This is a genomic window from Streptomyces sp. NPDC047042 (genome assembly GCF_040644035.1).
Classification (GTDB): Bacteria; Actinomycetota; Actinomycetes; order Streptomycetales; family Streptomycetaceae; genus Streptomyces.
On record NZ_JBEYVP010000016.1, the window covers coordinates 1 to 57671 of the forward strand.

Consider the following 57671-nt stretch of genomic DNA (forward strand, 5'->3'; position numbering starts at 1 on the left):
CATCACGAGCGCACTACCGGGAACCGACGAGCGGCCCGCGGGAACATTCCGTGAGCGGATCACACCCCGACGGGAACATTCCGTGAGCGCTGACAGACGCCTACTCCGACGAGCACACCGACCTCGACGGATGGCCCTACGACGACCACGCCTATGGCCTGCGCGCGAGCAAGCGCGACGCCGACACCGCCGAGGCGTTCGAATCGCTCCGGTACGGGGCCCGTCACCTGCTGGCCACAGCGGAGACGCAACTGGGCTGCCTGCCGGAAGGTAGCGTGCAGAGCCGCTGGGTCTACCAGTTGGGTGTCCTGCACGCCGCCCTCGACCGGCTCGAGCAGCTGCACGAGCAGTGGCTGGAAACCCGAGACGCCCTTCCCGCCACCGCCATGCCCGGCACTACGGCCTTCGACGACGCCCTCGCCGAGTACCACGCCGAATCGTGGAGCTACCTCGACGACTGGGCCACCCATGGCAAGACACTCCGCGAGATCAACGCCGCTGCCCGCAAAGCCCCCTCACCTCTGGCACCTGCACCATCGCCGGCTCCCACGGCCGACCGGCGAACCCCGGCACGCAAGTGACCATGCCCCCGGCTCCCGAGACCGTCGAGGTCGACTTCATCACCCCGCGCCACCTGGCCGGTGGCGGTGACCCCGCCTGGATCACCATCCCCCTCCACCGCGCCTGCGGCTGGAGCCACGGCAACGACCCCCTGATGGCGCGCGTCCTGCTCTCCAGCCCCGACCAGAAAGCCCTCCTGCGCCTGGAGCCCGAACCCGACGGCCAGTGGTGGACCCTTCACCACGCTGCGGAGCCGGACCGGCCAGCGTGGTACGCGAGCTTCGGCGCCCTCACCCCGGTCGAACTGATCGCCGCCGTTACCGACGCCCTCACCGATCCGGCCGCAACCGCGAGCACACCGTCCGACCCGTACGAGCCGCTCCAACAGATCGGCTGGTCGCCCGCCTCCGCGGACAACAGCCTCGTGTCGCCCGACGGCACCGCGTACGTCCAGCGGCTGGGCAGCGCGGAGGAACCGGGCGCCTGGTTCTTCACCGCCGCACTCGGCCCGGACCGGCCAGTGTGGCAGGCCCGCTTCGGCGCGCACACTCCTGCGTACATGGTCGCCGCGTTCACCGCTGCGCTCGCCGATCCGAAGCCCGTACCGCGCATCGACAGCGGGCGCAGTCTCCCGACCCGCGACCCGAACGTCGTCAGCTGCAGGACCACGGACGTGCTCGCCGTGTACGTGGCCGGGGCGCTGGAAGAAAGCGTCCACTGCCTCGCTGCCCGGCACGCCACCTCGCCGACGAATCCGATCCCCTCGCGACAGCCGCCGGCCAAGAACCACCGCAGCCGCTGATCCCACCGCCCCCGTCCCCGCCCGGAAGCACGTAGCCCTTGCCCCCTTCCTCCTCCAACAGCAACACGGACGGGTACGACCTCGTCCTGCGCCTCCTGATCGGCGTCCTCGCCATCGTCGTCCCCCTCGCCCACCTCGCCTGGCTGTCCGGCAACGTCACCACCTACCTCACCGGCGCCGACTGGGCCCCCTACCAGCCGACCAACGCCCTGCTCCACCCAGATCAGCTGTGGCCCAAAGCGGGAGAGACGTCCCTGCTGATGGGTACCCGCGTCGTCCCTGTTGTCCTGCTCCTGGCCCTCGGTGTGGGGGTGGGCGTCCTGTGGGCCCGGCACAAGAACCGCAGCGGCGGCCGGAAGAAAAAGATCGCCGGCATGGCCAAGGCCCGCGACATCGAGCCGCTGATGGCCAAGGCGATCACCGACAAGGCCCGCTCCCTGCGCCCGAGCCTGAAGGACGCCAAGCACATCGAGGCCCGCGACACCGGCATCCTGCTCGGCAACCTGCAGGGCACCAAGCACGAGGTGCGCATGGGCTACGAGGACGTGGCCGTCGCCATCATGGCGCCCCGCTCGGGCAAGACCACCAGCCTCGCGATCCCCTCCATTCTCGCCGCGCCCGGCCCGGTCCTGCTGACCTCGAACAAAGCCGCCGGCGACGCCTTCACCGCGACCTACGACGCCCGCGCCCGCGTCGGACAGGTGTGGTCGATGGACCCGCAGCAGATCGCGCACGCCGCACGCGAGATGTGGTGGAACCCTTTGGCGGACGCCAAAACCCTGGACGGAGCCGGGCGGTTGGCCGGCCACTTCCTCGCCGCCTCGGTGGACGCGAGCCAGCAGGGTGACTTCTGGTCCAAGGCCGGGTCCAACATCCTCGCGCAGTTGTTCCTGGCCGCGGCCCTCGACGAGCGGCCGATCACCGACGTCATGCAGTGGCTGGCCTTCCCTGCCGACCGCACCCCGCTCGACATCCTCCGCGACCACGGCTTCGCCGCCGTCGCCGCCCAGCTCAAGGGCACGGTGGAGGGACCGCCGGAAACGAGGGACGGCATCTACGAGACCGCCCGCCAGTACGCCGCCGCGCTGCTGAACAGCGAGATCGCCGCGTGGGTCACCCCGCAGAAGGACACCGCCGAGTTCAAGCCGTCCGCGTTCGTGACCTCCACCGACACGCTCTTCCTGCTCAGCAAGGACGGCGGCGGCGGCGCCTCGGCACTGATCGCCGCGTGCGCGGACTCGGTGATGCGTGCCGCAACCGCACAGGCCGAACGCGCCGGCGGGCGCCTCGACCCGCCCATGCTCGCGATCCTCGACGAGGCCGCCAACGTCTGCAAAATCAGCGACTTGCCGGACCTGTACTCGCACCTCGGGTCGCGCGGCATCATCCCGATCACGATCCTGCAGTCCTACCGCCAGGGCCAGAAAGTGTGGTCGGACGCCGGAATGGACGCCATGTGGTCCGCCTCAACCGTCAAGGTCATCGGCTCCGGGATCGACGACCCGGACTTCGCGGACAAGCTCAGCCGTTTGATCGGCGACCACGACGTCGAGACGACCTCCACCTCGCACTCGGAGTCCGGCAAGTCGACCTCGGTCAGCATGCGGCAGGAACGAATCCTGCCCGCCGACGCCATCCGCGCCCTCCCCAAGGGCACCGCGCTCTGCTTCGCCACCGGTATGCGGGCCGCCATGCTGGACCTGCGCCCGTGGTACCTGGAGCCCGGAGCGGAGGAGCTGTCCGCAGCGTCGGCCCGCGCGTCCAAGGCGATCACCGCCCGCGCCGTGGCGAAGCACGCGCCGACGCAGTCCGACTTCGGGAAGGCCGTGTGAACGCCGCCCGGCTGCACCTGGTGCCGGTGCTCACGTGAGGCGATGGACTTCGTGCGCGCCTGGCACCGCCATCACCCGCCGCCCGCAGGTCAGATCTTCGCCGTCGGCGCCGCGAGGAGACCGGCACGCTGCGCGCCGTGGCTATCGTCGGCCGGCCGGTTGCCCGCCACCTTGATGACGGCACCATCCTCGAAGTCACCCGGACCGCCAGCGACGGCGCACGCAACGCCAACTCGGTGCGGTACGGAGCATCGTGGCGCGCGGCGAAAGCCCACGGTTACCAGCGCCTGATCACCTTTGCCCAGGCGGGCGTGAGCGGCGCGTCCCTGCGCGGCGCGGGATGGGGCCTGATCGCCGGCCGCCCGCCCCGGGCCGGATGGCACACCCCCTCCCGGCCTCGGGCCGCCGGCCACGGCACCGACCACATCGCCCGCTTCGTGTGGCAAGCCCCCTGAACCACATGCCTGGAGACGCCCTGCACACTTACGAACCCGCCGACCTCGACGAGATGTCCCCGCGCCAGGCCGTAGACGCCGTGACCGCGGACATCCGCGACCACCACATCACCGTGGACGGCACCGGCCTGTTCAACGCCGCGCGGCACATCGGCCTGCTGTGCCACCTCGCCGCCGTCATGGCCGACGACGTCGAATACCAACTGGCCCCGAACATCGCCAATCTCCCGCCCGCCGAGATCCTCGGCGCGAGCGCCGGCCACGTCGGGCGGGCCATCGCCCACTACACCCAGGCCCTCGCCCCGCTCATCACCCTCACCACCACGGCGCAGGACACGCTCCAGCAACAGCTCGACTCGCTGGACCACCACAGCCGCCTGCGGATCCACCTCGACGACGCCAGGCGGGCCCTGGCAGCAGCCCGTGCCGCGCTGGAGGTGCCGCGGACCCCCGCTGCTGCGAGCGCACCCACCCCAGCCCCGTTGCCCGCCCCGGCTATCCGGCGCCGCGCATGACGGCACCGCCCGCCGATGGCCTTCTCTTTGAAGTGGCCCCGCCACCGACGCCGGTTGAACGGCTCATGCTGCTCGCAGACCAGTACGTGCAACACAACGACACGCTCGACCGCCTCCTGCGAGCCGGATCGCAATCCGAACCCGACGCCCACGTCGCCTCTGCCCAGCGACTCGCCTCCGCGACCCGCACCGCCATCAAAGCAGTCACCGACGAACGCCTCTACGAAAGTTACGAGTTGTCGGACGCTGTGGTCCGTCTCCAGCAGCTCGCATTCCTGAGCAGCGCCTCCACGGACCACCGTCTTCCCATGGCGCGCACCCTGACCGCCCTGGCCCCCGAAGCCGCCATGAGCTGCGCCGACAGCATCGCCCACGAAATCCGACGCCGACGCTGGAGCACCACCGATGCTCCAGACCACCAGCTGACCGCCACGCAGCGCACCGCCCTCTGGGAGATCGCCTGCGGGCACGTCGTGGCCACCCGCTCCCTGGGACGGCAGTACGTCCACTACCGCGACGAGCGCGTACTCATCGGCACACTGCGGGCGCTGGAGGCGAACGCTCTGGCCGAGCGCGTCCCGAACTCCGCGACCTCCGCCTACACGGGCGGACCGCTTCAAGACCGAGTCCGTCTCACCGCCGCCGGCACCACCGCCCTGGCCGCTGCCATCAGCCGCCCGACCACCGCCAGGCCACCTGGCACGACACCCTCGCCCGCCCCCACCGCCGCGACGACGGCCACCCGAAGCCACTGACCGACCCTCCGGAGCCACACCACCCCATGCCCCTGCTCGACCTGGCAGAACACGCACAACAACTCCGCACTTTGGCGCGCGACTTCGAGGCCCTGCACGCTCGCGTTCGGGACGTCTCCTACACCCCCGGCACCGACGCGCTGCGCCAGATCAGCCCGCTCCTGCTCATGACCCAGGACCTGACGGCCACCGTCCTCGTCCGCCTGGGCGCGCTCGACTCCAGCACGTACACCAGCGTCGCCGACAGCCGCGCCAGCCTGGAGTGCCTGGCCTCGGTCGTGGTCGCCTCCTCCCTGGCCGGCAACGACCTCGCCAGCGCGCTGCACGCCAACCCCTATGAAGGGGCGCCGTTCCCCGGCTATCCGGCAGACGACGCGTCGGTGCGCACCGCTCGCCACGCCGAGGCCATCCCGAAGATGACCGGCCACCTCGCTGACGCCGCCCACCAGCTCGACCTGAGTGCGACCGGGTGCCACTACGTCGCCACCGGCATCACCCGCGACCTCGCCGCCACACGGGAGGGAGCGGCTACCGCGCAGCGATCTGCCGGCCCTCCGCTGACCAGCGCCCAGTACGACGCCCTCAAGGCACTCGCCCTCGGCGGAGGGCGGCTGTATGAGAGTTCGCAGCGGGGGCTGGGCGTGACCCGTGTCACCGCCGACGACGGCACCCGCATCTCGATCGCCACCTTCCGGGCCCTGAACAAGCGCGGGCTCATCGACTGGGACACCAGCACCTCCCTGGTCCACGGGCAGAAGATCACCGTCACCGAGCACGGGCGGCAGGCCCTGGCCAAGCCGCGCCCCGCAGCCACTGCGACTACCCCCGCGAAAGCCGTCCCCAGGACTCCTGCGGTGCAGAGAGCGCGCCGGTGACGCACTTCGCGCCCCAGGATCGCGTCCTGGTCTTCCCTCGCCATCTGGCGGGCGCCGGGACCGACCCGCTCGCCAACGCAATCCACCCGCTGATCCGCCTCTTCGGCTGGCCGAACGAGCACGAGCGTGACCGGACTGTCAGCAGCCCCGAGGGCACCCTGTTCGTGAGCTTCACCTCCCGCCGCACCAGAGGGCAGCGGTGACCAGTCGCCCACCACGAGCCGTTCTGGAAGGCGCAGTTCACTCGGTAGACCGCGATCAAGGCCATCGTCACCGTCACCCAGACTCTGCCTCAGCTGATCGGCGGCCAGGGCCGGGCCGCCGCGCAATCCCCCGGACGTGAAGCCCACACCACGCTGCGCACCCCGCCGCTGAACACCCTGCGTTCCCAGGCAATCCGTCCCCGCTCGCCCGCGAAGTACGGAGCTAAGGGCACAGGAAGCCGTATCGGGTCATCACCCCGCCACCCGCCGCCCGGCATACCGCCCACCGAAAACCCCTGGACCACCTTGTCTCTTCTGGACATCCCCGATGTGTTCATCGGGTCCACCGACGACGGGCACACCTTCGTCGTCCTCAACCGCCGCATCCGCGACACCGACCGGCTGCTGACCGATGCCGGATTCCTCACCCGCGAACACCTCGGCCGCACGCTCTACCTGCTGCCACCGAGCACCGCGCAGGACGCGCACGAGCGCGCTGGAATCGCGATGTACGGGCTCCTGGCCCATACCCACGACCTCGTCGACCTCTCCTGGACCACCCGCCAGGACGGCGCACCCCCGTCACGCGAGCCCGACGTGACCATCCGCTTCACCGACCACGCGGTCACCGCGACCGCGGCCACGGGCCAGGCCGACGCCATTCTCGCCCAGCACGGCTTCATATCAGCGGGGGAGAAGCAACAGTACGCACTGCCACCCGGACTCGGTGAACGCGACGCGCTCAGTGCCGTTGTCCGCGCCGAGGCCCACCTCTACGCCGACGGCAACAGCGTGCACATCGGCCTCGGCATCGCGACCCCGCAGGACATCCCACCGGCACCATCCCGCCCCGGTGCCGCCCCCGCACCGCCGCCCACCACACAGGTCCAGCGGCGCAGCCGCTGACCACCACCCGCTTCCCCCGGAGCACTGCACCATGCGCAAGCGCCGCCTGCCCTTTTGACCATTCGCTCTGCGGCGGCCGGCCTCCGAACGCAAGCTGCCCGCGCCGCCGCCCGGTCACGGTCAGCGCTGTACCCGTGGCCCGAACACCGGCGCACCTGCGCCTTGCCAGCCCCACACGATCACGCCGCTGACTCTCCCGCCCGGCCGTTGGGGGTCACCTCCCCGATATCCGCCCGCCCCCAGTACGGCGGCAAGCGCAGTGAGTTGCCGAACGGCCAGTTCCACCAACCCGGCCCGGACGGCGAACGGCTGCCCCCCTACTGATCCCCCCTTTGGAAGTCCTACCTGTGCGCAACCCGCCTTCTGCCACCGAGGTGTTGTCGGTCTCCGCCGCGGACGGCACTCGCCTGTCCGCCTACCGCGACACCCCTGCGCGCCCGCGTCCCGGCGGCGCGACGGTCGTGCTGGTGCACGGCGCATCCGTCACCGCGGACCTGTGGCGCGTCCACGCCCGGCACCTGACCAGTCTGGGCCTGACCGTCGTGCGCTACGACCAGCGCGCGCACGGTCACACCCCGCGCGGCCAGGCACCGCTGACGATCCGGCAGCTCGCCGACGACCTGCACCAGATCCTGACCCACGTCGTCCCCGCCGGGCCGCTCGTGCTCGCCGGCCATTCCCTGGGCGCCCTCGTCTTGCAGGAACTCGCCGCCCTGCACCCCCAACACCAGGCCCGCATCCGGGGCATGGTGCTGCTGTCGGCCACCGCACGCGGTGCGACCGTGCTGCCAGGACGCGACCCGCGCGCCTGGCTCCTGGCCGCCGGACGCAGCCTCGCCGCCCTGACCTGCACCCGGGCGCCCCGCACGGTGGACTTCCTGCGGCACCGGCTGCCCACCACACACCCCTACAGCCTCGCGCCCCACCCCGACCGGCCGGCCGACGGGCCACCGCGGTGCCGCCACGGCATCCGCCACACCCACACCCGCGATCTCGCCGACCTGTGGCAGTGCCTGCGCCGCTACCAGCCGCGCGACGCCACCGTGCTCAACCAGTTCGGCGACCGGCTGCTGCTGATGGCCGGCGCGGACGACCGGCACATCCCCGCCGCCCACACCAAGCAACTGGCCGCCCAACTCCCTGCCGTCCGCCTGGAGATCCTCCCCCGCACCACGCACGCGCTGCCCATCCGCCACCCCGCGCTCATCAGCGACCGCATCGCCCGCCTCGCCGCAGAACCGAGCCCCCACCACCCTCCTCACCCCCAGGACCGATCATTTCCGAACTCCCTGCCTTCCGGGCAATTTCACTAGGCGCCGGTATCCAGTCCAGCGCCATGCTCGCCCTCTCCGCACAAGGCATACTCCCGAAGGTCGACTACGCAATTTTCGCCGACACGGGCTGGGAACCGAGAGCCGTTTATTCCCATCTCGACCGGCTGGAGCGAGAAATAGCCAGACCCGCAGGCATACCCGTTCTCCGCGTATCGTCCGGAAACATACGCAACGATGCCCTGGACCCCGACCACAGGTTTGCGTCGATGCCGCTCTACATCCTGAACAAGGACGGAAATCCGGGGATGACCAGGCGGCAATGTACCGGGGAATATAAAATTAAGCCGATCAAGAAAAAGGTCCGCGAACTACTCGGCTACCCCTATCCCACACGCATCCCCAAGGGCGTCTTCGTCGAGCAGTGGGTCGGAATCTCCACCGACGAATTCCACCGGGCCAAGGACGCCGACGTCAAGTACATGCGCAACCGGCACCCGCTCATAGATATGGGCTGGTCACGGTCCGACTGCGTCCGCTATCTGACGTCGCTTGGCCTGGCCGACACTCCGAAATCGAGCTGCTTGGGTTGCCCTTTCCACGGAAACGCCCAGTGGCGCAACATCCGCGACAACTCTCCGGGGGAATGGGAGGACGTGGTGGAGTTCGACGCGGCCATCCGAAAGGGAAATGCCCGCGCGAACGCCACCGGCAACCGGCTGCTTGGCGAGGCGTTTCTCCACCGCTCCCGCGTGCCTCTCAGCGAGGCCCCCATCGATCATGTCACCGCCGCTGAATGGGCGGCGATGCAGCAGGAACTCACCGACAGCGGACCGGACCTGGAGGAGCTGGAGCAAGGAGTCACCGACGGCTGTTCTCCGTGGGCCTGCCGCGGTGAAGTCGAGTCGGCACAGGACGACTTCGGGCTGGCCTCTTGACCATCCTGGACCTGTTTGCGGGACCGGGCGGATGGAGCCACTCGCTTAACGTCCTCGGCGCACGGGACGTGGGCCTCGAATGGGATGAGTGGGCTTGCAAGACCCGTGCGGCGGCAGGGCAGTTGACCATTCGCACCGACGTGGCGCTGTATCCCGTCTGGCCCTTCCTCGGCAAGACCGCCGGGCTCATCGCGAGCCCGCCCTGCCAGGCATGGTCGATGGCCGGCAAGCGCCTCGGCCTGGTGGACCAGCCGCTCGTGCACCAGGCAGTGGCGGACCTCGCCGCCGGACGCGACACTCGCGAGAAGCTGCTGACCGCCTGCCGGGACGAACGCTCGCTGCTGGCCGCCGAGCCCATGCGCTACCTCCACGCCCTCAACACCGTCGGCGAGCCCGACTGGGTCGCCATGGAAGAAGTGCCGGACGTCCTGCCGCTGTGGAAGCAGTACGCCTCCGTGCTGCGCGGATGGGGGTTCTCGGTCTGGTACGGGATCCTCAACGCCGCCAACTTCGGCGTACCGCAAACCAGGCGGCGGGCAATCCTTCTCGCCTCCCGCGTCCGCACCGCCCAGCCCCCACCACCCACGCATGCCCAGACCGCCGAGCCGGAGAGCCTGTTCGGGCCGGGCCGTGACCGATGGGTGTCGATGGCCGAGGCGCTCGGCTGGGGCGCCACCGACCGACCCGTCCCTACCGTCTGCGCGGGCGGCGGACCGGGCGGCGGGCCCGAACCGTTCCCTTCAGGCTCCCGCAAGACGCTCTCCGACGCCCGGGAGCGCGGCACCTGGATGCCGCGATCGGAGGCTGTGGTCCTGCAGTCCCGCCGCGAAGGAGCCGGATGGGCCGCCCGGCACGGCACCCGCGAGAACCGGACCGCCACCGCCCCGGCGCCGACGTTCACCGCCGAGGCGCACCGCTGGTCCTGGTCCCTGCGCAGCAACAACCAGGCCAACGCCACCATCCGTCCGCTGTCCGAGCCGGCAGGCACGCTGTTCTTCGGTCACCGGGCGAACGAGTGCACCTGGGTCGCCGCACCGGCCCTCGCACCGACGGACGACACGGACACGGCGGCAGTGCCGGAGCCGATCCGGATCACCGCCCGCGAGGCCGGCCTCCTGCAGACCTTCCCCGCCGACTACCCCTGGGCCGGCAACAAGGGCCAGCAGTTCTCCCAGATCGGCAACGCCGTACCGCCGTTGCTCGCCGGACACCTCCTCGCCCCGCACCTCGGCGTCACCCTCGACCCCAACGACTTCACCCTCACCGCCTGATGCCCCGCACCCCCCAACCTGACGAGGACGGCGACCTCGACGACCTGCCCGACACGCATCCGCCGCCGCCCGTGCACTACGTCGAGCAGGCCCTCCTCGGCGCCCTCCTCCTCGATCCCCACCGTCTCGCCGACGTGACCGGCATCGCCGGCACCTCGTTCTCCACCGCCGCGCACTCCGCCCTGTACGCAGCGATCAGCACCCTGCCCCCGCCCGACCCGGCCGAGCACGCCAAGAACACCAAGTGGCTCGACCAGGTGCTCGCCGCGGGGCGCGAGCAGGCGCGCGGACTGACCGCCTCCTACCTGCACACCCTCATCCAGGTCTGCCCCTGGCCCCGCCACGCACCGGCCTACGCGCGGATGGTCGAGGCCGAACACGCCCGCCGCCGCCTGCAGAAGGCAGCCGAACGCCTCGTCCAGACCGTCCACGATGCCTCACACCCACACCCCGTCCAGGCGGTGCTCGCCGAGGCCGACGCGCTCGCCGCGGTCGTGGACGACATCGCGAGCCGGTTCCCACCGCGCGCCGGCGTCCTGCCCCGCACCCCCACACCGCCGCCAGCCATCCCGCCCAACTACACCGAGGCAGTCGAGGAGGAGCGGCTGCTGCTCGCGACCGCCACGGCCCACCCATCCGATATCGAGTCCGTCGGGTGGCTGCTCCCCGACGACCTCACCCTGCCCTTGCACGCCGGCCTGTGGCATTGCCTGACCGCCCTGGCCCGCCGCCGCGAGCCCGTCGACCCCGTCACCGTCCTGTGGGAGGCCCAACAGCGCGGCCTGCTCAACGACGGAAGCGAACCGGGCGAGGTGCTCCGCCTGCTGGCCGAACCGGCCGGTTCCGTGGAGTACTGGGGCGAGCGCGCCCTGCAGCGCTCCCTCCTGGCCACCGCCGATCACACCGGCCGACGCATCGAGGCGTACGCCGGCGACCCGGCGAACACACCGTTCCAACTCGTTGCCGGCGCCCGCCGATCCCTCGCCGACATCGGCGCCGTCCGCACCCGCTGGCAGCACGCCACCGCAACGGTCCCGCTGTCACGACCGCGACCCGCGCCCACCACCCGCGCCGGCCCGCCAACCACCACGGCCGCCCACATCACCCGCGCCGCACGAGCAACCCGATAGCACCCCGCATACGCCGGTGGCCCGGCCACCGGCAGAAGAGACGACCACCTCAACGTGACCACCACACTCCCCATCGACGCCCACGTCCACCTCGACACCCACCCCACCCATCCCAGCGCCGTGACCGCCATCCTGACCGGCACCCAGGCCCACATCGCCCACCTGGGCCTGGAGGCCGCCGACTGGACCGTCGTCGCCGACAACGTCCTGGTCCTGGTCCGCATCGACCACGAGGAGCCCTACTGGGCCCAGGACGCAGCCAAGCACCTGACCGCCGAAGGCATCACCGTCGACATCACCCCTCGGCTCCAGGAGGCCATGGACGAAGAATGGACCTGGGCGAACTACCCGATGCCCTGGTGCACCCGCAGCGAAATCCGAGAGGTCTCCAACGAGGCGCAGAAGATCCACGACGACATCCGCCACGGCCAACTCCTCATCCACGCGCACGCCCACGACGGCCACACCACTGTCGCGGTCGGCACCTACCTCGGCCGCAACGGCAAGTCCGTCTACCTCCACGGCGAGAACCACCTGCGGCAAGTCGCCGACACCTTCGACTCACCCGCTGGGGCCATGCTCGCCTTCGAGAAGGTCCACCGCGCCGACATGCGCCCCGGCCCAGCACCCCTGACCGACACCGAACGCGCCGCCGCCGAAGCCCGCACCCCGCTCGCCCCCACCGCAGCCAAGCCCGAACCGACCCGCCCGGAGCCGGAGACCGTTGCGGCCTACCTGGCCGATGCCGGCGACCACGACGCCCTCCTCGACACCTTCCTCAACACACACGGCGAATGGGAGAAGTGGCGCACCTGGTCAGACGCGACCACCCACGCGATCCACGAATCGCAGACTCTGCGCATCGAGCGGGTCCACGAAGCCCACCCCCGCGAGACCGCCTGGACCGTGGCCGCCTACGAGACGCCGGTGTCGGACCGCATGTGGCACCTGACGGCCACGGGCACTGCCCCCGCCCCCATGCTCCAGACTCTGCTGAACCACCTCGCCGACGGTGACGGATGGGACACCGCCCTGGGGAGCCCCGTGGACGAGAAGACTGTCACCGCCGCCACGAAACCCCTCGCTGGCGCCGGATGGAAACACTCCGCGGACGGACGCTGGCTCCGCTGGACGAACGCCTCCCAGGATGCCGGTGTCCAGTTCGACGCCTTCGCCGCCCAGCAACCGAACAGCCCCCTCGCCACCTGGACCATCTGGGCCGGCCCCACCATCGACCAGCCCACCTGGACCATCACGGCCTCCCCTTACACACCCGCCGCGCTGCTGGCCGACCTCGCCGAGAACCTCGCCCATGGCACCGGAATCCGGACGCACACCCCGGTCAAGCCCACCGTGCACCTCACCACCACCCCCACGGTGCCACCTCCGACAGCCACCACGGCACAGCCCAGCCGATCCCGTTGACGGGGCTTGACCGAACGGGTGTTTCTGCAGCTCACAAGGCTGTGCAGCGGGTCCCTTCTAACCGCCGTTTCAGCCAGACGGAAACGCGTGAAACTCCAACGCTGATGATCAACCCAAGGGGCTCCGTCCCGTACGGGTGGACTGCCGCCGTACCGGTACTCCCATGCTGCTGTCCTGCAAGACTGTCCGTGCTACTCAGGGCGGACGGCAGGACGGGCGAGAGATGGCCGGCACGACAGACGACCCCTTCGGCGCTTACACCGAAGAGGCCGAGTTCTTCGACGAGCTGCCCCACGGCGATCTCGACGAGTACCTGCGGCCGTTCGAGGCCGGACTGCTGATGGCGGCCGGCCGAATGCTGGCCGTCTGCGCCTACCGCGACGCCGCGCACTACTCAGACCGTCCCTTCGACCGCGGCGAGAAAGACGCCGCCGCCACGGTGCTGAACCTGCTGCCCGAGACGTGCGACGACCAGGGCCACACCTTCCGCCGGGATGTGGCGCACGCCTTCTGGGACCTGGCCGACGACCTCGCGGCCGGGCAGGCCCCGCTACCGCGCTGCCAGGCCGAGAGCTGGGCACTCACGGTCATGCTGGACGCAGCGCCCCGCATGTGCGCCGCCAACGACGAGGAACTGACTGCGCTCGGCGTGCCCGTCCCCTCGGGCACGAACGAATCCTCCTACCGGACCCCGTACTTCGAAGAGGAAGCCTTGGCGTTCGTCATCGAGGACGCGAAAAACACCATCCCCGAGGCCACGCCGCCAGCCTCCACCGAGAAAGATGCGGACGGTGCCGATGGGGCTGGCGCGGTTGCGGAGCCCGACGGCGGCTGGGACGACGCCCCCGCCTACTGGTTCTCCCCCTACAGCATCACCCGCCCTCGGGACGTCGAGCGAGGCCACCCGGACTGGGCTGACACGCCCGATCAGAGCCCATCACCATCGGGTCTGCCCAGCACCGACCGGGCCGTGCATCTCCTGGGGCTGGGCGACGACTTCGACCCCTGGCAAGCGGCAGACAGCGATGTGCTGCGCCCCCGGCTGCGAACGATGGCGGACATCCTGACTCCGCTGGCAGCCAGGCTGCTGACGGTGGCCGCCGAGATGGTGGCCGAGCGGGGCTGGCATGACCTGCTCGCCCACGGCGACCGCGTCTTCGCACGCCCCGACGACGAGGACGATGCCTGGGAGCTGGAGGAGTCCTTCCTCCTCCAACTGCCGCCGCTGTGCGACGGCCAGTCCGCCGCCTGGCGCCTGGCCATGGTGCGCGCAGTGCAGAACCTGGCCGATGACCTGCGCTCCGGACGTGCCCCACTGCCCACCTGCACCGCCGAGGAACTCGCGTTCCACCTGATCCTGTCCGAGGCCCAGGCGGTCCTGGAGTACCTCGACGACAACGACGGATACGCCCAGACCGTGGGCCTGCCGACCGGCGACCGGTTCACCGTCCGCCACCGCACCTTCGACCACTGGCGGGAAGCCTTTCTGCAGGACGAAGACGTCCTGTTCCACTACGACCAGGCCCTCGCCACCATCGCCGCCGACCCCGACCACCCGGCAAGCCAGCAAGCTGGCACCGGAGACCTGCGCCCCCGCGCCTGGTTCGCGCCCTTCGGCAACATCCGCCCCCGCGCTCCTCGCCCCCTGACCGATCAGGACCGCGCACGCCTCGCCGACGCGGATCCCGACATCTTCTTCGACAGCACCCCGGCCCTGGCCGAAGCTCCCCTTCCATCCGCCGAGGCGGACACGTCCACCGTGCTGCCCGACGGGCTCCGCGACGAGTTCGAGCACTTCACCGGCCTGGCCCAGCGCCGCTTCTTCGACGAGCCGTGCGCCATCGCGATGGCCGCAAGCCTGGACCGTCTGCTCACCCTCCTCTTCGACACCGACACCGTGGTGCCCTTCCACATCTGGCCGCTCAACCCCCGCGCCAGCGCCGTCAAGACGGGGCTGCTGCTCGTCGACCCCGACTTCTGCCTTCAGGGATACACGCGCACCTGGCGCCTGAGCGCCGACCGTACGGACCGCGAGGCACGCCAGTGGGCCGTCGCCCTCCTTGAGGACTGCGCCAAGTACATCCTGGCCAACCACGGGCACACCGCCATGGACCGCCTTCGAGGCGGCCCGCCCGCCCCGCCCCTGGACCCCCAGCTCTACGACGTGCTGCCCGCTCGCCTGCGCGAGCTCGCACGCGATCTCACCGCAGCCGGCCTGCTGCGCCACCGCAACCGCCACCTCGGCATGAGCGGTGCTCAGCTCGCCGAGGAAGCCATCCTCCCCGAGCCCCTGGTCACTGCCTGGCTCGACGGTACTCCCGTCACACCCTCCCAGCTCCTGCGCTGCGCCCCGGCCCTGCAGCTTTCCGAGGACGTCCTACTCGAAGCGCTGGACGGCAAGCGGGACACGGCGTACTGGCCACTGCCTGATCCGCCGCCGGACCAGCAGGGCCACCCCGAGTGACCACGTGCGGCGCGGACGCGTCAGACGCCCCCGCACAGCCCCTCCGCTGGCTAAGCGGATACGGCGAAGTCAAGTGCTGATCCCTCTCGGCGTCCGAGCCCCCTACGAGGCCGAACGGCGAGTGATCCGTGCCCCACGTGGTCACCTCAAGTTTCGCTCTGATGTCCACGGAGGGGCCACTGACACCGCCCACCCCGGGCACAGTGGGTAGGTGATCACTCAGTTGAGGCGTATGTGGAAGCTGCGGGTCCGAACTCGAGTACGTCGCCTTGCAATTGGTGTAGCCGTCCTCCTCGGGCTGATCGGCTACGCCCTCCTGCTCTGGAAGGGGCCGTGGTGGCTCGACGGTTCTCACATCCGGGAGAGGGACCTGCAGCCGGCCGACGGTGTCGTGATCACGGGGCTCCGAACGATGCTCGTTGCCCTCGGCGCTGCCCTAGTGGCGGGCCTCGGCTTGATGTACACCCATCTGAACCTTCAGCACACGCGCGATAAGGACCGGGAACAGGCCGAACTCACGCGTGAAGGCCAGGTCACGGAGCGGTATGTGGAGGCAATCAAGCTGCTCGGCTCCGACAACGAAACAGAACGACTCGGCGGCATCTACGCCCTCGAACGGATCATGAAGGACTCCGAGAAGGACCATTGGACGGTAGTCGAGGTTCTTGCATCGTTTGTGCGCAACCACTGTGAGCGCCAGGACGACACCCACATCGTTGAGGTTGACGGCGAGCACGGCACCCTCACTGTCTCGAATCCACCGACCCGAGACGGAGTAGCGGCCTTCGAGGTCCTCTGCCGTCGCCCGGACCGACCCGAGGCTCACCGCGTTGATCTGCGCAACGTGACTCTCCACGAGGTACACATCGAAGGTGGCCGACTGCAGGGCTTCGATCTCTCAGAGGCCGACCTACGCAAAGCGACATTCGTCGACTGCAACCTCAAATCGGCGCGGCTGAACGGGGCGGTTCTTGAGGAGGCAACTCTGGCGACGTGCAACCTGTCGAGGGTGACCTTTGACGGAGCCTCGCTCGCGGGCGCAAGGTTCCACAACCTATCGCTGGAGAAGACGAGTCTCCGGAGCACGCAGATGGACGAGACGCGCATAGACGAAGCCTCGATGAAACAAGCAGATCTGAGCGGAGCGTCAATTGTAGATGTGCTGTTTTCCGACGTGAGCATGCACGAAGCCCGGTTTGAGGACGCCACGATTCTCGGGACCACCGTGTTCAGGAACGCCGCAGGGTTGACACCCGAGCAATTCGCCCCAGCCGCTGTCGCTCCCGGTACCGAACTCCCGGCCGCCATTCTACAGGTGCTGAATCTTCGCTCGGAGATCGAATCCATCCCTCGTCGCACCCTGGGTCACGAGGACCATTGAAGCACGGAGCTGCCGCTCGGCCTCGTAGAGAGCTCGGACGCCTAGAGGGTTCAGCACTTCAGTTGACTTCGCCGTAGCCGCTTAGAAGCACCGGACGGGGCCCGGCTCCCGGGGGATGGCAGCAGCGCGCTCCTCATCCGCCATCCGCTGCTGGTCCCGATTCAGCGCGTCCGATCGGGCTTCGGGGGTGACAGCCCCACCAACCGTGATCGCCGCCGTACCGGGGACATGGGTGAGCGAGTACCGGATGGGAGAGCGGCTGGAACGCGACGGCAGGTACAAGCGGGCAACACCGGGCGGCAGCTCGGCACGCAGCGCTCCGTGCCAGCGGATCCACAGCGCGGGACGTCCGCGGAGGGCCTCGTCGCGGAGCTTGTCCACGGCGGTGCTGTCGTCCGCACGGTCGATCTCCACAGCGACCGGAGGGCCGTCCTTGCGAACCAGGCGGAGATCCAGGTAGGCAGACCAGGGCGGAGACCAGTAGATGCGGCAACCCCCATTCATCCGGCGAGGCGGGTCGATATAGCGCATCGGCGCCTCCCGTCTGCACCTCCAGCCTGACGCCGTCGCCCACTCCGCCACTGCGCGGGTGATGCACAGGGTTGCCTCCTTGCCGGTCAGGCCGGCGAAGGAGAAGCGGGTCTCGGACAGGTGTGTGCGTAAGGCCGCGGCGAGGAACTCGGACTCGCCGGCCGCCATCGGTTCGAGAGCCATCCGCCGATTCTCCGCCCGGGCACTGACAACAGCCAGGCATTGCTGCCGAACAGCGGGAACATGCACGGACTGACCGACACGGAGTCCCCTGAAGTGCCCGCCGTCGTCATCGCGCAGGACGGGGCCAGCGGGTAGGCGACGCGATCGCTGTTAAAGGAGGGCTGCGGCGAGCCGCGGCCGATTGACGAGCCAGTCGACGCTGGCGAGCTTCAGGTCGATCGCGTCAGCCCCGCGCTTCGCCATGGCGGCACCCTGCGCCATGGTGGGGCGGGCCACGGACGGGGACCTCCGGAGTTCGCCCCCGCGCCCCGTTCATGATCCCACTACCGGGCTATGAAGACCCGAAGCCGCCGCCCGGGTCGCGATGGCCGCCAGCACGTTGCGAACCCTCCTGGGCTGATGCGGACCGCGATCGCCCCTCTTGAGCGCGGCCTCGCCGCTCTGTTGCGAACCCTCCCGGGCTGATGAAGACCATGCCCTCGGCAGCGCCCAGTACCTCGGCGTCACCTGACGAACACTCCTGGGCTGATGACGACCAGTTACCCGCCCGCTGGTCGCGCTGCGCGTCCTCATGTTTCGAACCCTCCTGGGCTGATCACGACGCCGTCGCTCACCTGACAGCCGAGGGCGTACTGATCGTTTCGAACCCTCTTGGGCTGATGACGACCGGTCGACGAGGCCCGCATCCCCGTCGACATGTGGCGGTTTCGAACCCTCCAGGGCAGATGACGACTTGCCGCACGGTCGGACACGGCGGATACCTGCTGGTGTTTCCAACCCTCATGGGCTGATGACGACCGGCCGGCGCGGTCACCTACCCCGACGGCCTGTTGCGAACCCTCCGGGGCTGATGAGGACGGGAGGCCGACCGGAGCGGGGGCTGGGGGCCGGGTTGTGAACGCTCCTGGGCTGATGAGGACGCACGCCGCGATGCCCGTCGCCTATGTCCTGCTGACGTTGCGAACCCCCCGGGGCTGATGAGGACGTTCGACCCCGGGCACATGGAGCCGTGGATTACGCCGTTGCAAACCCTCCTGGGCTGACGACGCGAATGGCGCTGGACATCCAGCCACCGCCTGGGTGATTCGAACCCTCCTGGGCCGATGAAAAACGAGGCACGGCCGCAGACCTATCCAGGGACGGTCTGTTTCGAACCCTCCAGGGCTGATCAAACTCAGCCAGAAGGGAGCGGTCCTCTGTGGATCGCATGTTCCGAGCCCTCCTGGGCCTATGACGACCGCTCGCGCATGACGGATACAGCGTGTGATTCCTGTTTCGAACCCTCCTGGGCCGATGACAACATTGGGCCTGACCGTCCACGTAACGGCCGGATTCATGTTTCCAACCCGCCTGAGCTGACGGCAACCCGATCCAGCGCCATGTTCCTTAAGCACCACGCCGGTTCCCAACCCTCCTGGGCTTATGAGACAAGGCTTTTGCATCGCTTCCTGGGACACCTGCTACGGGTTTCGAACCCTCTTGGGCTGATGACGACCAGGAGCGCCTGTACCTGCTGCGCCGGGCGACGCTGGCGTTTCGAACCCTCTCGGACTGATGACGACACTGCTCGCCGTGGACACCGTGCGCATCACCTCCCAGTTTCGAACCCTCCTGGGCTGATGACGACCGTGACCGCCCACCACTCGATGATGTGGCGGCGCGGGTTTCGAACCCCCTGGGCTGACGACGACGCCGTCTGCGGACCGGGCCCTGCGCCACCGTTCAAACCCTCCTGGGGGGAACCAGAGGCAGCTCGTCATAGCCGTCCAGCCCGAACTCGTTCCGAACCCTCCTGAGCTGATGACGACCCATCATCCGGACGCGCCGGTCTGGGACCGCACCCAGTTCCGAACCCTCCTGGGTTGATGACGACACCGCCCTCCGACGTACATCAGAACTACCACAGTACGCCTGGACGTTCTCGCTCGATGAGCGTTGTCAGTGGCTCCCTGTACGTTCTCATCTACGTCAACATCCCTGCGAGGGTGGTGATTTGGCGTGTCCTGACCTGCCGTCATACGCCCCGGCTGGGGGGAAGTACGAGGGAGATAGTGCGACTTCGCTTAGAGATCAACACGCGGGCCCGGGAGATCCCGTGGGGAGATGTCCTCGCCCCGGGCCGCGGCATCATCTACGACGCCCTGTACCGGACTGCTCCCGAGCTGGCCGAGAAGATCCACGAGAACGGGTGGGGGCCATACGGCATTGCCCCCTTCGGGCACAGCGCTCCCATGTTCCCGAACGCACGCCGTGTTCGGGGTAAGTACGCGGTAGGCGGCACCGGCTACTTGGAGTTCGGCAGCCCGCTGCCTGAGCTGGTGCAGGCGCTGGCCTTGGACTTCATGAACCCCGCTCGGACTCTGCTGGACTGGGGCGGAATCGCGCTGCAGGTCGGCAGCGTCACTGTCCAGCAGCCACCGAAGTTCACCAGTGGCCGGGCCCGGCTGCGTACCGCGAGCCCGCTCCACCTCTCCGAGTACGAGCGGCCCAAGCCCGGCGGCGAGCACACGCCCGTGCGTGCGCTGCTGCCTGAGGACCCGGCGTATCCGGTGGCGCTGGAGCGCAACCTCAACCGCCGTGCGGAGACCTTCGGGCACGCGCCGGATATTCGGCTTGAGGGGATCACGTGGATTGGTCCGCGCCACCCGTTCCGGGTGACCGGTCGGGGCCATTCCGGGCAGCGGACCGGTGCGCCGGTGGAGGTTGAGGTCAGCGGCGGTGCCGGTGCACTGGCCGCGCTGTGGTCGGCGGGGCTGGGCCAGCAGACCGGGGCCGGGTTCGGGTGGGTGGTCGCGTGAGTGAACTGCCTGCCGAGCAGAGCGCGTTACGGCTCTCGCCTCATCCCTTGCAGCGTGTCGGGGCCTTCGCCCTGGCTGCGTTGGCCGGAGTACGGGTCCCGGACGAGGTGGTCGGCACGCTGTTCGACGATGCCACCGCCAAGCTGACCGCGGCTGCCGTGCAGGCTGCCCTCGTGAGGGACACCAAAGCCGAGGCCGGGTTCCTGCTGAAGTGTTCCTACAGCCTGTGGCCGAACAGCAAGATGAACCACCCGCGGAACAAGAAGCTTTCCGACGTCGAGGTTACCGAGGCTGTTCGGGCCTGGCGCACCGTCCCCGCGCCAGATAGCTGGCCGGAGGCCGGTTGCGCACTGTGCCGTGCAGCGGCGGTCGGGTTCTTCGGCAAGAGCGACATCGTCCTCACCGAGTCGATCGCCTACCGCAACACCACCCCACGCGGGCACGCCGGCCTCGCCCTGTGCTGGCCATGCGTCTGCTCCTTCCACGCGCTCCCCTTCGGCAGCCACCTCTCCGGCGGCCCGAGCACGATCGTGCACACCTGGGACGAACGCCTCGCCGCTCACACCGCCCGCCGACAGGTGCATCGCAACGGGCTACTGATCACCGCCGGGGCGAAACCGGCCAGCCCGAAGCCAGAGGTGATCGCACTGGCCGCGCTTCGCGGTTACGAGCACCGCGTCACGGCCGGGGTGGAACTCCTGGTATTCACCAATAACAACCAGGAGCAGTCCTTGTCCACCCACGCGGTGGATCAGCCGCTCGCCGAGTGGCTGCGCACCACCACCCGGCTGCCCGAACGGCGCACGGGCCTCGCGTGCCTGCTGCGCTCCTGCCGCACCGCCAAGGGCAGCGGCGCACAGAACCTCGCCTGGCGTGTGTTCAACCGGCCGGAGACCATCCCCGCCGTTCTCGCGTCCTACCTGGCCGACCGCACCGAAGCCCGCGGCATGCCGGTGCCCGAGTCCCCCGCCGTCGCCGAACTGATCCGCTCCTACCTGCACGAGGTGATGCACATGGACGAAAAGGATCTCGCAGAGATCCGCCAGACCGCACAGCGCGTCGCCGCGCTGTTCAAGCCCGATGACACCGGGGGCAAGCTCACCGGCTTCCACGCCCTGTTCCGTGCCGGTCGCGGCACGGACCTGCGCAACTGGCTGCAGCGTCACTCCGTGGAATGGGTTCTGACCCGGCCTGACGACGGCGCGCCGCTGATCACCGAGAACGGGTTCGAGCTGCTGTTCTCGCCCAGCCAGGACGGCAACGCCTGGTTCTTCCGCCAGTACCTGCTGACCTCGGTCCTCGCCGAGCTGCACCGCCGCGGCTGGCAGCCCAAGGACGCCAAGACCGTCGTCGAGGACTTCGACCCCGACGCTATCGACCCCACCGACACCGAAGCCCTTGAGGAAGGAATCACCCAGTGACGCACCTCGCTGGAAAGCTCGCCCTCGACATCCAGGCTGGCGCCCCGAACAACGGCCGCGGCCAGGACAACGTCGGCATGGTCAAGAAGATGCAGGTTGGCCGCGATACCTACCCCTACATCTCGCCCCAGGCCGTGCGCCGCTGGCTGCGCGACAGCCTCCCGGCCGCCGAGCCCGTCTCGCCCGTCATCCGCGAGGGCAAGGGCAAGAAGCAGCAGGCATACACCAAGGGCCGGCCCGACCTGTTTGTCGACGACGACCTGTTCGGCTACATGGTCGCCATCAGCGGCTCGGACAGCTCGTGCCAGCGCGATACCGTCCTCGCCACCGGCACCTTCGTCAGCATCACCCCCCAGCGGATCGCCTCCGACTACGGCACCATGACCCGCGGCTTCGCAGCCGGCGACAACCCGGTCATCCACGAGCACGAGTTCTATACCGCTGTGTGCGCCGGCGACATCAACCTCGACCTCCCCCGTGTCGGCACCTTCGAGACCGACGGGCAGGGCATCCGCATCGCCCTGCCCCCGCAGGCCGCCGAGGAAGCCGTCGCATCGGGCGCCACCGAGGCCACGTTCCGCGGGGTGTCGGCACTCGTCCTCGACATCGCCGAGCGCCGCCGTCGCACCGCCCTCGTGCTCCGTACCCTCGCCGCGCTGCGCGGAGGAGCCAAGCCCGCCGCGCACTACGGCGACCGCACCCCGGCGTTCCTCCTCCTCGCCCCGATGAAGGGCGGCGTCAATCCCTTCACCCGCGTGCTGGCCAACAAGGACGGCAAGCCCGTCTTCGCCGCCGACACCCTCACCGAGGAGATTGCCGCCTGGCACGACGAACTCGACGGCCCGGTACGCATCGGATGGGCCCCCGGATTCCTCGGTGACCAGCGTGACCGCGCCCGCCGCGACCTCGCCGACCTCATCACCGCAAACACCGTCGTGATCGACCACCCGCGCACCATCCTCAACAACCTGGCCAAGGAGATCGAGGACGGCACCCACGACACCTGGTTCGAGGACGCCAAGGCATGACCACCGCACCCGTGACGGCGCTGGAGGCCACGTTCACCGCCCCGGTCGCCAGCTTCCGCAACCCCTTGTACTCCGGGGTTCAGGTCGGCCTGCCCTGCCCGCCGCCGTCCACGGTCGGCGGCATGCTCGCCGCTGCGGCCGGCGGCTGGCAGCACGTCTCCGAGACCTTCCAGTTCGCCATGGCCTTCCACGCCCGGGGCAAGGGCGTCGATCTGGAGACCTACCACCCCCTCGACGCCAAAGGCCGGCCTACCAACCCCGGGCCCAAGGACCGCGAGTTCCTGACCTTCACCACTCTGACGGTCTGGATCACCGACCAGCCCGAGCGGTGGCGCAGCGTCCTGCGCCGCCCGGCCTGGCCCCTGCGTCTCGGCCGCAGCCAGGACCTCGTCGGTCTCCACCTCCACATCACCGAATTGGCGCGACATCCGGGGGCGCAGCGCGGCGCCTTGGTCGAGGACCGGCCCGGCACCGCCGGAACCGCGTTGCGTCTGCCCACGGCGATCCGCAAGGACAGGGCCCGCACCGTGTGGGGTACCTACCGCTACGACGCCACCGGCACCACCACCGCCACCGTTCCCGACAGCTACAGCACCCCCACCGGACAGGCCGTCACCCTGCTTCCACCCGCCCACCCCGCAACCGCAGAGGCATAAAGGCTCGTGCCGTCATCACCCCCACCAGAATCACAAGGACTTGATGGGCCCCCCGTGTTGTCCCAGGTGCTGGCCAAGAGCACCAGAGGCGACTGGCCGGCCGAACCATTGACGGTGCACCTGAGCGCGGCCCTGGACGCGGCCCGGCTCGTGGCCCGACGCACCGGCCAGATCGCCATCGTCACCAGGATCCTGCCCGGCTTCTGGGACACGGTTGCCCTGGCCGATCTGCTGCACGATGCGGGGAAGATCCCCGACGGCTGCCAGGCCATGCTCGCCGGGGGGCCGGTCTGGGGAGAGCGCCACGAGGTGCTCTCCCTGGGATTCGTCGAGCTGGTCGCGGACGACGAGCTGCGGGCATGGGTATCGGCCGCCGTCGCCACCCACCACCGCCCGTTGACGAACTCCCCCAGATCGCTCGCCGCACTGTACGGGGCAGCGCCGGTCGGGGAGTGGCAGGCACGGTTTGCTCCCGTCGACCAGGCCGCCGCGGACGAGCTGGCCGCATGGCTGTACGAGACCGCGACCGCTGCGGGACTGCCGGTCAAGCCGCTGTCCGCCGGCGCGGACTGGGTCGCCCAGGCCCACACGGAGCTGAATAAGCTGCTGGACCGCTGGGAGTACGGGGCTGACCCCGAGGAGGGACTGGTAGCGGTACTGCTGCAGGGTGCTGTGACCATGGCCGATCACCTCTCCTCCGCCCACGGCAGGCTGCACCTAACCCAGCCCATGGGCCCTGCCTTCGCTGCCCGCCTGGAGGAGGCCATCGCAGCCAAGGGCTACAGCCTGCGACCCCACCAGCGGCGCGCAGCGGCGGTTGAAAACCACCTGCTGCTCAGGTCCCGGACCGGCAGCGGTAAGACGGAGGCCGCCTGGCTGTGGGCCTGCCGCCAGACCGCCACCATGCACGCCGCGGGACAGGGTGTGCCCCGTGTCTTCTACACGCTCCCCTACCTCGCGTCGATCAACGCCAACGCGGACCGCACCACACGGGAACTGGGCTCAGCCGGCCAGGTCGGTGTGGCGCACGGGCGAGCAGCCGCCTACCACCTGGCCAACGCGGTGTGCCCGGAGGACGGGGACGCGGAACGGGTGACCGCTGCGCGAAAAGCAGTGGCCCGGCAGGCAGCCACCCGGCTGTTCAAGGAGACAGTCAGGATCACCACTCCCTACCAGCTGCTGCGCGCCGCGCTGGTCGGAGCGGCCCACTCCTCCCTGCTCGTGGACGCGGCGAACTCGGTGTTCATCATGGACGAGTTGCACGCCTACGACACCAAACGGCTCGGCTACATCCTGGCCATGATGCGCCTGCTGGAACAGCTCGGCGGACGCTTCGCCGTCCTATCCGCCACCCTCCCCGACGCCCTCGCCGAACTCATCGACAACAAAGACACCCTCGCCGGGACCGTGACCCGCACCGACGACGCCGACAGCCACCAACCAGCCCGGCACCGCATCCGCACCCGCCCCCACCACCTCACCGACCCGGCCGCGATCACCGAGATCACCGAGCGCCTGCACAACGGTGAATCCGCTCTCGTCGTCGCCAACAACATCCGCCAGGCACAGCAGCTCTACGACCAACTCGGCCCCATCGCACGCCAGCTGTTCGGCCCGCAGGCCGCGGCCATGCTGCACTCCCGTTTCAAGCGCCGCGACCGCAGCCGCCTGGAACAGCACATCACCGAACGCCACAGCGTCGACCGCACCCGAAAAGGTGACCGGCTGCCCGGACTGGTCGTCTCCACACAGGTCCTCGAAGTCTCCATGGACGTCGACTTCGACGTCCTGTTCACCGCCGCCGCCGACCTCGAAGCCCTCGCCCAGCGATTCGGCCGGGCCAACCGGATCGCCGCCCGGCCCCCGGCCGACGTCATCGTGCACGCCGCCCGCTACACCCCGCGCCAGAATTCACCAGGCGAATGGTTCGCCGACGGCATCTACCCGCAAGCCCCCACTCAGGCGGCCTGGCACATCCTCACCGCACACGACGGACAGCCCGTCGACGAAAACGACATCACCGGATGGCTCAACCAGATCTACGCCACCGACTGGGGCACAGCATGGCGAAAGGACGTGATCTTCCACCGAGACCAATTCGCCGCCACATTCCTGGACTTCACCTACCCCTTCGACAGCCGCGACGACCTCGCAGAGCGGTTCGACGAACTCTTCGACGGCACCGAAGCCATCCTCACCGAAGACCGCAACAACTACGCCGCCGCACTCGACCAAGCACGAGGCCGCGCCGGCCGACTCCTCGCCGACGACTACCTCATCCCACTGCCCGCCAGCGCCGTTCCCCGAGCGCGCTACGACACGGAGCTGAAGGTGTACGTCATCAACGGCACCTACAGCAGCGAACACGGGCTCACCGCCGTACGCGACCCGGGTGCCACGTACCGGAAGGAAGAGCTGGCTTGATCGGCGAGGAGGGATCGCAACCTGATCAGCGCAGCCAGATGCGACGGGACTCACGCCGTAGTCGTTGCCCAGGAGGGTTCGAGTCGCAGCTCCGGCGACCGGCTGCGGGCCGTCATCAGCCCAGGAGGGTTCGAAACGTGGCCTGGTCGTCCGACAGCGGGGCACCGGCATGCGGCGTATCAGCACAGAAGGATTCGGGACACCGGAAGCGGGACGGTATTGGCGATCTCGTCCAGCCGTTATTAACCCAGGAGGGTTCGCAACTGAGGCGGTGCGCGTGGGCTGATGAAGACAGCGTGTCGAAATCAGCCCAAGAGGGTTCGAAACGGGAAAACGCGCGCGAACCACCAGGCTGCCGCCCGCGTCGTCATCAGCCCATCAGGGTTCGAAACCAGCCTAGGAGGGTGGGCGTGGAAGCTAGACAGCAACTCGTGTTCTACCCGGGAGGGTTCAAAACGCGCAGGCGGGGCACTGGTGGCGGCCGAGGTTGCACCCGGTCGTCATCAGCCCTGGAGGGCTCGAAACAGGCGCGCGTACCCCAGGAGCCAGGCCAACCCTTACGTCGTCATCAGCCCAGGAGGGGTCGAAACCACAGCGCCACGTTGGCGATGGTGACGTGGACGTGGGTCGTCATCAGCCCAGGAGGGATCGCAACATCTCAGAGATCGCGTGGCTGATCACGTCGGACAGCGGTCGTCATCAGCCCGGGAGGGTTCGAAACGTGCGGGAGGCGGCGAACTGGGCGGCGTACTCCGAGTCGTCATCAGCCCAAGAGGGGGCGAAACTCGGGTTCGGGGTCGAGCCAGGTGGGCTCGCAGCATGTCGGTCATCAGCCCAGGAGGGTTCAAATCCGGTTCTTGAGTGGCGCGGCCTTGGCCTCGATCAGGTCGTCACCAGCCCAGGCGGGCTCGTAACAGATAGTGGAGCGTCAGTTCCTGCCGCAGCCGGTCGATCGTCATTTGCCCTGGAGGATTCGAAACATCGGCCCCGAGACGTGGCCGAGGGGTTCTGTCAGACGTTGCCATCAGCCCAGGAGGGTTCGAAACAAGAGCGGGCCCAGCGGATCAGGCACGGGGCACCGCCTCGCCATCAGCCCAGGAGGGTTCGAAACAAGAGCGGGCCCAGCGGATCAGGCACGGGGCACCGCCTCGCCATCAGCCCAGGAGGGTTGGAAACCGGAAGAGCGGCCCGTGAGGCAGCACGGTGAACACGCCGTCATCAGCCCAGGAGGGTTCGAAACAGGATCCACAGCGCGGCGCCCGCCGTGTCCTGCCGCGTCGTCATCCGCCCAAGAGGGTTTGCAACGACTCCAGGAAGGCCAGCCCGTAGCCCTCGGAGCGGATCCTCATCAGCCCAGGAGGGTTCGGAACCGGTGCCACACCGACGGCCGGCATAGCCGCAGACGTCATCATCAACCAGAAGGGTCGCAACTTGCGGGTGCAGGCGGAGGAGCCGACCGCGGGCTCTGGCCCTATCAGCCCAGGAGGGTTCGAAACACCTGGAGCGTGCGGCGGCGTATGGCGATATCCCCAGTCGTCATCAGCCCAGGAGGGTTCGTAACTGCGGTGGTGCGCATGGCCTGATGAAGGCAGCGTGTCGTCATCTGCCCAAGAGGATTCGGAATGGCCGCGGCAAGACCACGGCGATGATGCTGGCGATCGTCGTCATCGGCCGAAGAAGGTTCGAAACGTGGCGGAGGTGCCGGGCTCAAGGCCGAATAGTTCCGTCGTCATCAGCCCAGGAGGGTTCGCAACGCGGCGGCGCGGGCCTGCCCGTCGGCGGTCATCGCGGTCGTCATCAGCCCAGAAGGGTTCGCAACTGGAAAAGCTCGACGTACTGGTCGGTGTCCCGCTGCAGTCGTTATCAACCCAGGAGGGTTCGCAACACCATGCCGCCAGGGATCGCCTCCACACGAATGTCGTCGTCATCAGCCCAGGAGGGTTCGCAACCCGTACAGCGTCGCGCGGGCGCCGGAGCCACCGACGCGTCGTTATCAGCCCAGAAGGGTTCGCAACATGATGAGCAGCAGCCGAGTGAACGCCTCAGACTCGTCGTCATCAGCCCAGGAGGGTTCACAACGGCCAAGCCGGGGACGACAGGATCGCCTCCCACACCGTCATCATCAGCCCAGAAGGGGTCGAAACGTACTGGTGTACGGCTGGATGTCCACGCTATGCCCGTCGTCATTAGCCCTGGGGGTTCGAAACTAGTACGAGCGGCTGGTGGGCACGTTCTGGCGCACCGTCGTCGTCAGTCCTGGAGGGTTCGAAACGCCTTGAGGGTGTCGACGGCCTTGTAGACCCACGGGTCGTCATCGGCCCAGGAGGGTTCGAAACCGGTGGTGCTTGTACTGGTGGCGTACCGTGTCGAGGTCCTCATCGGCCCAGGAGGGTTCCAAATGCGGTCGCCTCCAGGTCGGTCTCACCGTTGCCGTGGAGTCGCCGTCAGCCCTGGAGGGTTCGAAACAGTGGCATCCGGACCACAAGGTCGGTTCGAACTGGGGTCGTCATTGGCCCAGGAGGGCTCGAAATAGGACCTGGCGGCCCTTGTCGAGCGCGATTTCCGTCGGTCGTCATCAGCCCAGGAGGGTTCGAAACGTGAGCATCGTCCGGATCTGAAAGGCTGTCGGGGCCAGCCCAAGAGGGTTCGCAACGAGCACTTGTTGCCCTTGTAGGCGATGCCCACCGTCGTCGTCATCAGCCCTGAAGGGTTTTTTTTGCAACGGGATCAGGAAGCCGCCGTCTGTGGGCACGTTCGAAGTCCTCATCAACCCAGGAGGGTTCGGCCCAGCTCCATGTCGGCCATCCGCGCGGCGACCAACGGCGTCGTCACCAGGCCATGAGGGTTCGAAACGCTACTGGTACGAGAATTAGCAGGTTCCTGTCGTCATCAGCCCAGGAGGGATCGAAACCCGTAGACGTCCATCCACAGCTCAAGCGCGAAGCCGGTCGTTGTCAGCTCTGGAGGGTTCGAAACTGCCACGCCCACGCCAGCCGGGTCGCTGCGGTGGTGTTTGTCATTAGCCGAGGAAGGTTTCAAAACGGGAAGACCGCGCTGTCCGGCGCCACCGTCTTCCAGCGGTCGTCAGCCCAGGAGGGTTCGAAACGTGTTGAACTTGAGCGGGTCGGCTGGGCCGTCGAGGTCGTCATCAGCCCAAGAGGGCTCGAAACGAGACCAGGACTTTCAGCCCGGTCTTCGGATTCCGCGTTGTCGTCAGCCCAGGAGGGTTCGTAACGTGGCGGAGGTGCCGGGCTCAAGGCCGAGGAGTTCCGTCGTCATCAGCCCAGGAGGGTTCAAAACTAGTGCCGGAATACCGCGACGATCAGCCCGTCCTTGTCGTCATCAGCCCAGGAGGGTTCGAAACGCGTACACCACGGCGAGGGCCCGCGCGCTGCTCTCCGCGACATCGACGAGCCGCTTCTGCCCGCCGGGGTCGTCAGGGTTCGAAACATGAGGTCCTCGTGCACGCCGGTGAGGATCACGAGCGTCTTCATCGACCTAGGAGGGTTCGCAACATGCGGGTGTTGAGGACGGACGTCCACCACTCCCGTCGTCATAAGCCCAGGAGGGATCGGCCAATAAAGGAAGAAATTCCTTGCAGCTCATAAGCCCAGAGGCCCAACGACCGGGAATCACGGACAAGGCTCCAGCCCTCCGCTAACTGGCCAGGTCACTCGCACAGACGCACGGGCAGCAACGCGGTGGCAAACGGGGGGCAACATAGCCGAGGATCGCCGGTTGGCCAAACCGGCGATCCTCCGCATCATTGATGCTCCACCGCCACTACCTGCCCGTACGTCGGAAGGCACCGCCACCACAACATCCACAGCTACCCAGTCCCGCACGCATCCGCGTCACAGCCGCACAAGGCGGCTACCCCGCCGCGTAGCTCGCGCGGAAGAGGTCCACAGCCCGCTCCACGTCCCGCTCGGACCGCAACTGCACCTCCAGGTCGCCCGTACCGTGGTGGCCGAGCCCCGTCACGTCCCGAGTGAAGCCGGGGACGAGGTCGACCTCCCTTAGGTCGGCCTTGAGGTAGACGAGGAGCTTGGTCTTCTGCGGCGGGCAGACGCAGGCGAAGTTCCGCAGGCGCTGATACGCGCGGTACTGCTTGCGCTGCACCCGGCTGACGCCGTCCCCGAGGCCGAGCAATACCTCATCGACCGCCTCCGCCAGCTCCGCCAGCGCCCCACTGTGCCCGCGGACCGGCAGCAGCCCGGTCGCTCGCCGGCGTACCCGCTTGGCCGCCGGCGTGCGCCCGGTGACGGAAGCCACGGTCTCAAGACCAAAGAGGTCCTTGCCGAAGAATCGGTAGCGGACCAGGTCGATGCTGCGGCGGTGCTCGCGTACGGCGTGGACGTCGTAGCGGGTGAAGTCGCCGGCGACGCAGATCAACCTGGGCGCACTCCACAGCACCTGGGCCGCGGTCGTGGCCCCGAGCCGGTCGCGGACCAGGTGCTGGAACTCCGCCCGGTGATCCATCAGCCAGCCGAGATAGAACAGCCCCTGGTTGATGACGCCGGAGTCCACACCGCGCTTGTACTCGACGACCACGGGAGCCCCGTTCTCGTCGAGGCCCAGCGAGTCGATCCGGCCGCCGTGGACCGGGCCGGTGCTGTACTCGCTTGCCAGGAACCGGACCCCGAGCAACTTCTCCATGTTGCCCTCGACGATGCTCTGCACATCGGCCTCGGCATCAGCAAGACGCGGCGCGACCTCCGTCACGCCGCCATTGGTGTTGTAGAGCTTCAGGTCCGGCACCGCCCCTCCCGTGCAGCCAGTGTGGCCGACACTCAACAGCAGGGGCTGTCGAATTTATTTCCGGGTACTCCGCACCCTGGTCCCGGAGATCTCCGGGACCCTACAATCGAGGCATGCAGGTCAGAATAGGACATTTCTAGATCGCGGGACATACGCGGGACGGCGCGGCTAATACTTCGTCAGATATCCCGCTGACCTGCGAAAACGTCTGGGAAGTGTCCGGCCTCCGGAGCCGTGTGCGCAGGTTCGAATCCTGCCGGGGGCACTCGCCGAGGATCAGCAGAAATCAACAGCTGACCAGGGTGGATGCCGAGAGAAGAGGGCGGGAGTCAGTCTCACTGACTCCCGCCCTCTCTCGTTGTCTCTCAGCACTCGCGACACACCTCCGACACACCTTGCCTATACGGCTGCCTGGCGGGGAACACCCGCCACGTCGGCGCACGCTTCGCACACGTTGCGGCATCCGCGGCGAACGCGATGCGGAGCGGGTTGACACGATCAGGCACCTCACACCGGAAATATGGATTCGCTGTCCGCCATCCACGTGATATGCGGCGCAAACATTTGACTTCGAGTATGCGAAAGACTCGTAAGCATTAGCTCATAAGGACGCTGTCTACGCTCGTACCGCATCCGCTCAATTATTTTCCAGTGGAAAGAGTCTAGTTTCCTCGGAACAGCATTACCAACCGAGTTCCACCGCAAGTGAAAGTACGGGAGGACCAAATTTTGGAACATACCTGGATAGTAGCGATCTTCATCATCAATATAGTAGGCGTGACTCTGTCGCTCATATCCTCCCGGAGCCTCTTTGACGGAGATCGAAAGCCTAATATTCTTGCCACTAAAATTACGTTGGTGGTCTTCACGCGTCGGCCGCTGTTCCCTGTAATCACGAACGAGGCGAGTGGGGCCTGATGAGGTCCAGCTAAGATGGCTAGAGTCAGAAGCGAGCAAATAGCTAAGCCCGGCAAGGGTGACAAAATGGAAGCTCGCAAGGTAGGCACCGAGAATTTGAGTGTGTTTCAATAGGGGATCCTCGATGTCAGTCCACATATCAATTTTCCCGCTAAACACGACGTGCTCGTCTGGATACGCACGTTCCCTGAGGAAGGACTTCGCTCGATTCGAAAAAAGCGATGCTGATGCACCCTCTGCACCTTTTAGATGCTCCAGCGAGCCTGACAGCCGCTGAAGATCATCGAATCCTGGAATCACTACCAAGATGTCGAGATCGGATGCTCGGGCGCCATGAGCAGCACCAGTCACGTTGAAGAAGCTCCCATAGCTAACGGAGCCCGCCAGGATGCCGGCAGTCTGCTGATCAATCAGACACTTCCTGACCTCATCTAGATCACGGAGTCTACGAGCCGTCTCTACTACGGCTTCAAATGGAGTGGGCCTACGACGCCCAGCTCCACTGGAGGCATCGTAAGCGGATATCGCCTGATACCTTTCATCCAAGTAAAGCTCTGCGAAAACATCCGACGGCCGTCCCGACCGCCCCTCGGTCATACCCCAGACCGCCAACGTGTCGGAAATTAGCTGCTCCTCTTGACTGTCATAATTGACAGCCAAGCGCGTCATAGCTTCAGCTAGAAAACTGGCTGCTATATCAGGCAGGTATGCGCCTTCATCGCTCACAAACCCAACACACTGAAGATAAGCATTGGCCGCCAAATCCCAATCCACTCTTTCCTTGGCGGTTGTCGCTATGCGCTCTATGGTGGTAGTCATATTGGCCCACCGAGTGAGAACGGCCCCTACTAATTCCACTGTAGGACCGATGACTCCTCTCTGCCACTCGGCGTACCCGCAGGGCGGGTGTTCACCGCAATCACAACGTAAGCGAAGATTGCGCCTCTTTTCCCGGGGCCGCAACCGTGTAGGAGCGCTCACCCCATCTGCGACGGTAGGCCCTCAACCTTCGGCTGGGTTGCATGCGACACCAAGCCACCGTGCCACCAGTCGCAGCACACTTGAGCATTGCTGCACGTCACAGACGGATGTTCGCTACAACAAGTCGCCCACCTCCACTAACGCCTTATCGATCTTGAGGTTGACTGCCTCTTCGTGACCATCAATGCAGCCGTTATATCGCCGATGGATCACTTCGGGGGGTTGCCAAACCGCCGAGCCACTCAGCGATGGGCACCCCGGCGTTCAACCACCGAGTGACGAGACGTGCCGGAGATCGTACGGGCGTCCGGCCAACGGCGAAGCGGCGCGCTCAGGCGGGCGCGCGTACTCCCGCGCCTCCTCCCACTCCCGCCAGTACGTGGATGAGCCGACCACTCCCCCGCGCTCGTTGCCGAAGACACGCCCCTCTTTCGCCCTCCCGAACTTCAGGTGATTTTGGAAGATCGCGACCAGGATGGGCGGGACCGGCCGGTCGGTGGTCGCCTCCCGCGCCTTAGACGTCATCTCACTTGGGTCGGATCACTCACGACATCACTCAACCGCCTAATCGCCGACTCTCACCAGCGACTTCATGTTCTTTCGATCGCCAAATGAGATGACGTCTTAGCGCTATATTTCGTGTTCAATATCCGTCGATAGCTGATTCGATCTCCAGAAGGATGTCTCTCAACTCGGGAACAACCTCCTCGGCCCTCATGTTGTTTGAGATTGCACGCACATTGACGGTCTTGTGCCCCTTCGCTGCCAATTTGCCGTTAAGGGATGATAGGATTTTCTTGGGTGGCACCATTCCCGTCCTGGTCTCCCTATCGCTCCACCATGTCTCAAACTCTGGAATGGCGGCGCGCGTCACGTCCATAGCGTGAGCCTTTGCGCTCACCAGGTCTGTTTGTCGACGATAGAGGAACTGCGCTTGCGTATCGATCTTCTGTTCTTGGATAGCCTCATCAAGAAGCTCATGAATCACCGCCACATCAGCGCCAGACAGGCGAGAAATAGCGCTGGGAACCAGGAAATAGCTCTCAAGTTCTTTCTTGCACCAGACATGGCAGTGCACTCCCGACTGCGATAGCACACTAGTTACATCGAACACCTGCCCTTCTGTTCGATTGTCTCGATCCAAAATTACATACACCTTCACGGAGTCGCCAAGCAGGCTCTCACTGAGAGTGGAAAAAGAGCCAGCTTGGGCCCACTGGTCAAATCCGCCGAGCGAAATAACCGCAACCCCTTTCTCTCCGGCGAGCCTCTTAGCTCCGACCTTACGCGCAACATTCCTCAAGACTTTCATATCTTGCCCCTCGACGAAGAGGGCTACCTTGGAACGTAGAGCTCGCGCAAGACCCAAGTTAAATCCGGTCCCTAGCGATTGACTAGCTTGCTCCAGAGACTTGGAGTCACGGAGGCGTCTAGCATGCTTTCGGGTCCTATCAACAAGGGTCACCGAGTCTCGTCGGGCCTCAGCAAGAATCTCAGGGGCATGCGTGGCAAGAATCCACTGCTGACTCCTCTCTTCCAAAACATTAACCAGCCTGCGCTGCAAGTCAGGATGCAGGAATACATCCGGCTCGTCCAGAACGAGCGTTTTGGCAGCCCTGTGACGAAAAAGGTGAAGCAGAAACTGAAGCCAAATTTGCAGCCCGTCACCAGCCCAGAAAAGCTCCTTGACTGACCTTGTAGCTGTCTCAGTAAAATACAGGTCGAGTTCGGCAGCCTCACCTGCCGAGCTAGCCTCGATGCTGAGATCTTGTATTTCTGGCGTATTTTCTAGAATGAATGACGTCAGATCAAAATATGCGTCAGCATCCTCCCTCTTGAGATAGTACAACTGGTTTCTGAAGTGACTGCTCGATAGTCGCGTTGTCTGGCTTTCTTTAACATACCTCTCGGTCAAAATGAGCTCCCGGTGCTGAACGGGCGTCAGCGTAGGAACAACACCAATCGAGGGCGTCAAGGATCGCGCAACAGCACTTGTACTCACGACGGACCCATCTCCATTGACCAAGCAGAAGAAGGGAGACTCATCCACCGGCCAAACGGATTTAAGGGTCGCGCCAGAGCTGAAGGTCAGCTCAAGTCGCGTTTCTGACTCTCGAAATTCATGCCGAATGTTCTCGCCTACGAAACCAGACGGGTTGCCGATCCCGCTAGAAAGGTGGTGCCCAAGAGCCCACCGATTTCCATCTAGATCAAACCGGTCTTGACAATTCCTGCGCCGCGCGAACGATACTTCTTCGGCCGCAAGGCGGAGGGCAGAGATAATCGTACTCTTACCAGCATTATTGGGGCCGACGAGAACCGCTTGCTGGCCGAAATTAATTTCGAACTCAGCGAAGCCCTTAAAGTGAGTCAGTCGAAGCTTCTTAAGCACCCGCCCACTGTAGTTTTCTCGCGCCGACAGCAACAGCGGTTTGGTCGAACGTCTGGTAGGAAGGTTGGCTACCCTGCCGAGCCTGCATCCGGGGCCCAACGCCAAAACCCGCTCCCAAACTGCCTTGGGTCCGTGCATGAACGCTCCACGGTGGCCAACATGGACGACGGCACCATCGCTGCCGCGGCCGTGCCACACATACGGCAGGCGGTGCGGCAGGTCAGCACGCTGCTCCCTGTGTAAGCAGTTTGGGCCCTGGTAAGCCCCGCCAACAGGCCGAGACTGGCATGCGCGCGACACACTCTGTGCCGCTGCCACTATCTGATGGGCTCCGCCGCAGGTCAGAGAACTATCTGGACTGATCGACACAATCACTCCGGAGCCGCATGCGCAGGTTCGAATCCTGCCGGGGCACCTTGAATGAAGTGCCTAAAGACCCCGCCATCAGCGCAGTAGCACGTCCCCACCGCCTGATTTAGGCGGTCGTCCGAAACGAACTGCACCCCACCGCCGGCTCTACTTGGGGCGACGGTGGCCGCGAGCGCGCGCGAGTTCACCGACCGGCGCCAGTGTGTGTCCGCCATCGCCCACGCACCACCACACGGCCGCACCGTCCCGCTCCGAGCCGTGGACGCCGAGGTGATGCCGGGGGCACACAGGCCAGACCTGCCAGGGTCCATTCGAGCAGGCTCTCCTGGATCATGATCACCAGGCTGGTCAGTGTCATGGCCGGGTCGTCGCACATGTTCGGCAGGACGGGGCCGCCCCAGTTGAGCCGTTCGCCATCGGCAAGGCGGACACCGGCTCCCACCGGGAACCAGTCCTCCAGGATCTCGATCTCCGGTTCGCCCTCGATCCCACGCGTGGGCAGATCGCGGGCCACGATTCGCAGCGCGGCGCGCAGCGTCGCCAAACGCTCGGGGGCGAGGTCGAAGCCGGGATCGAAGCCCACGTCGTCCAGGACGCGCCGGGCCAGGGCGGTCATCTCCGCCCGCGGCACCTCGGCCGGATTCCGCTCGACAACCTCCAGGACGGCGTCGGTGCAGTGGAACCAGTCGAGCAGTTCGCAGGCGAGGGCGACGACGTCCTGAGGGTCGAGATCGTCCTCCGCAGGCCGAGGTAGCCCCTTCGCATCAACTGCTCAGTAACCGCTTCGACTCAGCCATGACATTGCTCACCGGCCCAGTATCCGTACCTGTCACGGTTCCCCGACGGATGATTTTCCGGCATGCCGCCTGACGCACTCACCAGCGGAACTACGACCTCACCACTTGATCGCGGCCGTCACTCGAACAGGGTTCAGCGAGTGATCGTGGTCGACACGGGCCCGCTCGCGGCCCTGGCGGACGCCGACGATGCCCACCATGCGGCGTGCGCCTGCTGGTACGACAGCGCCCATCCCCGCGACCTCGTGATTCCTGCGCCGGTCATCGCGGAGGACTGTTGCAACGTTGGGTGACTCGGACAGCCACGACGAAGTGGCCTGACCCGCGCGGCCTTCCGCCTCTTCCCGACCGGCTACTACACCGGGTCAACTGTCCTGGCAGAACGGGAGACCCGCGACCACTGATGTCCCGCGCATGGGGCGGGGCCTGACCGCCCAGGCGGTTGCTAGGCGGTCGACGAGGAGCAGGCCCCGGCCGTTCTCGGAGTTCGCGTCCGGGTGAGCCAGTACCGGCTTACCCGTACCCGGGTCGGAGACGGCGAGCCAGTAGTGCCCGTCGGCGGGCCACAAGACGAGTTCGATGAGGTCCTCGTCTTCCCGGCAGACTCCGTGGCGGATGGCGTTGGTGACCAGCTCCGAGGTCAACAGGCGCAGGTCGTCACCGAGTTGGGGACGAAGGCCGTCCGGTAGCGATTCGGCGACGGCCTGCCTGGCCCGACGTACGGAGGTGGGGTGGGCGGGGAAGCGCCAGAGGGAAGGGACGAGGGGGATCTCGAGCATGGCGAACTCCACGGCTGTGTGAGGGGTTTGGGATCGCCGGTGGCCTACGCCCTGGTCGCGGGCGCACCCGTCCCAGGGCGGTCGGGCATGCTCGCGCGGTGCGCTTCCGGCATTGCGGTGTGTAGCGTGCGCGATACCGACAGTAGGACATTAGGGGCCATATTTGCCATGTGATTCGCAACAATGGCCTCAATACGGTGAACTGGTGCTCATCGGACCCATGCGACGAACGCCTCGCGCCACGGAAGGTAAGACATGCCACCTAGGACGATCCTCACCCAACGGCAGAAGCGCCTGGGAAGTGAACTGCGCAGGATGCGCACCACGGCCGGCATGTCAGCGGAGTACGCCGCCGGGCTCCTCGGCGTCGATCGGAGCAGGATCTCCAACATGGAGTCCGGACTGCGCGGAATCAGCGCCGAACGGCTGCGTACGCTGGCCTGCAACTGCGACTGCACCGACGAGAAGTACGTCAACGCCCTGGCCGAGATGGCGGAGCCGAGCGAAGCAGGGTGGTGGGAGCGCTACCGGGGCAGCTTGCCTCAAGGCCTGCTGGACATCTCCGAAACGGAGGCCAGCGCAGTGCGCCTGCGGGGCGCGAACACCGTACACGTGCCGGGGCTCCTCCAGACCTCGGCGCACGCCATGGCCATCTTCCGTGCAGTTGTCCCACAGCTTCCCGAGCATGAGGTCGCTCTCCGACTGGCACACCGTTCGGAGCGCCAGAAGGTGATCACCGGTGACAACCCGGCCCCGTACGTAGCCGTGATCCACGAGGCGGCGCTTCGCATGCAGTTCGGCGGACAAGACATTGCCCAGGCCCAGCTGGAACACCTGTTGGAGCTCTCCGAGTGGGAAAACGTCACCGTGCTCGTTCTCCCCTTCAGCCACGGTGCCTTCCCCGGAGCGGGACACACGGTCGTCTACACCGAGGGCCCTGTACAGCAGCTCGATACCGTGCAGGTGGACAACTCACATGGTCCTCTCTTCCTGCATGCTGACGGCCAGCTCGCGAAATATCGGGAACAGATCGATTTGTTGGAAGACTTGGCACTGTCCCCGGAGCAGTCTCGCGACTTCATTCGCCAGATCGCCCAACAACTATGAGGAGAAGCCAAGATGGCTGACATCACCTGGGACGCCCCGTTCTGCGGCGAAGGCAGTTCCTGCTTCCGCCTCGGCACCGACGCCGACGGCAACGGCTACATAGCCGTCAACGGCCAAGAGGACCACCCCCTGACCGACTCCCTCGAAGCCTTGCGCACCCTCATCACAGACATCAAGGCTGGCAAGGCCGACCACCTGCTGTAGGAGACGCCGCCGAAACTGCTCTGGTCCTGCGCCGCAGCATCGGTGTCCTCCTCGCCAAGGGAGTCCTCGACGCCCTCGGTGAGGACAGGTCCGTCCTCTTCGGCGAGGATCACGAGGAGACTCGCGAAATCACCGGCCGCTTCGCCCGGCTGCACCCCACGGAAGGTGTAGCGGCCCACGGCGAACCCCTCCGGCGGCCCCATACGACGCTGGATAGACGCAGGGCAGGATAAGTAGCATGAGCGAGCCTGTCGGCAAGTACTCGATCACCATCACCATGCCGCGCGACATCGCCGAAGCCGCCAAAGCGCGAAGCGGCTCCTCTGGGTTGTCCGCCTACGTCGCTGCAGCCGTCGCCCGCCAGGTCGAGCGGGACAACCTCAACGAACTCATCGCGTTGGCGGAGGCCGAACACGGCCCCGCCACCTATGAGGAAATCCAAGTTCTACGGGACCAGATCCATCAAGCCCGGAAGCAACAGGACCAAGGCTGAGCGCACTCCGCGTGACCCTCTCCCGCGCATCCCAGGTGGCACGCTGGTCCTTGGCAGCGAAGGGCTAGCCCAGGCCGTCCTGCGGGACCGCACGGTCACCGGGCGGTCAGTCCTGGAACCGGCCCGGCTGGGCCCAACCGGCGTACTCCCATGACGAGTTGGGCCGCAACGCGGGGCCGATCCCCGTCACGTCCGTTTCCTCCGCCCCCGCCCCGCCCCCGCCGCCCCCGGCACCCCCACCGACTGCCGCACAACCAACTGCGTCCCCAAAATCACGTGATCGCCCCCCGCCGCCCGCCTCTCCCCGTCCAAGGCCAGCCGTACCGCCGTGCGGCCCAAATCCTCGTACGGGACCCTGAGAGTCGTCAGCGACGTCGACAAGTCCGCCGCGAAAGGCACGTCGTCGAAGCCCATGATCGAGATGTCGCCGGGGACCTCCAGGCCCGCCTCCCTCAGTGCTGCCAGGACCCCCGTGGCCACCATGTCCGTGCCCGCGAAGACCGCCGTGAAGTCGAGGCCCGCCTTCAGGGCCTCGCGCATTCTGTCGTAGCCCGAGGCTCGGGTGTAGTTGCCCGGGATGTCCAACTCCTCGGCGTACGGGACGCCGTGGGCGCGCAACGCCTGGAGGTAGCCTGCCCGGCGTTGTTCTGCCGTGCTCATCGTGGGGGCGCCGCCCAGGAAGAGGATGCGGCGGTGGCCGGCCGACAGGAGGTGGTCGCCCGCCTGGAAGGCGCCGCCCCTGTTGTCGTACTCCACGACCGTCACCGGGAGGTCGCCCGGCAGGGGTGGGCGGCCGCACAGGACCAGGCGGGAGCCGGCCGCGTCCAGCGCACGCGCGTAGTCCGCCATGCGTTCGTGGTACGCCTCGTCCAGTACCGCGCCGCCGACCAGGATGACCGCCGCCGCGTGCTGCTCCCGCATCAGTTGGACCAGGTCGTGTTCGCGTTTCTGGTCGCCGTGCGTCGTGCAGACGAGGCTCAGTCGGCCTCGGGCCGCGGCCTCCTGTTCGACTCCCGCGGCCACATCGGCGAACGACGGGCCGATGATCTGGTCCATGACGAGGGCCACGGGGCCTGCCACCCCGCCGGACAGGGCCTTCGCGTGGACGTTCACCACGTAGTGCAGGGACTCGACCGCCGCCATGACACGGGCGCGGGTCTCGGCGGAGACGGGGTGGCTGCCGGCCAACGCCCTGGAAACGGTTGCCACCGATACGCCCGCCTTGGCGGCGACATCGCGGATCGTGCTGGGGCGGTCGCCCTCGCCCGTGTTCCGTCTGCGCTTGCCCGAGGTGGCGCGAGGGCCCGGTTTCCGGGCTTCGCTTCCGTTCTCCGTCACGTTCCGACGTTACTGCATCGCCGGTGCGTCAACCGGTCGCTGTGCAGCAACTCCCTCCTCTCCGAGTGGAAACGATTACACGCCTATCTACATGGAACATGGAACATGAAAACTGAAACCTACGCACTCCTTGCGAGATCGCTGTGCCATACCCGGTGCGCGGGCGGCAACCCCGCTGCCAGCAGGGCCAGTTCGTCCACCACCGTGCCGCCCAGGCGCGCGAGTTCGTTGCCCAGGGAGCCTGCGATGTGCGGTGTCAGGAACACGTTGGGCAGGTTGTAGAGGGGGGAGTTCGCGGGCAGCGGTTCCGGTTCCGTTACGTCCAGTACCGCGCCCAGGCGGCCGGAGACCAGTTCCTCGGTGAGCGCCTCGGGGTCCACCAGGGCGCCCCGGGACGTGTTGATCAGTACGCCGCCGTCCGGGATGAGGGCGAGCCGGTCGGCGTCGAGCATGCGGTACGTCTCCGGGATGTCGGGCGCGTGCAGGCTCACGATGTCGCTCGTGCGCAGCAGTTCGTCCAGGGGGAGGGCGGTCGCGCCCAGCGAGCGGGCCTCGGCGGCGTCCACGTACGGGTCGTACAGCGTGGTCGTCAGTTCGAAGGGGCGGAGCAGGTCCAATACCCGGCGGCCCACCCTTGAGGCCCCGATCACGCCGATCCGGCGGCCCAGGTTGCCCACGTGCGCGTACTCGCCGGGGGCCGGGTAGACCCGCTCGCGGCGGAAGCGTTCGCGCAGGCCGAAGGCGTCCTTTCCGGCCAGGAGGATGGCGGCCAGGGTGTACTCGGCCACCGGGAGCGCGTTCGCCCGGACCGCGCTGGAGACGGTGAGACCTCGTTCCCACGCCGCTTCGCCGATCAGGTTCCGGACGCTGCCCGCGGCATGGAGGACGGTGTGCAGGTGGGGTGCGGCGGCCAGGACGTCCGCGTCGATGGGTGGGCAGCCCCAGCCTGTGATCAGTATTTCTGTCTGCGCTAGTGCGGCGGTCGCCTCGGGCCTGGTGAAGTCCTGGACGACCAAGGTCGGGTCGATTCGGGCCAGTTCCCGGAGTCGTGCCAGCAACGCCGGCGGGAAGAGTTCGGGCAGGTGTACCGGGTCCATCGCGAACAGGGCGACCGGGAGGTGGGACGGGGCCACGGGGGGCTGGGGCGGCACGGAGGGCATGGGACTCCTGCTTCGGCGCGGGCGCACTGGGACCGGAACGGCTGACGGACTGACTGACTGACTGACTGACTCATGTAAACGTATTCCACGCTATGACCACGTCCTCGCGTCGGTCAATGGCAACGCCAGAAGTGCGATCAGGGGGCTGCGACTTTCCCGAACTGATACCGGAGCGGAAACCGCAGGTCATGGGCGTCTTGTTGTTACCTGTGGGCAAGATGCGCGAAACAGGAATCTCACGACCTCTTGCGTCTCGTCCGGACGCGGCCTACCGTCCAGCACGGCAAACGGTTACATGGCCCGGCCTAAGGAGCACGCTCATGTCCGTCAGATTCAGGCGCCCCGCACTCGCCGGAGTTGTCTGCGCTCTCGCGCTCACCGTCTCCGCCTGCGGCGGGTCCGGGTCCGGGGATGGCGCCTCGGGGTCCTCCGGGCCGGTCACCCTCGACTTCTGGGGCTGGGCGAACGGTCAGGAGGCGGTCGTCAAGGCGTTCAACGCGTCGCACAAGGACGTCCAGCTGAAGTACACGAAGGTGACCGATCAGCTGACGATGCAGAAGCAGCTGAGCAACGCCGTGAAAGCCGAGAACGCTCCCTGTCTGCTCCAGAACACCGGTGAGTACGTGACGAGTTGGGTCGCGCAGGGTGCGCTCGCCGACATCACGGACTATGTGGGGTCCAGCAAGGACAAGTTCAATCCGGGCTCGTGGGCCGTCGGGCAGGTCCAGGGCAGGACGTACGGCGTGCCGACCGCCTCCGCGCCCGCCTTCACGATCTACCGCACCGACCTCTTCAAGAAGTACGGGCTCAAGGCGCCGGCGACCTGGGACGAGTTCATCGCGGCGGGCAAGGTTCTGAAGAAGCACGGCATCAAGATCACCAACTACGCCGGTGAGGACCCCAGCACCCTGGAGGTGCTGGCCATGCAGGCCGGCGCCCACTGGTACGCCATCGACGGCGATGCCTGGAAGGTCGAGTTCCAGGACGCCGGCACCCTCAAGGCCGCGAAGGTGATCCAGGAGATCATCGACAACGATCTCAATTCGACGCTGTCGTTCGCCGATTACGCGGCCGTGCAGCGCAACTACGACAAGGGCGGCACCGCGACCCGGCAGATCTCCACCTGGCAGATGTCCGGGATGGTGCAGAACTTCACCGACTCCTTCGGCAAGTGGGCGATCGCGCCGTGGCCGACGTACAAGGGTGAGGCTCCGAAGACGCCAGCCGGGACCAATCAGAGCGGCAATCTGACCCTTGTATCGAAGCAGTGCGAGCACCCTGAGCAGGCCGCCGAGGCCGCGCTGTGGATGTCCACCGACACCGGCGCGGTCAAGACCATGGCGAGCCCGGAGACCGGCAGCGGCGTGATGCCGGCGCTGGCCGACAGCGACTCCTACATCCCCGAGGCGATCTCCGAGAAGCTGCTCGGCTCGAACTACCAGCCGGCCCAGAAGGTCGTGAAGGACAGCCTGTCGACCGTGACGACCGACTGGACCTTCGGTCCTGACTGGACCGCGATGTTCTCCGAGCTGCAGAGCCAGTGGGGCCAGGTGGTCGCCAAGAAGCAGACGGTCACCGAACTCCTGGCGCACATGCAGGAGTGGACGGTCAAGGACCTGAAGTCCCGCGGTATCAACGTCAAGGGCTGAGGCACATCCCGATGATTCGCTCCCTGCGCTGGAAGGGCGCCGCCTTCACGGTGCCCTTCCAGCTCGGCTTCGTCTTCCTCTATCTCCTGCCGATCGGATACGCCGTCTATCAGTCGCTGTACCACTCGCAGTCCTCGGGGCTCGGCCTGGGCGGCACCACCGACGAGTTCTCCGGCCTCGACAACTATCAAAAGGGCCTGACGGACCCGAAGTTCATGGGTTCCGTGCTGCGGGTCGTGCTGTTCGCGTGCGTGCAGATCCCGGTCATGCTGGCGGTCAGTCTGGTCCTCGCCCTGTTCCTGGACTCGCTCACCTCACGGGCGGCGAGCCGGTTCCGGATCATGCTGCTGGTCCCGTACATGATCCCGGGTGTGGTCGCCGCGGTCGTGTGGATCAACCTCTACAGCCCGGACGTCGGCCCGCTCACCCCGCTGGGCGATCTGCTCGGCTTCAGCTGGAACTTCTTCGCGCCGTCGATGGTGTGGCCGTCCATCGGCAATCTGCTGACCTGGCACGGCATCGGCTACAACATGGTGATCATCTACTCGGCGCTGCAAGGTGTGCCGCGTGAGCTGTTCGAGGCCGCGCGGCTCGACGGCGCGACCGAGTGGCGTATCGCGACGAGCATCAAGATCCCGTTCGTGCGAGGGGCGTTGGTGCTGACCGGCATGCTGTCGATCATCCAGATGCTGCAGATCTTCAACGAGCCCGCGCTGTTCCGGAACATCACTCCGCAGACGGTCGACGACAGTTTCACCCCGATCATGATCATCTACAACCAGGCGTTCAACGCCGGCAACTACCACTACGCCGCCGCCCTTTCGGTCCTGCTCGCCCTCATTCTCGGCGTCGCCTCCTTCCTCTTCTACCGGCTGACCTCGAAGGAGACCGACTGATGGCCACCACCGCGACGACCAGTGCCGAAAGGACCACCACCAGTGCCGCGTCCGGCGCTCGGCGTCTCAACCGGCCTGATCCCAGGGGAAGTTCGCGGGGCGGGCAGCGGTTCGTCCTGGTCGGTCTGGTGCTGGCCAGCGTGTACAGCCTGTTCCCGGTGTACTGGCTGATCATCGCCGCCACCAAGGACCGTACCGGCCTCTACCAGTCCAACGGGCTGTGGTTCTCCGGCTGGCATCTGTGGGACAACCTGCGTCAGGTGTTCACCTACGAGGACGGCATCTTCCTGCGCTGGACGGCCAACTCCTTCCTGTACGCGGGTGTCGGCTCCCTCGGCGGCACGCTGATCGCCCTCGCGACCGGCTACGGCCTCGCCCGCTTCGACTTCCCGGGGCGCGGTGCGGTGTTCGCGGCCGTGGTGGGCTCGTTCCTCATCCCGATCGCGCTGCTCACGCTTCCGCTGTATCTGCTGTTCTCGGAGATCGGGCTCGTCGACACCCCGTGGGCGATGCTGATCCCCTGTCTGATCAACCCGTTCAGCGTGTATCTGGCCAAGGTGTACACCGAGGCGACGATCCCGTTCGAGCTGCTGGAGGCGGCCCGTATCGACGGTGCCGGTGAGCTGCGGATCTTCTTCAGCATCGTGCTGCGGATGATGACCACGGGCGGTGCGACCGTCTTCCTGCTCGCCTTCGTCAACACCTGGAACGCCTTCTTCCTGCCGCTGACCGTCCTGCGCGGCGAGGAGAACTGGACGCTCAACCTGGGCCTGTACAACTGGTCCGGCAAGCGCGCCGAGTCCGGCATCGACCTCACCAGCCTGGTACTGACCGGCGCACTCCTCTCCATCGTCCCGATGGCGATCATGATGATCGCGATGCGTCGCTACTGGCGCACCGGCGTCACGATGGGAGCCCTCAAGTGACCATGCCCGGCACTGATTTGACGACCGTGCGCAATCCGGTCATCCGGGGTTTCGCTCCCGACCCGTCCCTCGTGCGGGTCGGTGACTGGTACTACGTGGCGACCAGTTCCTTCGAGTGGTTCCCGACGATCCCGATCCACCGCTCAAGGGACCTGGCGCACTGGGAGTACGCCGGACACGTGCGGGGCGCGGCCCCCGGCGACTCGCTCGTGGGGGTGCCCGACTCCGGTGGCGTCTGGGCGCCTTCGCTGAGCTGGGACGGCGAGCGGTTCTGGGTCGTGTACTCGATCGTGCGCTCGGTCGGCACGCCGTACTTCGACCTGGACACGTACGTCAGTACGGCTACGGAGGTCGACGGCAAGTGGTCGGAGCCTCGGCGGGTCGCGAGCCATGGCTTCGACCCCGCCCTCTTCCACGACGAAGGCCGGCTGTGGCTGCTGAACATGCAGAGCGATCATCGCCCGGGCGGGCAGCGGTTCGCCGGGATCGTGCTCACGGAGCTGGACCGCGAGACGCTGGCCCGGACCGGTGACACGCAACTGCTGCTTCAGCACGAACGGCTCATCGAGGGACCGAAGTTGGTGCGGCACGGCGGCTGGTACCTCCTCGTGCTGGCCGAGGGTGGTACGGGGTTCGAGCACGGGGTGCGGGTGGCGCGCAGTCGCGCGATCACCGGCCCGTACGAGCTCGACAGCCGGCCTCTGCTGACGACGCGGGACGACCCGTCGGTGCCGCTGCAGAAGGCGGGGCACGCGGAACTGGTCGAGACACCGGGCGGTGACTGGGTGCTGAGCCATCTGACGGCCCGGCCACTGCGTACCCCGGAGGGCATGCGCTGCACCCTCGGCCGGGAGACCGCGGTCCAGGCGCTGACCTGGGACGCCGAGGGGTGGCCCCGGCTGCGGCAGGGCGGTCATCATCCGGCGGTCGAGGTCGATGTGCCCACGCCCGCGACCGCCTCCCCCGCTCAGGCTGTGTCCCAACTCCCTTCCGTTGAAGAGCCGTTGGGCTGGCCCTGGAGCACCCTGCGGGGCGCGCCGGACCCGTCCTGGGCCGACACTGCCTCCCGCCCCGGCTGGATACGGCTGCGCGGACGGCACGGTCCCGAGTCCCGGTGGGCGTACAGTCTGCTCGCGCAGCGCCTCACGGAGCACCGGGCGGAAGCCCAAGTCACCGTCGAGGCGCGGCCGTTGACCTTCACGCAGGCCGCCGGGCTGGTCCTCCACTACAGCGCCGAGGCGTATCTGAGCCTCGACCTGACGTGGGCGGAGCCGGAGGGTGAGCCGCAGCGCGGGCAGCAGTGGCGCGAGGGCGCCGGGCGTACCGTTCTCAGCCTGCGGGAACGCGACGAGGACGCCACACGGCAGGTGGCGGTCGTCGAGGTCGACGCCAGCGGCCCGCTCACCCTCGGGGTGACCGTCGACGGCGCCGACGCGTCGTTCTGGTACGTCAAGGACGGCGTCCGTCAACCCGTGGGCCCGCCACTGGACTTCAGCCGGCTCTCCGACGACTACGGCTCCAGGCTGCGCTTCACCGGCGCGATGGCCGGGATCCACGCCATGGATCTCGTGGACGCCGGCTTCACGGCCGACTTCAGCGACTTCAGGCTCGTCTGCGAGCCTGAGGCGCCGTGGCGCTGATCCCGTACGGCGCCCTGCTCAGATGCCCCCGGTCGTCCCGCACGGTGACAGGCCCTGGTTGATCTCACGGGGAACGAGACACTCCTCCAGGAACGCCAGAGCACGCAGATGGTACGAGCGGGCCGCCCAGCCGAGGCTCAAGTTGTGACCGGCGTGCGGCTGGCGGTCGACGACGACGCGTGGTGCGGAGGTGAAGGCGCCGGTCAGCTCGGTGAGCGCGTCGGGGTCGTGCCGCCACCACGACTCGTGCTCCGCGAAGGTCAGCCGTACCGGTACGCGGACACGTGGGGCGAGGTCATGGAAGCGGTCGGGCCAGTGGGCGACGTCCGCGCTCTCGTGGGTCGGCATCGGCTCGGCCGGGACGGCTCCCGGGCGGAACGCGCCCGGCGGGTAGAGGTGCAGGGGGCCCCAGTTCCGCCGCCAGCCCCCGTTCCGCACTGCTTCGGGCAGGTCGCGCCGCTCGCCGTCGTACACATGGCCGATGCCCGACAGGTCCAGGCCGAGCAGGCTCTCGTCGGCGAGGGCCGCGGCCGTGCCGAGCGCCACCTTGGCTCCGAAGGAGTGCGCCAGGAGCAGGATGCCCGCGCCGGTGTCATGGCGGGAGGCGAAGTCCTGGAGGGCCGCGACGACGGACGCGGCCTGGTCCGCCAGACGCTGGCCCAGCGGCAGACGCTCGCCGGACACGCCGTAGCCGGGGCGGTCCAGGGCGAGGACGGTGTAGCCGAGGCTCGACCCGAGGGTCAGGAGCGACAGGCCGGGGCGCGCCCGTGCGTCGAAGTACCCGGCGTTCAGTCCGCCACCGTGCAGGGCCACCACCGCGGCGCGCGGTGGCGTGTGTTCCGGTTCGCTGAGCAGGGCGGACAGGGTCAGTCCTGCGGCGTCGACGGTGATCCGGCGGACCGGACGGGAGTCGTCTCCCAGCGCTACCGACGCGGTCATGGGTTTGTGTGTGCGAGACGACGCGTGCGGGATGGAGGGGGCATGGCTGCTCCTGCTGTCGGACGGGTGGGGGTGAGGGTGAGGTTGCGGGGGGGGTGGGTCGTGGGACGCGCGGGCCGTTCAGGGAATCACCCGGTTCTCGGTTTCGCGGGTCGACGCGCCGGAGGTGAGCGACGCGCCGACCTCGGCGGGGCTCCTCGAGATCTGGACGTTGCGGTGAACGTCCAGGGCGGCGGTGGCATGGTTCAGGGTGATGTAGTGCGACCCCGGCACACCGGCGGGCAGGTGTGCGAGCCGGGTGCCCTCGATGCAGGGATGGCCGGTCGCGATCATCGGCACCCGCAGACTCGGTGAGCCGGCTACCACGCCCTCCGATCCGGAGCGTACTGGGCGACCTGCTCTTGCTGGTCGTCCTCGGGCGAGGCGGTGGCGCGGTGGCGCGGTGGCGGACGGAGTCAACCGGGGCCGGGCTCCGGGGACGCTGTCACGGCAGTGGCTGCTCCGTCCAGATGATCTTTCCGTCGGCCGTGTAGCGCGTCCCCCAGCGTTCGGCGAGGCGGGCGACGAGGAACAGGCCCCGGCCGCCCTCGTCCTCGGTGCGGGCGCGGCGCAGTCGTGGGGAGGTGCTGCTGCCGTCGGAGACCTCGCAGATCAGCGCGCGGTCGCGGAGCAGCCGGAGCTGGACCGGGCCCGAGGCGTGGCGCAGGGCGTTGGTGATCAGTTCGCTGGCGACGAGTTCGGTGCTGAACGCCAGCTCTTCGAGGCCCCAGGCGGTGAGCTGGTCCATGACCGCCGCCCGGGAGTGGGAGACGAACGCCGGGTCGCGCGGCACCGGCCACTGGGCGACCTGATCCGGCCCCAGCGCGTGTGTACGGGCGACCAGCAGGGCCACATCGTCGGCCGGCCGGGCGGGGAGCAGGGCGTCGAGAACCGCTTCGCAGGTGTCCTCGGGGGCCCGGCCGGCGCAGGCCAGGACAGTGCGGAGGCGGTCCATGCCGACGTCGATGTCGCGGAGCCGGTCCTCGATCAACCCGTCGGTGTAGAGGACCAGTTGGCTGCCCTCGGCCAGTTCGAGCTCGACCGTCTCGAAGGGCATGCCGCCGAGTCCGAGCGGCGGTCCCGGCGGCAGGTCGACGAAGTCCACGGTGCCGTCGGGGGCGACGACGGCGGGGACCGGGTGCCCGGCGCGGGTGAGGGTGACGCGCCGGGACACCGGGTCGTAGACGGCGTACAGACAGGTGGCGCCGATGATCCCCGAGTCCTGGTGGGTGTTCTCCACGGCCCAGCCCTCGCCCCGGTCGAGCCGTCCGACCAGGTCGTCGAGGTGGGTGAGGAGTTCGTCGGGGGCCAGGTCGAGCGCGCAGAAGTTGTGTACGGCGGTGCGCAGGCGTCCCATGGTCGCGGCGGCGTGCAGTCCGTGCCCGACGACGTCGCCGACCACCAGCGCCACGCGCGCGCCGGAGAGCGGGATGACGTCGAACCAGTCGCCGCCGACTCCGGCCTGCGCGGGCAGATAGCGGTAGGCGACCTCGACGGCGTTCTGCTCGGACCGGCCCCGGGGCAGCAGGCTGCGCTGGAGGGCGAGCGCGGTGTTGCGCTCGCGGGTGTAGCGGCGGGCGTTGTCGACGCAGATCGCGGCGCGTCCGGCCAGTTCCTGGGCCAGGGAGAGATCGTCGTCCTCGAAGGGCGCGGGCCGCTCCGAGCGGTAGAACTGGACCGCGCCGAGCGTCGTGCCCCGGGCCCGCAGCGGCACGGTGATCAGCGAGTGGATACCCGCCCGCAGCACCCGTTCGCCCCGTACGCGATCCTGCGCGATCCAGTCGCTGTCCGAGGTCAACTCCGGTTCGAGGACGGGCTGTCGGCTCTCCAGGGCGCGGGCCTGCGGGGTGGCGGCGACGTACCGGACCTCGTCGCCGATCCCGTACAGCCAGGATTCCTCGTGTACGGCGCCCAGCGCGACCCGGCGCAGAGGGGTGTCGGCGCCGAGCGGTCCCGGCTCCTCGCCCCGCAGTACGGAGTCGGGCAGGTCGACGGCGGTGAAGTCGGCGAAGCGGGGGACGGCCACCTCCGTCAGCTCCTCGGCGGTGCGGGTGACGTCGAGGGTGGTGCCGATCCGGACCCCGGCGTCGTGCAGCAGCTCCAGCCGCCGCCGGGCCAGCACGGCGAGCCGCCCCACGCCGGGCTCGCCGACGAGGAGCAGCCAGGCATCGGTGTCGGGTTCGCTGTCGGTGTTGCTGTCGGTGTCAGTGTCGGCGTTGCTGTCGGTGTCGGTGTCGATGGGCTTCGGGGACTGGGCGGGGCGCGGGGGCAGGGGTGGAGCCGGTGGGTCGGCGACCGGGCGCAGGACTACGGGGGGTGTCCGGGTCGGTCGCGGGGCGGGCGGAGTGACGACGGCGGGAGCGGCGTGGCGCAGGCGGGGGCCACCGAGGACCCGGGCCTCGACGACCACGCCCGTCTCGCCCGCCGCTCCCTCTATCTGGCGGCGCAGCAGGGTCGCGGTACGGCCGCCGGAGAGCAGCACCTCGTCGAGGGTGCGGTGCGGAGCGGCGATCAGCGCCTCCGCCTTCTCGCGCAGGACCGCCAGGTCGATCGGGCCGAGGGCGTCGGCGTCGCGGCCGGGATCCTGACCTGCGGGCATGTGCGGCGGCCTGGTGCGCAGCCGGGGCGGCCAGTCGACGGGACCCTCGTTCGCGCGGTGCGTGCCGTGCGGGCCGTGGCTGCCGTGGTCGGCCCGGCGGTACGCGTTGAGGAGCGCGCGCTCCCGGTCGGTGGCCTGTTCTAGCAGCCTGGTCTCGATGTCCCGGACGGCTTCGCGGACGAGCCGCATCATCGCGGGGTCGCCGTCGTCGTGCATGCAGGTCAGGTCGAGGACTGCCTCGATCCGGCCGCTGAGGGGGTTGCGGATCGGCGCGCCCGCGCAGGCGAACGGTTGCAGACAGTCGGCGAAGTGCTCACGGCCGGCGACGTAGACGGGGCTGCGCCCGGCGAGGGCGGTGCCGACTCCGTTCGTACCCGCGACGCGTTCGGAGGCGTCGAAGCCGGGGGCGAAGTTGACCGCGTCGAGGCGGGCGCGCAGGGCCGTGTCACCGCCGTACCGCTGGACCATACGGGCCTGTCCGTCGCAGAGCGCGACGGTCGTGTTCAGCTCGGCGAGGGAGGCGGTGAGGCGCTTGAGCACGGGCTCGGCGGCGTGCAGGAACCGGTGATCGAGCGCCACGCCGGGGGCGTACGGGACCACCAGCCGGTCCGGCTCGACCCCGGCGTACCGGCACCGCTTCCACGAGTCGAGCACCGAGTCCCGTACATCCGAGTCGACCCGCGCGCCGGCCAGAAAACGCTCATGGGCATCGACGAGACCGCCGATGGCGTCCCAGGCGACGGACAACGGGATCACTTCCTTCAAGCGATTCCACTGTAGCCCCCTACGAGCGATTTGTGCGTGCGGAGGGATGACATCCTGGCCGGGTGAGCAGACCTGAGATCGTCATCAGTTTCGCCCCTGAGCTGCGCCTTTTCGTGCCGTCCGAGCGACGGGCCGGGCCCACGGCCCTGGTCACCGACGGATCGTCCTCGCTGGGGCACGTGGTGGAGTCGCTGGGCGTGCCGCTCACCGAGGCCGGGCGGCTCCTCGTCGACGGCCGGGAGGCGACGGTGTCCCATGTGCCGGGCGCCGGCGAGCGGGTGGAGGTCGGCGCCGTCGTCCGGCCGCAGCCGGTCCCGGGGGCGCCGCTCCGCTTCCTGCTCGACGTGCATCTGGGCACGCTCGCCCGCCGGCTGCGGCTGCTGGGCGTCGACGCCGCGTACGAGAGCGAGGACATCGGCGATCCCGCGCTGGCCGCGTTGTCGGCGGCCGAGCGGCGCGTGCTGCTCTCCCGGGACCGGGGGCTGCTGCGGCGACGGGAGCTGTGGGCGGGCGCGTACATCTACAGCGACCGGCCGGACGACCAACTCCGGGACGTACTGGACCGGTTCGCGCCCGTGCTCGCCCCGTGGACCCGGTGCACCGCCTGCAACGGGCGGCTGGAGCAGGCCGACAAACAGACCGTCGGCGACCGGCTGGAGGACGGGACGCGGCGTACGTACGACGTGTTCGCGCAGTGCGTGGACTGCGAGCGGCTGTACTGGCGGGGCGCGCACCACGCGCGGCTGGAGGCGATCGTGGAGGGCGCGCTGAGCGAGTTCGGCGGGGCGGTGGGAACCGAGGGCCGGTCGGCGTCGTTGAACGCACGTGGTGAAAGGGACGTATTGACAGATTGACAGGAACAGGTTGACAGGAGATGAGGAGGGGAGACTCTGACAGAGCACTTCGGAACACACCGAAATGTACTCGGAACACTTCAGGCATCATCTGTGTCGCCCGTCCGCCCTCACACCGTCTCTGCCCGGACACCACCCCGTCACGCGGACTGGGAACGCTCCTGCCGTCCCCCTTGCTTCGCTCTTCAAATCCCCCCGTCCGCCCCCGCAGCGCGTGGGCGCAACGTGGAAGGACGACGCGCGCTGTGTCCTCTTTGCCGGTAGTCCCCATAGCCCCGCCCGTTTCGACGGTCCAGGCCCCTTCCCACGGCACCGCCGACTGTTCCGCCGCGGCTGTCCGCGCCTCCTTCTTCTCCCGGTTCCCCGTGGCCCGGCACGCCCGGCGGGTGCTGTGTCTGCTGCCGATCCTGCTCATCGGGGTCTGGGCGGCGGACAACTGGCGGGTGCTGCACGACGGGGCCCAGCGGCTCACCACCGCCGACCCCGGCTGGCTGGCGGTAGGGGCCGCGTTCACGTTCCTGTGCTGGGTGTCCGCCGCCTTCGCCCGCCAGGGGGCGATCCCCGAGCGGCTGCCGCCCGGGCTGCTGCTGGCCTCGCAGTTCGCCGCGGGCGCCGCGAACAACGTCCTTCCGGCCGGTCTCGGCGCGCATGCCGTCACCCTGCGCTTCCTGACCGGCCGGGGCATCCCACTGGCCCGGGCCACCGCCTCCCTCGCCCTGTACTCGCTGGTCAAGCCGGTCGCGAAGCTCCTGGTGATCCTCGCGCTGCTGGCGACCTTCCCGACCTCCCTGGGCACCACCGACCTCTTCCCCGACGAGGGGACCGTGGTCCCCATCGCGGCGGGTGTGGCCGGCGCGGTGGTCGTCGTGACGCTGGTGGTGGCCCTGGTACGTCCGCTGCGGCGCCCCCTGCTCAACGGTCTGCGCACCGCCCTGACCGACGCGCGGCTGCTGCACTCCCGGCCCGCCCGGGTCATCGCGCTGTGGGGCGGCGCCGCGGGCTTCTCCCTGTGCCAGGCGGCCGTGCTGGCCAGCGTCGGGGCTTCCCTCGGGCTGCCGGTGGCCTGGCCGGACGTACTGTTCGCCTATCTCGCCGCGAGCGCCGCTGTCGGCGCGGTACCCGCGCCGGCCGGGATCGGCCCGGTCGACGCGGCCCTGGTGTTCGCGCTGGCCGCGCTGGGCGCCCCGCTGTCCCTGGCCGCCGCGACCGTCGTCGGCTTCCGCGTCCTGACGGTCTGGCTGCCGCTGCTGCCGGGCGCCCTCGTGCTGTCGATGCTGGTGCGGTCCAAGGTTCTGTGACGCGGGGTGCTGTGAAGCACCGGTGACAGGTGGTGCGTCTCAGTCCCGGGTGGTGCGTCTCAGTCCCGGCGGGCGACCAGACGGTACGCGTTCGAGACGCCCAGTCGGTGGGAGAGCGGGCGGACGGCGAAGCGGTCCAGCAAGGTTCCCAGGATCAGCGCCGGGACGCCGGCCAGCAGCAGGGCTCCGCGCAGGATGCGGCGCAGGGCGTTCGGGGGGTGCGGCAGCCAGGGGAGGTTGTCGCGCGGGGCGGCGTTGTCGAGGGCCAGCCAGACGGCGGCGAGCAGGTCGACGGGGTCGTGCGGCTCGGCGTGCTGCTCCAGGACGACGGTGAAGCCCAGCTCGGTCAGCCGTCGCCGCAGGTTGTCCACGGGGACGAAGTGCAGATGCTGGGGCTGGAGCCAGGGCAGCCACCAGCGGCCGAGCAGCCTGGCGTAACGGCTGTCGGGGTCGGGGACCTCGATCAGCAGATGTCCGCCGGGGCGGATGGCCTGGCGCGCGGCCTCCAGTTCGAGCGGTGGCTCGGTGCTGTGCTCCAGGTAGTGGAACATGGTGACGACGTCGTAGCGGGCGGTCAGTTCGGGGGCCAGCTCGGTGAAACTCCCCCGGAAGCCGCGCTCGACCCGCCCCGCCCGCTCGGCGAGTTCGGCGCCGTCGGTGAAGTCCAGCCCGTCGAAGGTCGTGCCGGGGTGGACGACCCGGGCGGCCTCGCAGAAGTGGCCGTGTCCGGTGCCGACGTCGAGCCAGTTCTTGGGCGCGTCGTCGAAGGGGAGCAGGGCACGGGCCCGCTGCTCGTACATTTTCGTGCGGCCCGCGAAGGTGTTGCCGAGCTGCTTCTCGCCGAGGCCGTCGTAGAAGTCGCGGTAGTAGAACTCCAGCCCGGCGGCGCTGAGCCGGGGGTTCTGGAAGGTGTGCCGGCACTCCTGGCAGCGGTCGAGCACGAACTGTCCCGGCTTGTGCTGGAGCAGGTCGGTGGTGCGCAGCCGCGTCTCCAGTTCGGCCGAGCCGCACCAGGGGCATCTGGTGCGCGGGGCTTCGAAGAACCGCTCGAGGCCGAAGGCCAGGTCACCCTGGTAGGTGGGCCGGAGGGCGGCCACCTGCTCGGTACGGGTGGGGGCGGGGGTGGGATCGGCGGCGGGAGTGGGAGTGGGAGTGGGGGGAGCTTGCCGTTCGCCTGACCTGTCGGCCTTCTGGTCGCTCTCCTGCGCTTGCCTTTCGTCGCTCATGCCGTCTCCTTCGCGGGCGCGTCGATGGCGAGTTGCTCGAGGTGGGTGGCCGCCGCGAACGCGCCTCCGGCGGCCCGGAACGCGGAACGGATCCGCCCCGCCGCGAAGCGGTAACCGGGCTCGTGCAGTACGGCGTCGATCGCGGCGCCCAGTTTCGGCGCGGTGACCCGGCCGAACCGCACCCGGATGCCCGCCCCGGCCTCCACGACCTGCCCGGCGACCACCGGCTGGTCGTCCCGGATGGGCGCGACGACCAGCGGTACGCCGTGCCACAGCGCCTCGCACACGGTGTTGTGCCCGGCGTGACAGACGACGGCGTCGGCCCTTTCGAGAAGCGGGAGTTGGGGGACGGAGGGGACGATCAGTACGCCCTTGCCCTCCTTCTCGTCACTGGCGAGTACGCCCGCCGGATCGACGATCACCGTCTGCATCCGGTCGGCCCGCTCACGGGCAGCCGCCAGACACTCCGTCAGAAAGCGTGCGCCGACATCGGTGTTGGCCGTGCCGAGGGTGACGAGGGCCGTGGCGCGGGCGGGGTCGAGCCAGTCCCAGGGGAAGTCGGACGGGGCTGGCCGGTCGGCGACGGACGGTCCGACGTACCGGATCTGGTCGCCCGTCCGAGCGTCGGGTCCGACGAACTCCGGTGTGCTGAAGGCGAGTACGAGGTGCGGGGAGAACCGCGGGTCGGCGGTGCCGGCGGGATCGCCGATCCGGGCCCGGAGCCCGGTGAGCAGCTCGTCCAGCCACTCGGCGACCTTGGGCATGCCGGACAGTACGTCGGTGAACTCGGCGGAGGTGGTGGCGGAGGTGGCCCAGGGCAGGCCGAGCCGCTCGGCGACGAGGCCTCCGGCGAGGGCCTGTTGGTCGGCGACGACGACATCGGGCCCGAACGCCCGCATGGCAGCCTCGACTTGGGGTGCCATCTCCTCTGCCAGAGGACCGAGGAAGCGTTCCCAGAGGAACTTCAGCGCCTCGGGTCCCCGCAGGTCCGGCGGCCGTACGCCGGCACCGGAGCCGGGTACGGGCCCCGCGCACGGGAAGACGGTGGCGTCCGCTCCGGCGAGCCGCCGCACAAGTCCCGGATCGGCGCAGGCCCAGGCCAACTCATGGCCGCGAGAGGCAAGTTCGGCGGCGACTCCGACGGCCGGGTTGATGTGCCCGACGAGCGGCGGTACGACGAACAGAATCCTGGAACGGCTCACCGCGCCTCCGCCCCCGCCCCCGCCCTGGCCAGCTGAACCGGGGCGTCGGCACCGAGAATGAGCGACAGGATGTGCCCACCGACCGTCCCCGACGCCTCGACGAGCACGGAGTGTTCATGGCCCGGCACGACGACGGTCCGGCAGTCGGGCAGCACCGACTCCATCCAGGGCGCCAGTTCGGCAAGGTCGGAGTCGCCCCCGTACACGCCAAGTACCGGGCAGCGTACGGAACTTATCTCGTCCTCGGTCAGTACCCGGCTGGCCGGGATGTCCTGGGCGAGGGATGTCTCGCGGGCCAGTCGGGCGGCGCCCTTGGCGAGGCGGGCGGTGTTCTGGCTGCGGTTGGCGGTGATCCAGGCGATGGCGTCGGCCTCGTTGTGGGCGAGTTCGTGCATGACCCGGCCGAGGATGCCGTCGAGTTTGCCCGCCCAGGCGGCGGTGGCCGGTTCCGACTCGATGAGGGAGACGCTGGTGGCGCGTTCGGGGTGGCGGGCGGCGTAGCCGAACGCGACTGTTCCGCCGTAGGAGTTGCCGACGAGATGGACCGGGCCGGTCACCTCCAGCCGGTCGAGGAGGGCCTCCAGGTCGTCGATGCTGTCGTCGAGGGTGTAGCCGGTGGCGGGGCGGGTGGAGCGGCCGTGGCCGCGCAGGTCGTACATCACGACGTCGATGCCGGAGGCGGCGAACGCCGGTGCCACGGTGAAGTAGTAGCTGGCCAGACTGTCGGTGAGCAGGCCGTGGACGAGTACGGCGGTGGCGGTGACCGGGCGGTCGCCGCGCGGGCCGATGCGCTGGGCGTGCAGCCTGAGGCCGCCGCGGAGGTCGACGATCGCCATGGTCAGCCCGCCTCCGCCGCTTTGAGACTGGCGACGACGTGCTCGACGAGCCGTCCGACGGTGAGTTCGATGATCTCGTCGAAGTCCATGTCGGCCAGGAACTCCGCGAAGTTGACCTGGTTGCCGTATCGCTCCTCCAGCAGCCCGGCCAGGGTGACCAGGTCGATGCTCTCCAGTTCGAGGTCGCGGTTGAAGGTGGTGTCCATGCGGATCTCGACGTCGTCGAGGCCGTACTCGTCGAGGAGGGTCGCGAGCATGCGTGTGATGTCGGCGAGCACCGCCTCCTCGCTGTGGACACCGGTCGCGGACGCGGTTGCGGTTCCGGTTGCTGTTGCTGTTGCCCTTGAAGTCGTGTGGCCGTTGACGTTGAGGCTGGTCATCGCTCCAACTCCCTTTCCTCTGTGGCTGATCCGGTGGTCCAGGCCACGACGTACTGTCTGGTCGGCAGTCCGGGGGGATTGCCTGTCTGCTCGCAGTGCACGATGTAGTCGGGGGCGAGTCGCCCGGAGACAGTGAGCGTGGCGCCCTCGTCCATGGCCTCCCGTACCGTGAAGTCCCTTGGCCGGCCGCCGAGTCCGGTGCCTTCCGCCTTCGCGACCGCTTCCTTGGCGGCCCAGAAGCGGGTGAACCAGAGCGCCTCGGAGTCGCCGGTCGCGGACGATCGGGCGCGGAGGAGGGCGAGTTCGGACGGGGTGAGGACGGTGGCGAGGGTCGCGGCGTCGCGGTCGACGACCTCCTCGATGTCGATGCCGGGCCCGGGGGCGGAACCGGGGGCGGAACCGGGGGCGGAACCGGGCCTGTGCGGTCGTACGATCGCCACGGCCGCCTCGGCGCGGTGGGCGAGGGAGATGTCCAGCGGGGGGAGGGTCCGGCCGTGCAGGCCGGTGACGTACGGCCGCCCGGTCGGGTCGTTGTGCACGCGGATCTCCGCCGGGAACACGTCCCCTTCTCCCTCACGGTCCCAGAGCCGGCGTCGTACGGCGTCCTTGGCCGCGATCCGGCCGAGCAGCCACTGCCGGCGACCGCGTGGTGCGTGCCGCTCGTACTGCGCACGCTCCTCCCGGCCGAGGGAGTTACGCATGATGAGGTCGCGCGAGGCGAGGTCGGGCCAGCGTTCGTGGAGCAGGACCCAGCCGCCCGGGCGGGCCTGGGAGAGGGTGTTGCGCTCGGGGAAGCGTTCGACCGGGCGGGTCTGCGGGTCGTTGTCGAAGCGGCGGTCCTGCCAGCCGTTCAGTACGGCCCATACCTGGCCGTCGACGGTCAGCTGGACGTCGGCCTCGAGGAGCGTGTCGGTGAGCGAGGTGATCCGTACGAAGCAGTGGACGTCGGTGCCTGGTTCGGGGTGCGGCCCGTAGAAGCGCATCTCGCGCATTCCGACCGGGAACACGACCGTCCGCTCGGTGCGTGTCGCCATGATCCAGTACCCGAGGATCTGCCCGACGTTGTCGAGAAGCGAGCCGGGCGCGGGCGGGGTCGTGATCACTCCCCGTACGTGCGCCTCGCCCAGCGCGGTGAGTTCGGTGACCCCTTGGAACGCCGGGCCGTGGAACATCCAGCGCTCGGCGTAGAGCTGGGCGGCGGTGTGGTCGGGGATGCGTTCGGTTTCGGTGGTGGGGTCGGTGGGCCAGGGGGTGGGACGGGTCGCCGGGGGCGGATAGGCGGCGGCGAGTTCGACGGT

Annotated in this window: 50 protein-coding genes and 1 pseudogene (1 of these 51 running past the window's edge); 31 read left to right on the forward strand and 20 right to left on the reverse strand. The window is 68.2% G+C overall.

Translation table 11 applies throughout. The features are described from left to right. Positions 1-275 precede the first annotated feature (275 nt). From ABZ855_RS19745 to ABZ855_RS19820, 16 genes are all read left to right on the forward strand, one after another. Positions 276-581, forward strand: a complete 306-nt coding sequence (locus ABZ855_RS19745) for a hypothetical protein (RefSeq protein WP_360808440.1) — start codon at positions 276-278, stop codon at positions 579-581. 2 nt (positions 582-583) lie between these two features. After that, a complete protein-coding gene (locus ABZ855_RS19750) occupies positions 584-1363 on the forward strand; it encodes a DUF317 domain-containing protein (RefSeq protein WP_360808442.1) in 780 nt (259 codons plus the stop codon). Positions 1364-1401: 38 nt separating this feature from the next. Continuing rightward, on the forward strand, positions 1402-3195 hold the full coding sequence (locus ABZ855_RS19755; RefSeq protein WP_360808444.1) for a TraM recognition domain-containing protein: 1794 nt from the start codon (positions 1402-1404) through the stop codon (positions 3193-3195). Between the two features lie 59 nt (positions 3196-3254). Next, the gene (locus ABZ855_RS19760; protein ID WP_360808758.1) at positions 3255-3650 is read left to right on the forward strand and encodes an XF1762 family protein; all 396 of its coding nucleotides are present in this window, start codon (positions 3255-3257) and stop codon (positions 3648-3650) included. A gap of 5 nt (positions 3651-3655) precedes the next feature. Further along, positions 3656-4165 carry a hypothetical protein gene (locus ABZ855_RS19765; protein ID WP_360808446.1) on the forward strand — a complete coding sequence of 170 codons (510 nt, stop codon included), beginning with the start codon at positions 3656-3658 and terminating at the stop codon, positions 4163-4165. A gap of 65 nt (positions 4166-4230) precedes the next feature. Further along, positions 4231-4920 carry a hypothetical protein gene (locus ABZ855_RS19770; RefSeq protein WP_360808448.1) on the forward strand — a complete coding sequence of 230 codons (690 nt, stop codon included), beginning with the start codon at positions 4231-4233 and terminating at the stop codon, positions 4918-4920. 26 nt (positions 4921-4946) lie between these two features. Further along, positions 4947-5795: a hypothetical protein gene (locus ABZ855_RS19775; protein WP_360808450.1), complete on the forward strand. Its 849-nt coding sequence runs from the start codon at positions 4947-4949 to the stop codon at positions 5793-5795. Continuing rightward, positions 5792-5998 carry a hypothetical protein gene (locus ABZ855_RS19780; protein WP_360808452.1) on the forward strand — a complete coding sequence of 69 codons (207 nt, stop codon included), beginning with the start codon at positions 5792-5794 and terminating at the stop codon, positions 5996-5998. Before ABZ855_RS19775 ends, ABZ855_RS19780 begins: the two co-directional genes overlap by 4 nt. A 306-nt stretch (positions 5999-6304) precedes the next feature. Further along, on the forward strand, positions 6305-6904 hold the full coding sequence (locus tag ABZ855_RS19785) for a hypothetical protein (RefSeq protein ID WP_360808454.1): 600 nt from the start codon (positions 6305-6307) through the stop codon (positions 6902-6904). Positions 6905-7251: 347 nt separating this feature from the next. Beyond that, positions 7252-8217, forward strand: coding sequence for an alpha/beta hydrolase (locus ABZ855_RS19790; RefSeq protein WP_360808456.1), 966 nt, complete (start codon positions 7252-7254; stop codon positions 8215-8217). Positions 8218-8240: 23 nt separating this feature from the next. After that, positions 8241-9113: a hypothetical protein gene (locus ABZ855_RS19795; protein WP_360808458.1), complete on the forward strand. Its 873-nt coding sequence runs from the start codon at positions 8241-8243 to the stop codon at positions 9111-9113. Further along, a complete protein-coding gene (locus ABZ855_RS19800) occupies positions 9110-10384 on the forward strand; it encodes a DNA cytosine methyltransferase (RefSeq protein WP_360808460.1) in 1275 nt (424 codons plus the stop codon). The genes ABZ855_RS19795 and ABZ855_RS19800 overlap by 4 nt, the downstream gene beginning before the upstream one ends. Then, entirely contained in the window at positions 10384-11514 is a 1131-nt protein-coding gene (locus ABZ855_RS19805) for a DnaB-like helicase N-terminal domain-containing protein (protein WP_360808462.1), read from the forward strand. Before ABZ855_RS19800 ends, ABZ855_RS19805 begins: the two co-directional genes overlap by 1 nt. A gap of 54 nt (positions 11515-11568) precedes the next feature. After that, positions 11569-12939 (forward strand): DUF317 domain-containing protein, encoded by a 1371-nt coding sequence (locus tag ABZ855_RS19810; protein WP_360808464.1) that lies wholly within the window; start codon positions 11569-11571, stop codon positions 12937-12939. 223 nt (positions 12940-13162) lie between these two features. Beyond that, a complete protein-coding gene (locus ABZ855_RS19815; RefSeq protein WP_360808466.1) occupies positions 13163-15403 on the forward strand; it encodes a hypothetical protein in 2241 nt (746 codons plus the stop codon). A 211-nt stretch (positions 15404-15614) separates the two neighbouring features. Further along, on the forward strand, positions 15615-16784 hold the full coding sequence (locus ABZ855_RS19820) for a pentapeptide repeat-containing protein (protein ID WP_360808467.1): 1170 nt from the start codon (positions 15615-15617) through the stop codon (positions 16782-16784). Positions 16785-16865: 81 nt separating this feature from the next. Here the strand turns inward: ABZ855_RS19820 and ABZ855_RS19825 are convergent, their stop codons facing one another. Both ABZ855_RS19825 and ABZ855_RS19830 read right to left on the reverse strand, forming a co-directional pair. Continuing rightward, on the reverse strand, positions 16866-17498 hold the full coding sequence (locus ABZ855_RS19825) for a hypothetical protein (RefSeq protein WP_360808469.1): 633 nt from the start codon (positions 17496-17498) through the stop codon (positions 16866-16868). A 150-nt stretch (positions 17499-17648) separates the two neighbouring features. After that, positions 17649-17774, reverse strand: a complete 126-nt coding sequence (locus ABZ855_RS19830) for a hypothetical protein (protein WP_360808471.1) — start codon at positions 17772-17774, stop codon at positions 17649-17651. 1775 nt (positions 17775-19549) lie between these two features. On the opposite strand from ABZ855_RS19830, the gene ABZ855_RS19835 reads away from it, so the two are divergent. From ABZ855_RS19835 to cas3, 5 genes are read left to right on the forward strand one after another with little or no spacing between them, the layout of a single operon-like run. Then, positions 19550-20296 (forward strand): CRISPR-associated endoribonuclease Cas6, encoded by a 747-nt coding sequence (locus ABZ855_RS19835; protein WP_360808473.1) that lies wholly within the window; start codon positions 19550-19552, stop codon positions 20294-20296. Next, positions 20293-21717 (forward strand): hypothetical protein, encoded by a 1425-nt coding sequence (locus tag ABZ855_RS19840; RefSeq protein ID WP_360808475.1) that lies wholly within the window; start codon positions 20293-20295, stop codon positions 21715-21717. The genes ABZ855_RS19835 and ABZ855_RS19840 overlap by 4 nt, the downstream gene beginning before the upstream one ends. Beyond that, positions 21714-22745: a type I-B CRISPR-associated protein Cas7/Cst2/DevR gene (cas7i, locus tag ABZ855_RS19845; protein WP_360808477.1), complete on the forward strand. Its 1032-nt coding sequence runs from the start codon at positions 21714-21716 to the stop codon at positions 22743-22745. Before ABZ855_RS19840 ends, cas7i begins: the two co-directional genes overlap by 4 nt. Then, complete coding sequence (cas5, locus tag ABZ855_RS19850) at positions 22742-23401, forward strand: CRISPR-associated protein Cas5 (protein WP_360808479.1); 660 nt, start codon at positions 22742-22744, stop codon at positions 23399-23401. The genes cas7i and cas5 overlap by 4 nt, the downstream gene beginning before the upstream one ends. Before the next feature lie 54 nt (positions 23402-23455). After that, positions 23456-25825, forward strand: a complete 2370-nt coding sequence (cas3, locus tag ABZ855_RS19855; RefSeq protein WP_360808481.1) for a CRISPR-associated helicase Cas3' — start codon at positions 23456-23458, stop codon at positions 25823-25825. 2250 nt (positions 25826-28075) lie between these two features. Here cas3 and ABZ855_RS19860 read toward each other — a convergent pair. The 8 genes from ABZ855_RS19860 to ABZ855_RS19895 form a co-directional block, all read right to left on the reverse strand. Then, positions 28076-28204, reverse strand: a complete 129-nt coding sequence (locus tag ABZ855_RS19860; protein ID WP_360808483.1) for a hypothetical protein — start codon at positions 28202-28204, stop codon at positions 28076-28078. Between the two features lie 920 nt (positions 28205-29124). After that, complete coding sequence (locus ABZ855_RS19865; RefSeq protein ID WP_360808485.1) at positions 29125-29319, reverse strand: hypothetical protein; 195 nt, start codon at positions 29317-29319, stop codon at positions 29125-29127. A 379-nt stretch (positions 29320-29698) separates the two neighbouring features. Beyond that, on the reverse strand, positions 29699-30586 hold the full coding sequence (locus tag ABZ855_RS19870; protein ID WP_360808487.1) for a DUF5655 domain-containing protein: 888 nt from the start codon (positions 30584-30586) through the stop codon (positions 29699-29701). Between the two features lie 507 nt (positions 30587-31093). Continuing rightward, on the reverse strand, positions 31094-32323 hold the full coding sequence (locus ABZ855_RS19875) for a hypothetical protein (protein ID WP_360808489.1): 1230 nt from the start codon (positions 32321-32323) through the stop codon (positions 31094-31096). A 426-nt stretch (positions 32324-32749) separates the two neighbouring features. Beyond that, positions 32750-33010, reverse strand: a complete 261-nt coding sequence (locus ABZ855_RS19880; protein ID WP_360808491.1) for a hypothetical protein — start codon at positions 33008-33010, stop codon at positions 32750-32752. A gap of 118 nt (positions 33011-33128) precedes the next feature. Then, the gene (locus ABZ855_RS19885) at positions 33129-35015 is read right to left on the reverse strand and encodes an AAA family ATPase (protein WP_360808493.1); all 1887 of its coding nucleotides are present in this window, start codon (positions 35013-35015) and stop codon (positions 33129-33131) included. Between the two features lie 415 nt (positions 35016-35430). Continuing rightward, positions 35431-35862 (reverse strand): hypothetical protein, encoded by a 432-nt coding sequence (locus ABZ855_RS19890; RefSeq protein ID WP_360808495.1) that lies wholly within the window; start codon positions 35860-35862, stop codon positions 35431-35433. 546 nt (positions 35863-36408) lie between these two features. Then, positions 36409-36822, reverse strand: coding sequence for an ATP-binding protein (locus ABZ855_RS19895; RefSeq protein WP_360808497.1), 414 nt, complete (start codon positions 36820-36822; stop codon positions 36409-36411). A gap of 255 nt (positions 36823-37077) precedes the next feature. On the opposite strand from ABZ855_RS19895, the gene ABZ855_RS19900 reads away from it, so the two are divergent. From ABZ855_RS19900 to ABZ855_RS19915, 4 genes and pseudogenes are all read left to right on the forward strand, one after another. Beyond that, the gene (locus tag ABZ855_RS19900; RefSeq protein ID WP_360808499.1) at positions 37078-37929 is read left to right on the forward strand and encodes a helix-turn-helix transcriptional regulator; all 852 of its coding nucleotides are present in this window, start codon (positions 37078-37080) and stop codon (positions 37927-37929) included. A gap of 12 nt (positions 37930-37941) precedes the next feature. After that, a complete protein-coding gene (locus tag ABZ855_RS19905) occupies positions 37942-38133 on the forward strand; it encodes a hypothetical protein (protein ID WP_360808501.1) in 192 nt (63 codons plus the stop codon). 238 nt (positions 38134-38371) lie between these two features. Next, positions 38372-38626: a CopG family transcriptional regulator gene (locus tag ABZ855_RS19910; RefSeq protein ID WP_360808503.1), complete on the forward strand. Its 255-nt coding sequence runs from the start codon at positions 38372-38374 to the stop codon at positions 38624-38626. A 28-nt stretch (positions 38627-38654) separates the two neighbouring features. Then, positions 38655-38729: pseudogene (locus ABZ855_RS19915) on the forward strand (DNA-binding protein); the annotation flags it as partial. Positions 38730-38812: 83 nt separating this feature from the next. Here ABZ855_RS19915 and ABZ855_RS19920 read toward each other — a convergent pair. After that, positions 38813-39964: a LacI family DNA-binding transcriptional regulator gene (locus tag ABZ855_RS19920; RefSeq protein WP_360808505.1), complete on the reverse strand. Its 1152-nt coding sequence runs from the start codon at positions 39962-39964 to the stop codon at positions 38813-38815. A 119-nt stretch (positions 39965-40083) separates the two neighbouring features. Further along, positions 40084-41124, reverse strand: a complete 1041-nt coding sequence (locus ABZ855_RS19925; protein ID WP_360808507.1) for a hydroxyacid dehydrogenase — start codon at positions 41122-41124, stop codon at positions 40084-40086. A gap of 320 nt (positions 41125-41444) precedes the next feature. Here ABZ855_RS19925 and ABZ855_RS19930 point away from each other — a divergent pair, with 320 nt between their 5' ends. Genes ABZ855_RS19930 through ABZ855_RS19945 form a run of 4 tightly spaced genes read left to right on the forward strand, consistent with a single transcriptional unit; the run spans position 41445 to position 46235 of the window. Continuing rightward, positions 41445-42773: an extracellular solute-binding protein gene (locus ABZ855_RS19930; protein WP_360808509.1), complete on the forward strand. Its 1329-nt coding sequence runs from the start codon at positions 41445-41447 to the stop codon at positions 42771-42773. An 11-nt stretch (positions 42774-42784) separates the two neighbouring features. Continuing rightward, entirely contained in the window at positions 42785-43669 is an 885-nt protein-coding gene (locus ABZ855_RS19935) for a sugar ABC transporter permease (protein WP_360808511.1), read from the forward strand. Continuing rightward, a complete protein-coding gene (locus ABZ855_RS19940) occupies positions 43669-44595 on the forward strand; it encodes a carbohydrate ABC transporter permease (RefSeq protein ID WP_360808513.1) in 927 nt (308 codons plus the stop codon). Before ABZ855_RS19935 ends, ABZ855_RS19940 begins: the two co-directional genes overlap by 1 nt. 17 nt (positions 44596-44612) lie before the next feature. Next, a complete protein-coding gene (locus ABZ855_RS19945) occupies positions 44613-46235 on the forward strand; it encodes a family 43 glycosylhydrolase (RefSeq protein ID WP_360808760.1) in 1623 nt (540 codons plus the stop codon). An 18-nt stretch (positions 46236-46253) separates the two neighbouring features. On the opposite strand, the gene ABZ855_RS19950 is transcribed toward ABZ855_RS19945, so the two are convergent. From ABZ855_RS19950 to ABZ855_RS19960, 3 genes are all read right to left on the reverse strand, one after another. Further along, complete coding sequence (locus ABZ855_RS19950) at positions 46254-47174, reverse strand: alpha/beta hydrolase (RefSeq protein ID WP_360808515.1); 921 nt, start codon at positions 47172-47174, stop codon at positions 46254-46256. A gap of 120 nt (positions 47175-47294) precedes the next feature. Then, positions 47295-47513, reverse strand: coding sequence for a hypothetical protein (locus tag ABZ855_RS19955; protein WP_360808517.1), 219 nt, complete (start codon positions 47511-47513; stop codon positions 47295-47297). A 145-nt stretch (positions 47514-47658) separates the two neighbouring features. Continuing rightward, entirely contained in the window at positions 47659-50568 is a 2910-nt protein-coding gene (locus ABZ855_RS19960; RefSeq protein ID WP_360808762.1) for a SpoIIE family protein phosphatase, read from the reverse strand. A 71-nt stretch (positions 50569-50639) separates the two neighbouring features. Between ABZ855_RS19960 and ABZ855_RS19965 the strand changes: the two genes are divergently transcribed. Next, positions 50640-51431, forward strand: coding sequence for a Mut7-C RNAse domain-containing protein (locus tag ABZ855_RS19965; protein ID WP_360808519.1), 792 nt, complete (start codon positions 50640-50642; stop codon positions 51429-51431). Positions 51432-51676: 245 nt separating this feature from the next. After that, positions 51677-52729: a YbhN family protein gene (locus tag ABZ855_RS19970; protein WP_360808521.1), complete on the forward strand. Its 1053-nt coding sequence runs from the start codon at positions 51677-51679 to the stop codon at positions 52727-52729. A gap of 59 nt (positions 52730-52788) precedes the next feature. Here the strand turns inward: ABZ855_RS19970 and ABZ855_RS19975 are convergent, their stop codons facing one another. The 5 genes from ABZ855_RS19975 to ABZ855_RS19995 form a co-directional block, all read right to left on the reverse strand. After that, positions 52789-53955, reverse strand: coding sequence for a class I SAM-dependent methyltransferase (locus ABZ855_RS19975; RefSeq protein ID WP_360808523.1), 1167 nt, complete (start codon positions 53953-53955; stop codon positions 52789-52791). Further along, positions 53952-55157 (reverse strand): glycosyltransferase, encoded by a 1206-nt coding sequence (locus ABZ855_RS19980; RefSeq protein WP_360808525.1) that lies wholly within the window; start codon positions 55155-55157, stop codon positions 53952-53954. Before ABZ855_RS19980 ends, ABZ855_RS19975 begins: the two co-directional genes overlap by 4 nt. Further along, positions 55154-55993: an alpha/beta hydrolase gene (locus tag ABZ855_RS19985; RefSeq protein WP_360808527.1), complete on the reverse strand. Its 840-nt coding sequence runs from the start codon at positions 55991-55993 to the stop codon at positions 55154-55156. Before ABZ855_RS19985 ends, ABZ855_RS19980 begins: the two co-directional genes overlap by 4 nt. Positions 55994-55995: 2 nt before the next feature. Next, positions 55996-56250, reverse strand: a complete 255-nt coding sequence (locus tag ABZ855_RS19990; protein WP_360808764.1) for a phosphopantetheine-binding protein — start codon at positions 56248-56250, stop codon at positions 55996-55998. Positions 56251-56369: 119 nt separating this feature from the next. Further along, positions 56370-57671 carry the 3' end of a beta-ketoacyl synthase N-terminal-like domain-containing protein gene (locus tag ABZ855_RS19995; RefSeq protein ID WP_360808529.1) on the reverse strand. Its footprint extends 4392 nt past the window's final position, so 1302 of the gene's 5694 nt are visible here — the last part of the coding sequence; the start codon falls outside the window, past its right edge; the stop codon is at positions 56370-56372.

What these genes read in the sequence shown, in the direction of transcription:
- ABZ855_RS19750 (WP_360808442.1), top strand. Translation starts at nt 584, where the DNA reads ATGCCCCCGGCTCCCGAGACCGTCGAGGTCGACTTCATCACCCCGCGC.
- ABZ855_RS19765 (WP_360808446.1), top strand. Translation starts at nt 3,656, where the DNA reads ATGCCTGGAGACGCCCTGCACACTTACGAACCCGCCGACCTCGACGAG.
- ABZ855_RS19770 (WP_360808448.1), top strand. Translation starts at nt 4,231, where the DNA reads ATGCTGCTCGCAGACCAGTACGTGCAACACAACGACACGCTCGACCGC.
- ABZ855_RS19775 (WP_360808450.1), top strand. Translation starts at nt 4,947, where the DNA reads ATGCCCCTGCTCGACCTGGCAGAACACGCACAACAACTCCGCACTTTG.
- ABZ855_RS19795 (WP_360808458.1), top strand. Translation starts at nt 8,241, where the DNA reads ATGCTCGCCCTCTCCGCACAAGGCATACTCCCGAAGGTCGACTACGCA.
- ABZ855_RS19805 (WP_360808462.1), top strand. Translation starts at nt 10,384, where the DNA reads ATGCCCCGCACCCCCCAACCTGACGAGGACGGCGACCTCGACGACCTG.
- ABZ855_RS19815 (WP_360808466.1), top strand. Translation starts at nt 13,163, where the DNA reads ATGGCCGGCACGACAGACGACCCCTTCGGCGCTTACACCGAAGAGGCC.
- ABZ855_RS19825 (WP_360808469.1), bottom strand. Translation starts at nt 17,498, where the DNA reads ATGGCTCTCGAACCGATGGCGGCCGGCGAGTCCGAGTTCCTCGCCGCG.
- cas5 (WP_360808479.1), top strand. Translation starts at nt 22,742, where the DNA reads ATGACCACCGCACCCGTGACGGCGCTGGAGGCCACGTTCACCGCCCCG.
- ABZ855_RS19860 (WP_360808483.1), bottom strand. Translation starts at nt 28,204, where the DNA reads ATGAGGACCTCGACACGGTACGCCACCAGTACAAGCACCACCGGTTTC.
- ABZ855_RS19865 (WP_360808485.1), bottom strand. Translation starts at nt 29,319, where the DNA reads ATGAAGACGCTCGTGATCCTCACCGGCGTGCACGAGGACCTCATGTTT.
- ABZ855_RS19875 (WP_360808489.1), bottom strand. Translation starts at nt 32,323, where the DNA reads ATGACTACCACCATAGAGCGCATAGCGACAACCGCCAAGGAAAGAGTG.
- ABZ855_RS19880 (WP_360808491.1), bottom strand. Translation starts at nt 33,010, where the DNA reads ATGACGTCTAAGGCGCGGGAGGCGACCACCGACCGGCCGGTCCCGCCC.
- ABZ855_RS19885 (WP_360808493.1), bottom strand. Translation starts at nt 35,015, where the DNA reads ATGCACGGACCCAAGGCAGTTTGGGAGCGGGTTTTGGCGTTGGGCCCC.
- ABZ855_RS19890 (WP_360808495.1), bottom strand. Translation starts at nt 35,862, where the DNA reads ATGACCGCCCTGGCCCGGCGCGTCCTGGACGACGTGGGCTTCGATCCC.
- ABZ855_RS19895 (WP_360808497.1), bottom strand. Translation starts at nt 36,822, where the DNA reads ATGCTCGAGATCCCCCTCGTCCCTTCCCTCTGGCGCTTCCCCGCCCAC.
- ABZ855_RS19900 (WP_360808499.1), top strand. Translation starts at nt 37,078, where the DNA reads ATGCCACCTAGGACGATCCTCACCCAACGGCAGAAGCGCCTGGGAAGT.
- ABZ855_RS19905 (WP_360808501.1), top strand. Translation starts at nt 37,942, where the DNA reads ATGGCTGACATCACCTGGGACGCCCCGTTCTGCGGCGAAGGCAGTTCC.
- ABZ855_RS19910 (WP_360808503.1), top strand. Translation starts at nt 38,372, where the DNA reads ATGAGCGAGCCTGTCGGCAAGTACTCGATCACCATCACCATGCCGCGC.
- ABZ855_RS19925 (WP_360808507.1), bottom strand. Translation starts at nt 41,124, where the DNA reads ATGCCCTCCGTGCCGCCCCAGCCCCCCGTGGCCCCGTCCCACCTCCCG.
- ABZ855_RS19930 (WP_360808509.1), top strand. Translation starts at nt 41,445, where the DNA reads ATGTCCGTCAGATTCAGGCGCCCCGCACTCGCCGGAGTTGTCTGCGCT.
- ABZ855_RS19935 (WP_360808511.1), top strand. Translation starts at nt 42,785, where the DNA reads ATGATTCGCTCCCTGCGCTGGAAGGGCGCCGCCTTCACGGTGCCCTTC.
- ABZ855_RS19940 (WP_360808513.1), top strand. Translation starts at nt 43,669, where the DNA reads ATGGCCACCACCGCGACGACCAGTGCCGAAAGGACCACCACCAGTGCC.
- ABZ855_RS19950 (WP_360808515.1), bottom strand. Translation starts at nt 47,174, where the DNA reads ATGACCGCGTCGGTAGCGCTGGGAGACGACTCCCGTCCGGTCCGCCGG.
- ABZ855_RS19975 (WP_360808523.1), bottom strand. Translation starts at nt 53,955, where the DNA reads ATGAGCGACGAAAGGCAAGCGCAGGAGAGCGACCAGAAGGCCGACAGG.
- ABZ855_RS19985 (WP_360808527.1), bottom strand. Translation starts at nt 55,993, where the DNA reads ATGGCGATCGTCGACCTCCGCGGCGGCCTCAGGCTGCACGCCCAGCGC.
- ABZ855_RS19990 (WP_360808764.1), bottom strand. Translation starts at nt 56,250, where the DNA reads ATGCTCGCGACCCTCCTCGACGAGTACGGCCTCGACGACGTCGAGATC.